The 57,671-nt window shown below is 36.0% G+C and carries 46 protein-coding genes, 4 tRNA genes, 3 rRNA genes and 2 pseudogenes (2 of these 55 cut by a window edge); 43 read left to right on the top strand and 12 right to left on the bottom strand.

Annotation, left to right across the window (positions count from 1 at the left end):
* The 9 genes from J4O15_RS14125 to J4O15_RS14085 form a co-directional block, all read left to right on the top strand.
* Nucleotides 1-11 carry the 3' end of an SWIM zinc finger family protein gene (locus J4O15_RS14125; protein ID WP_208101202.1) on the top strand. The gene continues 1,513 nt to the left of window position 1, outside the view, so the window shows 11 of its 1,524 coding nt (coding positions 1,514-1,524); its start codon lies beyond the left edge, outside the window; the stop codon is at nucleotides 9-11.
* Nucleotides 12-23: 12 nt separating this feature from the next.
* Complete coding sequence (locus tag J4O15_RS14120) at nucleotides 24-860, top strand: hypothetical protein (RefSeq protein WP_208101201.1); 837 nt, start codon at nucleotides 24-26, stop codon at nucleotides 858-860.
* Between the two features lie 12 nt (nucleotides 861-872).
* Entirely contained in the window at nucleotides 873-1,958 is a 1,086-nt protein-coding gene (locus J4O15_RS14115) for an ATP-binding protein (RefSeq protein WP_208101200.1), read from the top strand.
* A gap of 9 nt (nucleotides 1,959-1,967) precedes the next feature.
* Nucleotides 1,968-4,220, top strand: a complete 2,253-nt coding sequence (locus tag J4O15_RS14110) for a DUF5682 family protein (RefSeq protein ID WP_208101199.1) — start codon at nucleotides 1,968-1,970, stop codon at nucleotides 4,218-4,220.
* A 9-nt stretch (nucleotides 4,221-4,229) separates the two neighbouring features.
* Nucleotides 4,230-5,408, top strand: a complete 1,179-nt coding sequence (locus J4O15_RS14105) for a VWA domain-containing protein (RefSeq protein WP_208101198.1) — start codon at nucleotides 4,230-4,232, stop codon at nucleotides 5,406-5,408.
* Nucleotides 5,409-5,502: 94 nt separating this feature from the next.
* A complete protein-coding gene (locus J4O15_RS14100) occupies nucleotides 5,503-6,207 on the top strand; it encodes a hypothetical protein (RefSeq protein ID WP_243762076.1) in 705 nt (234 codons plus the stop codon).
* Between the two features lie 71 nt (nucleotides 6,208-6,278).
* Nucleotides 6,279-6,749, top strand: coding sequence for a GNAT family N-acetyltransferase (locus J4O15_RS14095; protein ID WP_208101197.1), 471 nt, complete (start codon nucleotides 6,279-6,281; stop codon nucleotides 6,747-6,749).
* A 247-nt stretch (nucleotides 6,750-6,996) separates the two neighbouring features.
* On the top strand, nucleotides 6,997-7,902 hold the full coding sequence (locus J4O15_RS14090; RefSeq protein ID WP_208101196.1) for an Rpn family recombination-promoting nuclease/putative transposase: 906 nt from the start codon (nucleotides 6,997-6,999) through the stop codon (nucleotides 7,900-7,902).
* Between the two features lie 356 nt (nucleotides 7,903-8,258).
* Entirely contained in the window at nucleotides 8,259-8,471 is a 213-nt protein-coding gene (locus tag J4O15_RS14085; protein WP_208101195.1) for a hypothetical protein, read from the top strand.
* 64 nt (nucleotides 8,472-8,535) lie between these two features.
* Here J4O15_RS14085 and J4O15_RS14080 read toward each other — a convergent pair whose 3' ends face one another.
* Both J4O15_RS14080 and J4O15_RS14075 read right to left on the bottom strand, forming a co-directional pair.
* Complete coding sequence (locus J4O15_RS14080; protein WP_208101194.1) at nucleotides 8,536-11,301, bottom strand: AAA family ATPase; 2,766 nt, start codon at nucleotides 11,299-11,301, stop codon at nucleotides 8,536-8,538.
* A complete protein-coding gene (locus tag J4O15_RS14075) occupies nucleotides 11,301-12,437 on the bottom strand; it encodes an exonuclease SbcCD subunit D (protein ID WP_208101193.1) in 1,137 nt (378 codons plus the stop codon). Before J4O15_RS14075 ends, J4O15_RS14080 begins: the two co-directional genes overlap by 1 nt.
* A gap of 224 nt (nucleotides 12,438-12,661) precedes the next feature.
* Here J4O15_RS14075 and J4O15_RS14070 point away from each other — a divergent pair, with 224 nt between their 5' ends.
* The 16 genes from J4O15_RS14070 to J4O15_RS13995 all read left to right on the top strand — a co-directional run bounded on the left by J4O15_RS14070 (nucleotide 12,662) and on the right by J4O15_RS13995 (nucleotide 31,901).
* A complete protein-coding gene (locus J4O15_RS14070) occupies nucleotides 12,662-13,063 on the top strand; it encodes an SdpI family protein (protein WP_208101192.1) in 402 nt (133 codons plus the stop codon).
* Nucleotides 13,060-13,551: an NUDIX hydrolase gene (locus J4O15_RS14065; protein ID WP_009220814.1), complete on the top strand. Its 492-nt coding sequence runs from the start codon at nucleotides 13,060-13,062 to the stop codon at nucleotides 13,549-13,551. The genes J4O15_RS14070 and J4O15_RS14065 overlap by 4 nt, the downstream gene beginning before the upstream one ends.
* Nucleotides 13,552-13,618: 67 nt before the next feature.
* Nucleotides 13,619-14,491: a DMT family transporter gene (locus tag J4O15_RS14060; protein WP_208101191.1), complete on the top strand. Its 873-nt coding sequence runs from the start codon at nucleotides 13,619-13,621 to the stop codon at nucleotides 14,489-14,491.
* A 17-nt stretch (nucleotides 14,492-14,508) separates the two neighbouring features.
* Nucleotides 14,509-14,964: a DIP1984 family protein gene (locus J4O15_RS14055; protein ID WP_208101190.1), complete on the top strand. Its 456-nt coding sequence runs from the start codon at nucleotides 14,509-14,511 to the stop codon at nucleotides 14,962-14,964.
* Nucleotides 14,965-15,136: 172 nt separating this feature from the next.
* On the top strand, nucleotides 15,137-16,033 hold the full coding sequence (locus J4O15_RS14050) for a TIGR01212 family radical SAM protein (protein ID WP_208101189.1): 897 nt from the start codon (nucleotides 15,137-15,139) through the stop codon (nucleotides 16,031-16,033).
* 61 nt (nucleotides 16,034-16,094) lie between these two features.
* A complete protein-coding gene (locus J4O15_RS14045; RefSeq protein WP_208101188.1) occupies nucleotides 16,095-18,302 on the top strand; it encodes an ATP-dependent helicase in 2,208 nt (735 codons plus the stop codon).
* Nucleotides 18,303-18,380: 78 nt separating this feature from the next.
* Nucleotides 18,381-18,644 (top strand): hypothetical protein, encoded by a 264-nt coding sequence (locus J4O15_RS14040; RefSeq protein WP_009220809.1) that lies wholly within the window; start codon nucleotides 18,381-18,383, stop codon nucleotides 18,642-18,644.
* A gap of 74 nt (nucleotides 18,645-18,718) precedes the next feature.
* Nucleotides 18,719-20,146 carry a class I SAM-dependent RNA methyltransferase gene (locus tag J4O15_RS14035; RefSeq protein WP_208101187.1) on the top strand — a complete coding sequence of 476 codons (1,428 nt, stop codon included), beginning with the start codon at nucleotides 18,719-18,721 and terminating at the stop codon, nucleotides 20,144-20,146.
* Between the two features lie 408 nt (nucleotides 20,147-20,554).
* Complete coding sequence (locus J4O15_RS14030) at nucleotides 20,555-21,139, top strand: type IV toxin-antitoxin system AbiEi family antitoxin domain-containing protein (RefSeq protein WP_009220807.1); 585 nt, start codon at nucleotides 20,555-20,557, stop codon at nucleotides 21,137-21,139.
* Nucleotides 21,140-21,979 (top strand): nucleotidyl transferase AbiEii/AbiGii toxin family protein, encoded by an 840-nt coding sequence (locus J4O15_RS14025; RefSeq protein ID WP_208101186.1) that lies wholly within the window; start codon nucleotides 21,140-21,142, stop codon nucleotides 21,977-21,979.
* Nucleotides 21,980-22,299: 320 nt separating this feature from the next.
* The gene (locus J4O15_RS14020; RefSeq protein ID WP_208101314.1) at nucleotides 22,300-23,184 is read left to right on the top strand and encodes an acetamidase/formamidase family protein; all 885 of its coding nucleotides are present in this window, start codon (nucleotides 22,300-22,302) and stop codon (nucleotides 23,182-23,184) included.
* A gap of 64 nt (nucleotides 23,185-23,248) precedes the next feature.
* A complete protein-coding gene (locus J4O15_RS14015; protein ID WP_208101185.1) occupies nucleotides 23,249-24,724 on the top strand; it encodes a TIGR02677 family protein in 1,476 nt (491 codons plus the stop codon).
* Entirely contained in the window at nucleotides 24,721-25,857 is a 1,137-nt protein-coding gene (locus J4O15_RS14010; RefSeq protein WP_208101184.1) for a TIGR02678 family protein, read from the top strand. Before J4O15_RS14015 ends, J4O15_RS14010 begins: the two co-directional genes overlap by 4 nt.
* Before the next feature lie 14 nt (nucleotides 25,858-25,871).
* Nucleotides 25,872-29,915: a TIGR02680 family protein gene (locus J4O15_RS14005; protein WP_243762075.1), complete on the top strand. Its 4,044-nt coding sequence runs from the start codon at nucleotides 25,872-25,874 to the stop codon at nucleotides 29,913-29,915.
* The gene (locus J4O15_RS14000; RefSeq protein ID WP_208101182.1) at nucleotides 29,905-31,209 is read left to right on the top strand and encodes a TIGR02679 domain-containing protein; all 1,305 of its coding nucleotides are present in this window, start codon (nucleotides 29,905-29,907) and stop codon (nucleotides 31,207-31,209) included. The genes J4O15_RS14005 and J4O15_RS14000 overlap by 11 nt, the downstream gene beginning before the upstream one ends.
* 206 nt (nucleotides 31,210-31,415) lie before the next feature.
* Entirely contained in the window at nucleotides 31,416-31,901 is a 486-nt protein-coding gene (locus J4O15_RS13995) for a hypothetical protein (protein WP_208101181.1), read from the top strand.
* Nucleotides 31,902-32,031: 130 nt separating this feature from the next.
* On the opposite strand, the gene J4O15_RS13990 is transcribed toward J4O15_RS13995, so the two are convergent.
* Nucleotides 32,032-32,727 carry a L,D-transpeptidase family protein gene (locus tag J4O15_RS13990; RefSeq protein ID WP_208101180.1) on the bottom strand — a complete coding sequence of 232 codons (696 nt, stop codon included), beginning with the start codon at nucleotides 32,725-32,727 and terminating at the stop codon, nucleotides 32,032-32,034.
* A 203-nt stretch (nucleotides 32,728-32,930) separates the two neighbouring features.
* On the opposite strand from J4O15_RS13990, the pseudogene J4O15_RS13985 reads away from it, so the two are divergent.
* The 3 genes and pseudogenes from J4O15_RS13985 to J4O15_RS13975 form a co-directional block, all read left to right on the top strand.
* A pseudogene (locus J4O15_RS13985) lies at nucleotides 32,931-34,133 on the top strand (alanine/glycine:cation symporter family protein); the annotation flags it as partial.
* A 164-nt stretch (nucleotides 34,134-34,297) separates the two neighbouring features.
* Nucleotides 34,298-35,623 (top strand): IS1380 family transposase, encoded by a 1,326-nt coding sequence (locus J4O15_RS13980; protein WP_208099814.1) that lies wholly within the window; start codon nucleotides 34,298-34,300, stop codon nucleotides 35,621-35,623.
* A 167-nt stretch (nucleotides 35,624-35,790) separates the two neighbouring features.
* Nucleotides 35,791-36,009, top strand: a pseudogene (locus tag J4O15_RS13975) (alanine:cation symporter family protein); the annotation flags it as partial.
* 73 nt (nucleotides 36,010-36,082) lie between these two features.
* Here the strand turns inward: J4O15_RS13975 and J4O15_RS13970 are convergent.
* A complete protein-coding gene (locus J4O15_RS13970) occupies nucleotides 36,083-36,778 on the bottom strand; it encodes a DUF542 domain-containing protein (protein ID WP_208101179.1) in 696 nt (231 codons plus the stop codon).
* Between the two features lie 305 nt (nucleotides 36,779-37,083).
* Between J4O15_RS13970 and J4O15_RS13965 the strand changes: the two genes are divergently transcribed.
* Nucleotides 37,084-37,155 (top strand) — tRNA-Arg (locus J4O15_RS13965).
* A gap of 1 nt (nucleotide 37,156) precedes the next feature.
* Here the strand turns inward: J4O15_RS13965 and J4O15_RS13960 are convergent.
* From J4O15_RS13960 to J4O15_RS13935, 6 genes are all read right to left on the bottom strand, one after another.
* Nucleotides 37,157-37,945, bottom strand: a complete 789-nt coding sequence (locus J4O15_RS13960; RefSeq protein WP_208101178.1) for an ABC transporter ATP-binding protein — start codon at nucleotides 37,943-37,945, stop codon at nucleotides 37,157-37,159.
* Nucleotides 37,946-37,954: 9 nt separating this feature from the next.
* Nucleotides 37,955-38,995 (bottom strand): FecCD family ABC transporter permease, encoded by a 1,041-nt coding sequence (locus J4O15_RS13955; protein ID WP_208101177.1) that lies wholly within the window; start codon nucleotides 38,993-38,995, stop codon nucleotides 37,955-37,957.
* 2 nt (nucleotides 38,996-38,997) lie between these two features.
* Nucleotides 38,998-40,020: a FecCD family ABC transporter permease gene (locus J4O15_RS13950; protein ID WP_208101176.1), complete on the bottom strand. Its 1,023-nt coding sequence runs from the start codon at nucleotides 40,018-40,020 to the stop codon at nucleotides 38,998-39,000.
* An 89-nt stretch (nucleotides 40,021-40,109) separates the two neighbouring features.
* Entirely contained in the window at nucleotides 40,110-41,114 is a 1,005-nt protein-coding gene (locus J4O15_RS13945) for an ABC transporter substrate-binding protein (protein ID WP_208101175.1), read from the bottom strand.
* Between the two features lie 116 nt (nucleotides 41,115-41,230).
* On the bottom strand, nucleotides 41,231-42,043 hold the full coding sequence (locus J4O15_RS13940) for an AraC family transcriptional regulator (RefSeq protein ID WP_208101174.1): 813 nt from the start codon (nucleotides 42,041-42,043) through the stop codon (nucleotides 41,231-41,233).
* A gap of 110 nt (nucleotides 42,044-42,153) precedes the next feature.
* A complete protein-coding gene (locus J4O15_RS13935) occupies nucleotides 42,154-42,873 on the bottom strand; it encodes a hypothetical protein (protein WP_208101173.1) in 720 nt (239 codons plus the stop codon).
* 491 nt (nucleotides 42,874-43,364) lie between these two features.
* On the opposite strand from J4O15_RS13935, the gene J4O15_RS13930 reads away from it, so the two are divergent.
* From J4O15_RS13930 to J4O15_RS13910, 5 genes are all read left to right on the top strand, one after another.
* Nucleotides 43,365-44,096 (top strand): NAD-dependent protein deacylase, encoded by a 732-nt coding sequence (locus tag J4O15_RS13930; protein ID WP_208101172.1) that lies wholly within the window; start codon nucleotides 43,365-43,367, stop codon nucleotides 44,094-44,096.
* Between the two features lie 15 nt (nucleotides 44,097-44,111).
* Nucleotides 44,112-45,101: a helix-turn-helix transcriptional regulator gene (locus J4O15_RS13925; protein WP_208101171.1), complete on the top strand. Its 990-nt coding sequence runs from the start codon at nucleotides 44,112-44,114 to the stop codon at nucleotides 45,099-45,101.
* Nucleotides 45,102-45,212: 111 nt separating this feature from the next.
* Nucleotides 45,213-45,572: a YccF domain-containing protein gene (locus tag J4O15_RS13920; protein ID WP_208101170.1), complete on the top strand. Its 360-nt coding sequence runs from the start codon at nucleotides 45,213-45,215 to the stop codon at nucleotides 45,570-45,572.
* Nucleotides 45,573-45,678: 106 nt separating this feature from the next.
* Nucleotides 45,679-46,260 carry a TerD family protein gene (locus J4O15_RS13915; RefSeq protein ID WP_009220787.1) on the top strand — a complete coding sequence of 194 codons (582 nt, stop codon included), beginning with the start codon at nucleotides 45,679-45,681 and terminating at the stop codon, nucleotides 46,258-46,260.
* A 143-nt stretch (nucleotides 46,261-46,403) separates the two neighbouring features.
* Entirely contained in the window at nucleotides 46,404-47,864 is a 1,461-nt protein-coding gene (locus tag J4O15_RS13910) for a DUF438 domain-containing protein (protein WP_208101169.1), read from the top strand.
* 135 nt (nucleotides 47,865-47,999) lie between these two features.
* Here J4O15_RS13910 and J4O15_RS13905 read toward each other — a convergent pair whose 3' ends face one another.
* Together J4O15_RS13905 and J4O15_RS13900 are read right to left on the bottom strand one after the other, a co-directional pair.
* Nucleotides 48,000-49,577, bottom strand: a complete 1,578-nt coding sequence (locus tag J4O15_RS13905; RefSeq protein ID WP_208101168.1) for an IS1182 family transposase — start codon at nucleotides 49,575-49,577, stop codon at nucleotides 48,000-48,002.
* A 92-nt stretch (nucleotides 49,578-49,669) separates the two neighbouring features.
* Complete coding sequence (locus tag J4O15_RS13900) at nucleotides 49,670-50,242, bottom strand: TetR/AcrR family transcriptional regulator (protein ID WP_009220784.1); 573 nt, start codon at nucleotides 50,240-50,242, stop codon at nucleotides 49,670-49,672.
* A 407-nt stretch (nucleotides 50,243-50,649) separates the two neighbouring features.
* Here J4O15_RS13900 and J4O15_RS13895 point away from each other — a divergent pair, with 407 nt between their 5' ends.
* The 9 genes from J4O15_RS13895 to J4O15_RS13860 form a co-directional block, all read left to right on the top strand.
* Nucleotides 50,650-52,905, top strand: coding sequence for a hypothetical protein (locus J4O15_RS13895; RefSeq protein ID WP_243762073.1), 2,256 nt, complete (start codon nucleotides 50,650-50,652; stop codon nucleotides 52,903-52,905).
* Nucleotides 52,906-53,006: 101 nt separating this feature from the next.
* On the top strand, nucleotides 53,007-54,299 hold the full coding sequence (locus tag J4O15_RS13890) for a UDP-N-acetylglucosamine 1-carboxyvinyltransferase (RefSeq protein WP_009220782.1): 1,293 nt from the start codon (nucleotides 53,007-53,009) through the stop codon (nucleotides 54,297-54,299).
* A 178-nt stretch (nucleotides 54,300-54,477) separates the two neighbouring features.
* Nucleotides 54,478-54,563: transfer RNA gene (locus tag J4O15_RS13885), tRNA-Ser, on the top strand.
* Nucleotides 54,564-54,620: 57 nt separating this feature from the next.
* Nucleotides 54,621-54,709, top strand: a tRNA-Ser gene (locus J4O15_RS13880).
* A 143-nt stretch (nucleotides 54,710-54,852) separates the two neighbouring features.
* Nucleotides 54,853-54,984 (top strand): hypothetical protein, encoded by a 132-nt coding sequence (locus tag J4O15_RS16195; protein ID WP_279546296.1) that lies wholly within the window; start codon nucleotides 54,853-54,855, stop codon nucleotides 54,982-54,984.
* Between the two features lie 57 nt (nucleotides 54,985-55,041).
* A 16S ribosomal RNA gene (locus tag J4O15_RS13875) occupies nucleotides 55,042-56,573 on the top strand.
* Nucleotides 56,574-56,646: 73 nt separating this feature from the next.
* A 5S ribosomal RNA gene (gene rrf, locus J4O15_RS13870) occupies nucleotides 56,647-56,764 on the top strand.
* Nucleotides 56,765-56,767: 3 nt separating this feature from the next.
* A tRNA-Ala gene (locus J4O15_RS13865) sits at nucleotides 56,768-56,840 on the top strand.
* Nucleotides 56,841-57,159: 319 nt separating this feature from the next.
* Nucleotides 57,160-57,671, top strand: a 23S ribosomal RNA gene (locus J4O15_RS13860) (it continues 2,378 nt past the right edge of the window).
* Together the 16S, 23S and 5S rRNA genes with 1 tRNA gene alongside form the textbook arrangement of a ribosomal RNA operon.

The following is a 57,671-nucleotide window of genomic DNA, read 5'->3' as shown; positions in this document are numbered from 1 at the left end:
TGGCATATTAGTGGGAGGATATAATGAATTTAGATATTTTATATAAGTTACGAGAGCAATTAAAGAACAGTATAATCACAGGCAGTTCTCTTATAAAAGAAGATTTCAGATTAAAAAAGGCGACAGAGGATATGGCAGCTTTATCAAAGCTTGCCCCGGTATTTGCACAGATAGAAAAGCAGGCTTTGGATTTGCCTATATGTGATAATCCCGGAGAGAAGGCTCTGGATTTACTTGCATTAATAGATGCAGTGCTTGAAACTCAAGCAGGTATATATGAAAATAAAGAGCTTTCAGATATTGAAGGGGGAAGCGGAAAGCTGTTAAAAAACTATTCGTATAAAATGCTTGAGCCGGTTATTACGGCACTTACCACTACCGGAAGCGGTAGATATGATATTTTGGTGAATGCCAGAAAGGATACTCCGGAGATATTTTTAGATTACAGAGTGTTTCCAAAGTATATCGAAGGACTTGGCGACAGCTATAGCGAACTTGCATATCTAATCAGCAGATGGATGGTGGAAGACGGTAAGATGATGATTGAACCTCTAAAAAGAGGCTTTGATCCTATGGGCAAAAACGATATGTATTTAAGACTTGAAGTTATTTCAAAGCTTGCAAGGGGTAAGGAAAATGATTTTTACTTGTCAATTGTAAATAATCCGGATAGCAAAAAGGATATTAAAAGGAAGGCTATAGAGTCATTAAAGTATTGTAAAGAAAATATAGATATTTTGCTTGAGATTGCAAAGACTGCAGATAAGGCAAGCAAGGCAGAAGCAATGAATGTTTTAAAGACATTCAGTGATACAAGAATTGATGAATTTTTTGAAGATTTGGCTAAAAAGAAAAAATAAAAGGTGGTAGATATGAGCGAAGAATTACAAAGACTCCCTGCTGAGGTCATGTTCCAAAAGGAAATAGATGCACTTATAGCGGCTGAAAAAAATCCTGTTCCGGCAGGCTGGAAGATGTCTCCAAAGTCGGTTCTTACATATATTATGGGCGGTGAGTGCAATGGTGTGGAGATAATGCCAAAGTATATCGGAAATAAAAGAATCGTTGAGATTGCGATAGCTACATTGGTAACCGACAGAGCACTTCTTTTAATAGGTGAGCCCGGTACTGCAAAGTCATGGCTTTCAGAACATCTATGTGCGGCGATAAACGGCAATTCCACCTGTGTTATACAGGGAACCGCCGGTACAACAGAGGAGCAGATAAGATATTCATGGAATTATGCAATGCTTATAGCGGAGGGACCAAGTGATAAGGCAATTATAAAAAGCCCTATTTTTGAGGCTATGGAAGAAGGAAAGATAGCAAGATTTGAGGAAATTTCCCGTTGTGCCTCCGAAGTACAGGATGCTCTTATTTCCATTCTTTCAGAGAAAAGAATCTCAATTCCCGAACTATCCAAAGACAGTGCGGCTAAAAAAGGTTTTTCAGTGATTGCTACTGCAAATACCAGAGACCGTGGGGTAAATGAAATGAGTGCCGCTCTAAAGAGAAGATTTAATATTGTGGTGCTTCCAAGCCCCAATACTTTGGAAGAAGAGATGGATATTGTAAAGACCAGAATTGAAAAACTTTCAGAGGGCATGGCATTGCTTTCAAAGGTACCTGAGGTAGAGGTAATAAAGAAAGTCTGTACAATATTTAGAGAACTTAGGCAGGGCGAGACTTTGGACGGTAAGCAGAAAATAAAATCCACTGCAAATGTTTTATCCACAGCCGAGGCTATTTCATTACTTACAAACAGTATGTCACTTGCAGGAAGTTTTGGAGACGGTAAGATAAGTGATGCGGATCTTGCGGCAGGACTTCAAGGGGCAATAGTAAAGGAGGATTCGAAAGATTCAAAAGTCTGGGAAGAGTATCTTGAAAATATAATGAAAAAGCGTGGTAAAGAGTGGATTGGGCTTTACAATGAGTGTAGGGCACTCAATGGCTAGGAGGTAGCCATGAAAACTTTTGGAATTAGACATTTTTCACCTGCGGGAGCTTATTTTTTAAGACGGTTTTTAGATGAAAACAAGCCTGATTTGGTGCTTATAGAGGGGCCTGCGGATTTTGATTTTTTGATAGATGATATCGTATCTAAGAATCTGATACCTCCATTTGCCATTATGGCATATACAAAGGAAGCACCTATAGATACCATTCTTTATCCATTTGCAAATTATTCACCTGAGTATCAGGCAATCCTTTGGGCAAGGGAAAACGGCAAGGAATGTCATTTTTTTGATTTGGAGTCAAATATAATTTTGGGACTTGAAAGCGAAGAAGCCGACATCAAGGATACAAAGCAGGAAAATAATATGGATTTTGAAAATTCTCCCGCAAAATCGTCTAAAAAAATATTGGAAACAGATATGGAAGGATTCTGGGAAAGAAACTTAGAGCAGAGTGAGGATATGACCGCATATAAGGCAGGCAGTGCATTATTTGGAGAAAGCCTCAGGAAAGACTCCGAAGCTTTGGATAAAACTTTTGTCAGAGATATAATTCGTGAAAGCTTTATGAAAAGAAAGGCAAAAGAGTTTATTAAAAAAGGTATTGATCCGGAGAAAATAGTGGCTGTAACAGGTGCTTTTCATACATCAGCTATAGAAAGCCTTGACGGTGCAATGACTGATAAAGAGTATATGGCATTAGAAAAGAAAGACTCAAATATTACATTGATGCCTTATTCATACTACAGACTAAGTAAAAGAACAGGTTATGGCGCAGGAAATGCAGCACCTGCATATTATGAGCTTATCTGGCAGGGACTTTTAAATGAGGATATCACCTTTCATGAGAGAAAATATCTAAGCACTTTGGCAAAATATATGAGAGAGCATGGAGGTATAGTTTCATCCGCACAGGTAATAGAGGCTACAAGACTTGCAAGATCACTGGCGGCTCTTCGTGGAGGCTCCATACCTACACTTTGTGATTTAAAGGATGCAAGTATCACCTGTATGGGTGGCGGAAGTTTCGGTGAGCTTGCTATGGGATTTGCCGAAAGCGATATTGGTAAAAAGATAGGTCATGTGCCGCAGGATGCTATGCAGACATCTATACAGAGTGATTTTACTTCACAGCTTAATGAACTGAAGCTTGAAAAGTATAAAGAACTTGTAGCAAAACCCTTGCAACTGGATCTTAGGGAAAATTTGAGAGTAAAATCAAGAGAAAGTGCATTTCTTGATTTGAACAGATCTTTTTTCCTTTATCGTTTGCTTATACTTGGAATTGATTTTGCAAAAATCGAAAGAAACAGACAGGACAATGCCACATGGGCGGAGAACTGGGTTTTACAATGGACTCCCGAGGCGGAGATTCAGATAGTGGAAACCGTATTAAAGGGTGATACCATATCTGAGGCTGTAGCCTTTGTACTTGGGGAGAGATTGTCACAGGCAACAAAGATATCCGAAATAGCGGATATTATTGAAGATGCATTTAATTGCGGAATGCCGAAAGTAGTGGAGGGAGCAAAAAGAAGCCTGGATGAGATGGCAAACGGTGCAATATCAATGCATGATATTGCTTTGACTGTGAGCAAGCTTTCAAGCATGATTTCCTTTGGTGATATACGAAAACTTGACAGAAAACCTCTTGAACCTATTGTTAAAAGGCTTTGTATCAGAGCTTCACTTATGCTTGCAGATGAATCCGCCTGCGATGATATGGCGGCGATTACTTTATCCGAGGATATTCAAAGTATACATAATGTGTTTTTGGTACAGGATTTCCTTGATGAGAGTTTTTGGTTTGATAAGCTTATGGAGGTAGCAAAAAGAGATGATTTAAATACAAAAATCTCAGGACTGTCAACCGCCATACTGCTTGATGCAGGCAAAATAGATGAACTTACTCTTAGAAAAGAGGTTTCAAGAAGACTGTCTATGGGAATGCCGGCAGAACTTGGCGCCAACTGGTTTGCAGGATTGTCAATCAGAAATCATTATGCACTTATTGGCAGGCTTACATTATGGGAAAGCCTGAGTGAATATCTGGACACTTTGGATGAAGAGGAGTTCAGGCGTTCTGTTGTATTTTTAAGGAGAGCTTTTGTAGAATACAGTGCAAAGGAAAAGGATATGATTGCTGAAAATCTTGGAGAAATCTGGGGACTTAATGCACAGGTAGTAAGCGAAATAATCAATTCGGAAGTAAAAGAAGTGGATACAAAAATACTTGAAGACTTTGATTTTGGAGACTTTTAGGAGATATAAATGGATACAAATGACAGACTGAGGCGTTGGAGGCTGATACTTGGAGCCGAGGCTGACGGCAGAATGGAAAATATGGGTGAGGGTGTACGCCTGAGTGATGAAGATCTTATGATGGATATGGCTCTGGATGCAATCTATAACAGAAATATGAAATTTTGCTTTGGCAGCGGTGGAGGAAGGGGGGCTTCAAGCCCGCAAATCAGCAGATGGCTTGGGGATGTGAGAACACTTTTTGATAAGGATCTTGTAAAGATTATTCAGGCGGATGCTATGGAAAGATGCGGTCTAAAGCAGCTTATATTTGAACCCGAACTTTTGGAAAATATAGAACCTGATATGCAAATGGCGAGTATGATACTTACATTAAAGGATCAGATACCTAAAAAGAGTAAGGAAGGTGCCAGAGAATTTATTAAAAAGATAGTGGAACAGATAAATGCATTACTTGAAAGTGATTTAAAAAGAGCGGTAACCGCAAGCCTAAACCGTCGTATGCATTCACCTATTCCATCCGCATCTGCACTGGATTTTCAAACTACTATAAGAAAAGGTATCAAGGATTATAATACCAAGCTAAAAAAGATCATTCCGCAAAAGTATTATTTCTTTGAAAGAAGTGCAACAACCGCAGCCAATAAATATACTGTAATATTGGATATTGACCAAAGCGGTTCAATGGGAGAGTCTGTAATATATTCATCCATTATGAGCTGTATTCTGGCAAGTATGAGTGCTATAAAGACTAAGGTAGTGGCATTTGATACCAATATTGTAGATTTAAGTGAAAAATGTGATGATCCTATTGATTTACTTTTCGGCTTTACTCTTGGTGGGGGAACCGATATTGAAAAATCAATAAAGTATTGCAGTAAATATATTGAGAATCCTAAAAAAACTATTTTCTTTTTGATTTCAGACCTTGAAGAGGGTGGAAACCGTGCAGGACTTCTTAGAAGATTGACACAGATGAAAGAAGACGGTGTTATTGTGATTTGCCTGCTTGCAATATCCGATGACGGCAAGCCATATTATGATAGCAATATGGCACAAAGGATTGCAAGTCAGGGTATACCATGTTTTGCAGCTGCTCCACAGATGTTGCCTAGACTCCTTGAAAAAGCGATGAAAAATGAGGATCTTAGTGAGTTTGCAAACAGTAAAGGCGGGGCAGGAAAATAAAATTTTAAAAAATTATATTGTGACCTTATGACTTTATTTTCCGTCTATATAATTGAGTGAGGTAATCACAGAAAAATATTTAAGGAGACAGAAAATGAGAAAATTATTTACTATAACATTGGGACTTTTTTGTGTTGTTTTATTTATGGGATGCAGCATAAAAACAAATAATGCAGATGATAAGACAACTACAGTATCACAGGAGACTAAAGAAACAGGGAAATCTGAAGAAACGGGCGAGCCTGCGCCGATTACAGGTGGATGGGCAATAAATGAAGCTATGGATCCGGCAAATAACAAAGAAGCTATGGAGGCTTTTAATAAGGCGATAGACTGCTTGGATGGATATAGATATGAGGTGGTTGCGGTACTTGGTTCACAGGTGGTAGCAGGTATGAATTATTCATACCTTTGCAAAGGTGAAATGGTGATACCGGATGCCAAGCCGGATTATAATATAGTAAATGTATATGAAGATTTAAAAGGTGATGCACAGATCACAGAAACTGTGAGATTACCTGAAGGAAAGCCCGATTGGGAGTATAATAGCAAAAATACCTCATTGAAGGAAAATCCTGATGTAGATATCATATTTAACAAGGCACTGGAAGAACATGTGGGTGTGGTTTATGATCCCATAGCATATATAGGTAAAAAAAATAATACATACGCTATAATTGCAAAGACAACCACAGTTACTGTGAATCCTCAAACAAATATTTCAATTGTTTATATAACAGGAACAGATTCCTCAGCAAGGATTGATGATATAAAAGAGATTGATATAGCGTTGGAATAATTAGGCGTATAAGAGGACATTATGGAAGATGTACAGATAATAGATATGTATTTTCAAAGATTGGAGGATGCATGAAATTTAGATTTGCAAAAAAAGATGATACAGCTTTGATACTTCATTTGATAAAGGAATTGGCATCTTATGAGAATATGCTTGATGAAGTTATATCTGATGAAGATACTTTAAAAGAGTGGATTTTTGACAAGCAAAAGGCGGAAGTTATATTTGTTATGGAAGATGAAAAAGAGGTGGGCTTTGCACTGTTTTTTCATAATTTTTCTACATTCCTTGGAAGAGCCGGTATATATCTTGAGGACCTCTTTGTATTGCCTGAGTTTAGGGGCAGGGGATATGGTAAGGCACTCTTAAAAAGGCTTGCGTCTATTGCGATTGAGAGAGGTTGCGGCAGGCTTGAGTGGTGGTGCCTTGACTGGAATAAGCCGAGCATTGACTTCTACCTATCTCTTGGTGCCGTTCCTATGTCAGACTGGACAACATATAGGATAACCGGGGATACATTAAGGAAGATGGCGGAAATGTAAAAGATATAATTGATACAGTATGATAAGTTAAATAGATTGGTACACCTTGTGTAGCAGTCTATTTTTTATATATTTTAATTCATAATATTTTATAATATATTATTGAGTTTTGGTAATATATAGGATAGAATATAATCTATCTTAGATAATTTGAATTTCTAAATTTTCTTAAAATTCTAAAATCAAACAATATTAATCCCAATGGAATAGATAGTAATTTTAATTTTTGGTATAATAGGGAGGAGACATGAGAGAAAAAGATGTAACTCAAAAAATGTTGGAAAGCTATAATGATGTATTCGCAGATGTTTTAAATGTACTTTTATTTAACGGTGAGATTATAGTTGATGAGAATAACCTTACTGATGCTTTGCCAATGAGTGTGCTGAAAGTTGACGGAAGAGTTAGAACTCAGTACAGAGATGTTGCAAAATACTGGAATAACAGTAAAATAAATATGGCATTTTTGGGATTGGAAAATCAAACCAGCCCTGATAAGCTAATGCCATTTAGAGTCTTTGGATATGATGGTGCAGAGTATGTAAAACAAAGTAGGAGGGAAAAAAGGAATGAAATAAAATATCCTGTAATCACTTTAGTATTATATCTTGGATTTGACAGAAAGTGGGAATATCCCAAAACACTTTTTGAAATACTTGACATAGAAGAAAATATAAAACCTTATGTTAATGATTTCAAAATAAATCTTTTCGAGATAGCATATTTAGCTAGAGAAAAGATAGATTTATTTAAAAGTGATTTTAAAATACTGGCTGACTACCTATACCAAATGAGAGTGAATAGGGACTATATACCTGATAAAACTGTAATTGATCATGTAGAAGAATTGTTAATGTTGATGGCTGCAATGACCGGAGACGGAAGATTTGAGGAAACTATAAATGATTTGAACGGAAAGGAGAGAGTGACTATGTGTGAAGTACTTGACAGAGTAGAGGCAAAAGGCATTGAAAAAGGTATTGAGCAAGGACTGGAGATAGGCATTGAAAAGGGGGCGAATATAATAAGCAAGCTGAATGAAATATTGGTAAAGGAAGGGGATTTGGAAAAGATCCTTAAAGCTAATACTAATAAGGAATACAGAAATGAATTACTCAAAAAGTATAATTTGATGGATGCTTTTAAAAACTGAGTTTAGAATAGAACTTAAAACAGTGTACTGTAAAATCTGATTTATAATGATTTTACAGTACCATTTTTTATTTTAAATTAAAATTATATAGGCAAAAAATCAGTGGTACCGGCGCTAATAGGCTACTTTTACATATTATTTATATTTTTTTGTTATATAAATAAATTAGCTTATTATATAAAAATAAAGGAGGAATGTGGTAAAAAATACAGAATAGAATGGTGGTATATTGCTAAAAAATAATGATTTTAGAGGGAAGGATATGAAAAGAAATATTTTAAGATGCTTTATGGCGTATATTTTAAGCTTATTACTGTTAAGTAATAACTTAGAAGTATTTGCAAGTACTTTGACAAATGGAGTGGAAAAACCGTAGATCAAGCTCATCAGCCGGAAGCTCTTCTAAGAGATCTAAGAAAGTATTTCATAATACTTATACAAATAGAAATGCATGGTTTAAGTTCGATAAAGACGGAGCTATGGAGACAGGATGGGTTCATGAAAACGGAACAGACTATTACCTTAGTGAGATCTCAGACGGATCTTTGGGAGAGTGGATTAAAAAATAGTATATAAGACTTTATACTTAAAAAGGGGCTATAGTAATCGAAAATGACTACTATAACCTTTTGTTTATGCTATTATTTCAGCCCTGCTTCCGCCGGTCTTGTCCTTTTTGACAATGATTTGTTTGTCTATTTTTTGCTTTAACTCGCCTACATGTGAGATAATTCCGATAAGCTTATTGCTGCTTGCAAGTGATGCAAGGGCATTCATTGCCTGAGAAAGTGAGTCCTCATCTAAAGAGCCGAATCCCTCATCAATAAACATAGTATCCAGTTGAATGCCGCCGGCTGAGGATTGAATCTCATCGGAGAGCCCAAGAGCCAGTGCCAAAGAAGCCTTAAATGATTCACCACCGGAGAGTGATTTTACACTTCTTGTAGTACCGTTGTAGTGGTCTATGACATCAAGGTCGAGTCCGCTCTGTCCGACCTTACTAAGAGATTCTTCTCTTCGGATGAGGTCATATTGCCCGCCGGTCATTATCATAAGCCTTGTATTTGCTCTTGCAATAATTCTGTCAAAATAATGCATTTGAATATAGGTTTCAAGCATAATCTTATCTTTGCCTGTGATGGTACCGTTTGCAGTATCTGATAGAGCCTTTATCCAGGTGTACTTTTTTTCGATATCTAAAAGCTCAGTAGCTTTCTGCTTTATATTATCGTAGTTTGACTTATTGTTTACTATTCGGCTATGAATAGATTCTTTGTTCTTTCTAAGCTGAATTTTGTTTAAATCAAGCTCATTCAACTTGATTTTTTCGGATGCAAGGTCAATTTCCTGTTTGCCTTTCATTTGTTTTGAAAGTTCCACTTTTTTGGCATTGGCAGAGGCAAGATTTTCACTACATTCACCTAAATTCTTTGTGACAATCTCTATACCTTTTTTGATTTTCAAAATTATATCTTCATTTTTTTGAATTTCTTTGGAGGCTTCAAGTTTTGAAGAGAATACCAGCTTTTCTTTTAAATCACCGATTCTTGAATTAAGTGATTTATTCTCTGATTCCAAAGTACTTATAGTATTGTTTATATCAACAATACTATTTTGTAATTCATCACTCCTTTTACGCAACTGAGGAAGTTTAATGTCAATGTCATCTTTTCTGACTATATGCTTCTTTTCGTTTTCGATATTTTCTTCAAGTACTTTTATGTTACTCTTAAGCTCACTTATTCTATCCTTTGTAATATCGGTAGCATTGTTCATATCAATATCGCCAAGTAATTCTTTAATAGATTTCACTGTAGTATCTGTCTTTTCACCAAGCACACCTTTTAAGTTTGCTACTTTATGACTGGCATCATTTGCCTCATCATTTGCCTTTGAAACTTTGGATTGAAGAATATCAAGTTCATCTTTTTTTGGAACTTCAGTAGGTTTAATTGCCTTTTTAGGATGTGATAGCGAGCCACATACAGGACATGGCATATTATCTTCAAGGTTTTCTGCCAAAAGACCTGCTTGAGAATCAAGGTAAAGATTGTATTTTACTCTAAATGATGAATCGAGTTCACTTGCCATGAGCTTTTTTTCTTCAAATATTTTTTTTGCTTTTTTGTAATTTACAGAAATATTTTTCAATTCTTCCATGCTATTTAATAGAGCCTTAAGCTTTGAAAGACTTTCCACATGAACCGACTTTTGATTTTCAAATAAAATTTTTTGCTCACCGCATTTTTGCAGAGCTTTAGATTCCTCGGTTAATTTCTCTATTTCAGCTTTTAAATTTTCAATATCTGTAAGTGTTTTTGTGAGTGATGTTTTACTTTTTTCAATATTTATAGCATTGTTTTTCAGGTTAGCTTCTTTTTGATCCAACTCATCATATTCAGGTAGTTGTGCCTGTATGGTGGCAGATGATTTGGTAAGTTCCTCCTGAATAGATGTTTTTTTCTGTTCTTCTTCTAATGTCTCAGTGAGAGAAGCTTTATCTTCAGTCAATTTTAAAATCTTGGCTTTATTTTGTTCAAATTCCTGTTTGATTTTTACAAACTCTTCACCACGCTCAATATTTATCTTTAACACATCAAGTTGTTTTTCTATTTCAGTTATAGCATTGTCAGCCTTTTCTTCAGTTAAAGTATCTTCAGCTATCAGTTTCTCAATAAGTGTAATACATTCATCTGTAGGCAGGTCGCCGGTTTTTGCCTTAGTAACATCAAGGGACAATAGTGAAGAGTCATAACAACTTATTCCACTTATATACTGTGATATACTTTGTTTGATTTTTGAACAATCGTTATTAAGTACAGATAATTCGGACTTTAATCTATCCTGCAAATCTGAATAAAGTTTTGTTTTAAATATATGCCTGAATATTTCAATTCTATCCTTGGTAGGTGAAATCAAAAGTTTTAAAAAATCACCCTGTGCAATCATTGCGATTTGACAAAACTGCTCTCTGTTAATGCCTATAATATTATTTATAGCATTTTCCACTTCCTTAGTCTTTGTAAGAGGCTTTCCGTCAGGAAGAGTAAGTTTTACACCTGCTGTTTGCTTGGTAACTCCACTTCCTCGCTGTGCAGCTCTTTCGTATTCCGGATTTCTTTCTATAGTGTATTCTTTTTCTTTATAGTTAAAAATGAGTCGAACAAATGTCGGTGTTTTAATATCGGCATACTTTGAGCGAAACATTGAAACTTCTCTGTTATTTCCGCTGGGATCACCATAGAGTGCGTAGGTAATAGCATCAAATATAGTTGTTTTTCCGGCTCCCGTATCTCCGGTTATAAGGTAGAGTCCTCCTGTACCCAGCTTATCAAAGGCAAAGTCTATCTCGCCGGCATAAGGTCCAAATGCTGAAACAGTTAGTTTTATCGGTCTCATTATTTATTCCTCCATATATCCTCAATAATACTTTCCATAAATTCTCTTTGTTCATTATTTAAAGGTTGACCGTTTCTTGAATCGTAGAAAATGTCAAATAATTCCAGTGGTGACTTTGATTCCATATCATTTATAAGATTAATCTCAGAGTTACTTCTGGTTCTTTGATTATCATAATCAAGCTTCATAATATTTTTGTATACTACACGAAGCCTTGTGATAACATCAAGAATATCGTTTTCGTCTGTCAATGTTATATGCACATAATCATCAGGGTATGTGGTATTTTCATAAAAACTCTTGAGCATAAGATCATCATAAGTTCCCTTTATCTCCACCATATCACGAAGAGGTGTAAGAGGGATAAAGTCAAGCTTTATATTGCCTTTTTCTTTTATATCAACAACAGTTATACTCTTTGTATCCTTTGATTCTGAAAAGGAATATTTTAGCGGAGTACCGCTATATCTTATATATTCACTACTACAGCTTTGAGAGCGGTGAATATGTCCAAGCGCTACATAATCAAAGTCAAAAAAAACATCTGCATTCACATTATCACTACCACCCACAGAGATATCCTCGGACTCCGTACGGGAAGCTCCTGTAACAAACTGATGGGTTATAAGTATATTTCTGATACCTGTATCTAAATGCATATTTTCAATTACCGTAGAAACTGCATCTGTGTAGGAAGTGATTTCCGTATCAGGAAAGTATCTTCGTACATGTACAGGTTTGATAAATGGCAACATGTAGATGTTTATTTTCCCAAATTCATCACTCATTTCTATTGGGCTGATATTGCCGGTATATACGGGTGACATATAAATACCTGTTTTATCAAAAAGTCTGGCACCAAAGGCAATACGCTCGGCGGAATCATGGTTTCCGCTTATTATAAATACTTTCAGATTTCTCTGTGAAAGTTTATAGAGAAAATCATCAAAAAGCTCCACAGCCTCCGCAGGGGGGATGGGCTTATCATAAATATCACCGGCAAGTATTATAGCTGCAGGTTTTTCCAGGTCTATAATATTTACTATTTTGTTTAGTATATAGACCTGGTCTTCCAACATTGAAAACTCATTTACACGCTTTCCAAGGTGTAAATCGGACAGATGCATAAATTTCATATAGGAGTCCTTTCAAATATATTAAATTAAACTCTAAAAGCTTTTATCTGTGAAAGCTTTTTAAGAGTTATATTTTATACTCTTTAAATCCTTTTAAAATAAGGCTGTTGGCACTTTAAGTATAAAAATATATATGCTAATATTATAGCATAAGAAGAGTCGTCGGTGAAAAGATTCGAATTGTCGATTTCACCTAAAATGTGCGGCTTTTACAAAGGGGAATTATGAATTTTTGGATTTTTACTTTGATTATGAATTTGCTTATCCCGATTATAATGATTGTTTACGGTATTATATTTGAGAAGAAGACTCCTCCTATAGCAAAGAGCAGATTTGCTTTCGGATATAGAACCTCAATGTCAATGAAAAGTAAGGATACTTGGGATTATGCGCATAAATTTTTTGGTAAACTTTGGTTCAGATATGGAATTATTATTTGTGCACTAAGTATTATAGCATTATTATTTGTTTTGGGAAATGATGAGAAGACGGTAGGCATTACGGGAATAGTGATATGTTATGTACAATTGCTTGTAATGATTTTACCTATTATTCCGACTGAAATATCACTTAGAAAAAATTTTGATAAAAATGGAAATAAGAGAGGAAAAACCGAGAAAAAATGAGAAAAATGAAGCTTTGCACTCTATGCTATATTGAAAGAGATGATAAATATCTTATGCTGCACAGGGTGAGCAAAAAAAATGATATAAATAAGGATAAATGGATAGGAGTAGGAGGACATTTTGAGGATTTGGAGAGTCCGGATGAATGTCTTATCCGTGAAGTAAGAGAAGAGACAGGATATGAACTGAAAGATTTTGATTTTCGTGGCATAGTTACCTTTGTCTATGGAAAGAAAAATGAAGAGTTTATTGAATATATGCATCTTTTTGTAGGTCGAAATGTGGTAGGAGAACCTATAGAATGTAATGAAGGAGTTTTAAGATGGGTGGATAAAAAAGAAGTGCTTAATCTCAACCTTTGGGAAGGTGACAGAATTTTTTTGAGACTGTTGGAAGAAAGAAAGGACTTTTTTTCACTAAAGCTGGTTTATGGTGAGGATGAAAGTCTTAAGGAAGCTGTTTTGGATGGAAAATCACTTGATATATAAAAATAGATGAACTTTATGTATTAGTATTATATAATGGAGATATAATATTGACTTTGAGGGGGAAATTATGGAAAAGAAAATTCGCATAAGAGGCGAGATATATTTGCTCCTGTCTGGATTTTTCTTCGGATTGCAGCCTTTTTTTGCAAAGATTATTTATGCTCATGGCGGAGATGCATATAGCCTGTTGGTTCTGAGGTTTTTGATAAGTGGAGCTGTATTTGCCGCCATTTATATGATGCTCGGGAGAAGTATATGGCTGACTAAGGATGAATTTATATCAATACTTATTTTATCCATTCCGGAAGCGATTATGTGTATACTGTTATTTTTATCATATAGTTATATTTCATCAGGTTTGGCTTCCACATTGCATTTTTCATATCCGGCAGCGGTTATTTTGCTTGAGCTATTGATTTTCAGAAAAAAAATAAGTAAGATAAAGCTGTTATGTTTGTTGTTTTGTGCAATAGGTATAGGTGTATTCTATCAGCCGGACGGAAATATAAATATCTTGGGAATGGTTATGGCACTTGCCTCAGGTGTGGGTTATGCCATATATATTATAGTGTTGACACATGGAAAAGCAGGTAAGATACCCGTAATTAAAATGTCTGCATGGCTTTCATTTTTACTTGCAATAGAGATTGCAATCGTTATGCTTGTATCCGGTAAATTTAGATTTCAAATGGATGCCACAGCTATAGGAATGAGTGTATTTATGTCGGCTGTTATATCTACATTGGCACTTGCAACATTTCAAATCGGAGCACCTATGTGCGGCGCTCAAACAGCGGCACTTCTTAGTACTATAGAACCGGTGAGCAGTATTTTACTTGGAGTAATATTCCTTGGAGAACATATGAGTCTGAGGATTTTTGTTGGTATATGTTTTATACTGATGTCAATAGTGATTCAAATTAAAGAAAAGAAAGAATAGATATTGGAAGGAGTTATATGAAATTAGCAGTAGCATTACAGGAAAGAGCCGACCTTAATATTAAAATAGGAGATTTAAAAGCCAGAATAAACAGAAATGTATTGGTGCAGGAAGGTGAAAAGCCTACAGAAGATCCTAAAGATTTAAAAAAGGAGCTTGATGCCTGCATTAACAGGCTTGAATATTTGATAGCGGCTATCAATAAGACCAATTGTGAAACAAAAGTTGATGGTAAGTCTATCACTGAATTACTGGCAAGAAAGGATGTATTGGAAGTAAAATCAGCAGCCTACAGAGATATTGTATATGTTGGAAGCAGCAATACAGACAGAGCCAGAAATACTGAGATAAAGATTGTTTCTGTAATAAATGTTAAAGCATGGCAAAAAGAGGCTGATGAGATAGCAAAAGAAATCAGACTTATAGATAATAAAATCCAGGAGACAAACTGGACTACTGAACTTGTAGAGTAATATTTTAGATGGTAGCATATTCAGGGCGAGTAAAAAATTGTGTTTGTACAAATACCGGAGCCTTGGGCAAGCATATGTTCATAGTTATGCCCCGACAGTGTACAAGTGTATTGTTATAGATAACTGTTATTACCGATTACTGACTGTTTGTGTGAGGGAGGGAAGTGGGATTATGATAAAAACTATATCAGATTATTGTAAAGAAAAATTTGGAACAAAAGTGTACAGATTGGCACTGACTACAGGAGCCACCTGCCCCAACCGTGACGGAAAGGTTGGGGTAGGTGGCTGTAGTTTTTGCTCTGAAAAAGGCTCGGGAGAGTTTGCTATAAATGCTGAAAATATAGCAGAGCAAATAGAAAAAGCAAAAACCTTGGTATCTGCTAAAATTCCAAGCTCCATAAGGGAAAGCGAGAGAAAGTATATCGCTTATTTTCAATCATTTTCAAATACTTACGGAGATACAAAGAGACTTATCAGTTTGTTTAAAGAGGCTATACAAGGAGATGAGATTGTAGCACTTTCAATTGCTACAAGACCTGACTGTTTTAGTGAAGAGATGTTTGACTCTCTTGAAAGCCTCAATAAGATTAAGCCTGTTTGGATAGAACTTGGATTACAGACTGTAAATGAAAACACGGCAAGGGCATTTAACAGAGGTTATACACTGGATGATTTTGAAAAAACATATGATGAGTTAAAGAAAAGAAAAATTGAGGTAATTGTTCATATGATTTTGGGATTACCCGGTGAAACTAAAGAGGATATGTATGCCACAGCTAAGTATCTTTCTAAAAAGCAAATAGACGGTATTAAGATACATGGACTGCATATACTAAATGGAACAAGACTGGCAAAGGAATACGAAAAGCATCCTTTTAAAATAATGAGTTTGGTGGAGTACACCGAGATACTTATAAATTGTCTGAAAATGCTGCCTGAGAGTACAATAATACATAGAATGACAGGAGACGGAGATAAGAAGCTGCTTATTGAACCGATGTGGAGTGCTGATAAGAAAAGAGTACTAAATTATATAAATAAAAGGATAAGGGAAGAGTTTTTATAAGACTTGCAAGAACATATGTTTTGGTCTACAATAAAGTGAAGAAAAAAGTTTAAGAGGTTTTATGTCCGGTATATATGATAAATTAAATGATAAACAAAAACAGGCGGTTTTTACTACAGAAGGACCTGTTTTACTTTTGGCAGGAGCAGGCTCGGGAAAGACCGGTGTGCTGATGCATAGAATTGCATATTTAATAGAGGAAAAGCATATAGATCCATACAATATCATGGCAATTACCTTTACAAATAAAGCTGCCAAAGAGATGAAAGAAAGAATTGGAAAACTTATAGGTGAAGAGGGGAACTTTGTTTGGGTAATGACATTTCACTCAAGCTGTGTAAGATTTCTTAGAAGATTTATAGACAGAATAGGCTTTGACAACAGCTTTACAATATATGACAGTGATGATCAAAGAACTCTTATGAAAAAAATCTTCAAAGAGTATGATATAAATTCAAAAGTCTATAAGGAAAGAGCTGTACTTAATGAAATATCAAATTGTAAAAATGAACTGATGTCGCCTTCAGAATATATGAAGTCAGCTATAGATTCCTATGAAAAGGGATTGGCAAGGCTTTATGAACTCTATCAAAGTGCACTTAAAAAAAATAATGCTCTGGACTTTGATGATTTGATATGTAGAAGTGTGGAACTTTTTGAAAAATGCCCTGAAGTGCTTGATTATTATCAGAACAGATTCAGATATATTATGGTGGATGAGTATCAGGATACAAATACTGCACAATTTAGACTGATTTATCTTTTAGCACAGAAGTATAAAAATATCTGTGTGGTAGGTGATGATGACCAGAGTATATATAAGTTTAGAGGTGCAAACATAGAAAATATCCTAAGCTTTGAGGAAAGGCTTGAAAATGTAAATTTAATAAAGCTTGAACAAAATTATCGCTCCACAGAAAATATACTTGATGCAGCCAATGCAGTTATAAAAAACAACAGAGGCAGAAAGGATAAAAGACTTTGGACTGAGGGGGAAAGCGGAGATAATATAGAACTTCGACAGTTTCAGACTGCAAATGAAGAGGCTGATAATATAATAAAGGATATAAAGAATAGGGCAAGGCAGAATTTCAGAGATTTTGCGGTACTATACAGAACCAATGCACAGTCAAGACTTTTGGAGGAGAGATGTGTAACTTTGGGTGTTCCCTATCAGCTGATAGGTGGTGTAAACTTTTATCAGAGAAAAGAGATAAAGGATGTACTTGCGTATTTAAAGACCATTGCAAATGGAAATGACGATATTGCTTTGCTTAGAATTATTAATGTTCCTAAAAGAGGTATCGGAGCGACCACCATTGCAAAGGTGGTGGATTATGCCAATGCAAATGATATAAGCCTGTATGATGCGATGAGTATCAGTGAAAATGCCGGAGTAGGAAAGGCAAGTGAGAAAATCAAAAATTTTATTGATATGATTGAGTATTTCAGAGAGAAAATAGATAAAAAAGCCAATATATCAAGTATTATAGATGAACTCTTAGATAAAACAGGATATATCGAAAGTCTTTATGATGAAGGTGAAATCGAGGGTGAGAGCAGAAAAGAGAATATAGAAGAGCTTATAAATAAATCAACGGAGTATGAGGATGGTGAACTTTCACTATTTTTGGAAGAGGTATCATTGGTTGCCGATATTGACAGAATGGATGAAAACGCGGATAGAATCACATTGATGACCTTACATGGCGCTAAGGGGCTTGAGTTTGATACGGTATACCTTGCAGGTATGGAGGAAGGGCTTTTTCCAAGTGCTATGAGTGCCAATTCCAAAGAGGATTTGGAAGAGGAGAGAAGACTTGCCTATGTAGGTATAACAAGAGCTAAGAAAAACCTTATTTTGACCTCTGCAAAGCAAAGAATGATAAACGGAGAAACCAGATATTCTCTGATGTCAAGATTTGTAAATGAGATTCCAAAAGAACTTTTAAATAAGCATGTTTTGGATACTGAAAAAAGGTATACTGAGAGAAGCAGCAGCTTTGGCGAGGGATTGCCATGGGAGACAAAAACTCCGATAAATAATAATAACTTTGAGAAAACACTTAGCTTTGGAAAACAGTTTAAGGTGGAAAAGGCAAAAAGTCTGGATTATAATATAGGTGATACGGTAAAACATATAAAATTCGGTACCGGTAAAGTGCTGGAAATAGTGGATGGCGAAAAAGATTTTGAGGTTAAGGTGAATTTTGATAAGTTTGGAATAAAAAAGATGTATGCAGGATTTGCCAAGCTGGTCAAAATATGATAAAATCATTTAACTGAATGGTTAAGCATTTATGCCTGACTTGGTATACAAAATGTATCTTTAAAGAGAGGTATGGTTATGGATAAATTTAATAATTTAAGTTCCAGAATGGAAGAATTGGTGAATGCATCAAGGTTAAACAGTTTGTTAACAAAGAGAGAAGATGATGAGAAGAAGAAAAATACTATTATATGGGTATTGGCTATTATAGGAGCTATTGCAGCTGTAGCAGGTATTGCTTTTGCAGTATATAAATTCTTCACACCTGATTATCTTGAAGACTTCGAAGAAGATTTCGATGATGATTTTGACTATGATTTTGATGATGAAACTGAAGAATAAATTTTACTACAATTTTAGATTGAATTTACATGAATGGCGACCGTTGTGGTCGCCTTATCTTTTGTGAGGTGATAATGAAAAAAGGTGATATCGGCAAGGGTATTATAGGGGAGAGTTATTTTCCTGATAGTGCATATATAGAATATGATGACGAAAAGGTATTGATAAAAAAAGGTATTCCCGGTCAGATGGTGGAGTTTGTAATTACAAAAAAGAAAAAGGGTAAACTTGAAGGAAGAGTTTTAAATATAATTGAAAAATCAGAACTGGAAGATAATGAAGAGCCATGTGTACATTATGAGATATGCGGTGGTTGTACATATCAGACTTTAAGCTATGAAAACCAGCTAAAGCTAAAGGATAATCAGCTGAGAGTACTGATGGAAGGCGCTACTGACAAAGATTTTGTGTGGGAAGGTGTTATACCTTCACCAAAATACCTTGCATATAGAAATAAGATGGAGTTTTCCTTCGGTGATGAAATAAAAGACGGAGAGTTGGCACTTGGGATGCATAAAAAGGGCAGCCATTATGATATAGTCAATGTATTCGGATGTAAAATAGTGGACAGCGATTTTACAAAAATACTTGAGCTTACTTTAAATTTCTTTAGCAAAAGAAAAGTATCTTATTTTCATAAAAATACTCACACAGGCTTTTTAAGACATTTACTTATCAGAAGGAGTGAATACAGCGGTGAAATATTGGTGTCTTTGGTGACTACAAGCAGTTTCGGATTTGTAGAGGATCCTAATACATTATTAGAGTCGTCAGTTCTTGGTGTAGATGAAGAGATACTTATAAAAGAGTGGGCTGATTATATAAAGGAGGAAACTGACAGGGGAATCTTAAACGGCAGTATAGGCGGTATTTTGCATACTAAAAATGACTCATATGCAGATGCCGTACTAAATCAAGGCACGACTCTTTTGCATGGTAGGGACTATATTATAGAGAGATTAAACGGACTTGATTTTAAAATAACTCCTTTTTCTTTCTTCCAGACAAATTCTAAGGGCGCAGAAGTTTTGTATAATGTTGCCGGTAAGTATCTGGGAGATACAGCAGGCAAGTCGGTATTTGATCTGTACTCAGGTACAGGTACTATAGCACAGCTTTTGGCATCGGAGTCTGAAAAGGTATATGGAGTGGAGATTGTAGAGGAAGCTGTAGAAGCTGCTATAGAAAATGCCAAGAATAACGGACTTAATAATTGTGAATTTATAGCAGGGGATGTATTAAAGGTTGTGGACACCTTAGGTTTCAGTCCGGATATTATAATACTGGATCCTCCAAGGGATGGAATTCATCCGAAAGCATTGCCGAAGATACTTGAATTCGGTGCCAAGAGGATAGTATATATATCCTGTAAGCCGACATCATTTGTCCGTGATCTGAAAGTGATGGAAGCCGCCGGATATAGAATGGAAAAATGCGTAGGCGTAGACATGTTCCCAAATACGGTTAATTGTGAGGCGGTTGTTATGCTGTCACGACCGTAGGGAAGTGAGAGCATTACAAACCACCCATGCGATAGCCGTCCGTGACCTGCAAGTGCGCAGCACGCAGGCAGAACGGAAACGGCGAACCGCAGAGTAAGTAGTTCTCCTGTCGCGACCATAGGGAGCGAGAGGAGATTACGGAGCACCATGCGATAGCCGTCCATGACCGGTGAGGAACAAACCGGAGTGGAAACGGCGAACCGCTGAGGCGGTAGTACTTTTGTGCAGGAAATATATCAACAATCATATCGAAGTGAAATTGGAACTTGACGAGGAAGATGTTGTAAACAGGTGCAGAAGCTTTTTAGAGAATATTTTTCTCAAAGGGCTTCTGTATTTTTGCTCTATACTTTACAAATACTCTTTAATAATCTATAATAAAAGTGTAAACGTAAAGGATATGATGGAATGAATACTTTAGAAAAATACTTTTTGGAAAATAATGTTATTACAAATAAACAGGCAGAAGAGATAGGTATCAAAAGACATATCTTAGCTTCACTCGCCCAAAAAGGTGAGCTTGAGAGGGTTAAAAATGGTGTTTATAAGAAAAAAGATGCCGTAGATGATGATTTTGCCGTTATATCACTCAACAATGAACAAGTGGTCTTTTCTTTCCATACAGCTTTGTATCTTCTTGGATTCAGCGACAGAACACCTAATGTTTTTCATATCAGTGTTCCACAAGGGTATAATGCCGGACATATTAAGCGGAAATTTACAAAAATCAAAGTGCATTATGTAAAGAAAGACTTTTTCTATTTAGGCATTATTAAGATAAAAACACCACTTGGCTCTTCTGTTAAATGCTATAACATGGAAAGATGTATCTGTGATATTGTTTCGGAAAGAAAAACAATTGACAAGCAGATATTTGTAGGTGCAATGACCGGATACTTTAACAGCAAAGATAAGAATATCAGAATTCTTATTAAATACAGCAGGATCCTTGGCATTGAAGATGAAATCAGAAAATATATGGAGGTTTTATAAATGATAAGTTCGGAAAGTTTGAAAGGTAAAATAAGAAACATTGCAAATTCTAAAAACCTCAGTTCACAGGAAGTTCTGCAAATGTTTTTTTTTGAGAGATTCTTGGAAAGACTGTCAAAATCTAAGTATAAATTTAATTTTGTCATAAAAGGCGGACTTCTTATATCTTCTATGATTGGGATTGATAACCGTACCACGATGGATATGGATACCACTATCAAAGGTGTGCCATTGAAGGAAGAAGTCATACGAAATATTGTTTCGGAAATTATAAATGTAGAGGTAGATGACGGCATAGAATTTGAAATAACGGATATAAGCCATATACGAGAAGAAGATGAATATGAAAACTTCAGAGTACATTTAATAGCTAACTTTGACAAGATTAAAAATGATATGAAAATTGATATTACAACAGGAGATGCCATAACACCGAAGGAGATAGAATACCTATATCCTTGTATGTTCCAAGAGGAAAGTCTTAGGGTTTTGGCGTATCCGCTTGAGACAATATTGGCTGAAAAATATGAGAGCGTTATTAAAAGAAATATCTCAACAACAAGGATGAGAGATTTTTATGATCTATATAATTTATACAACCTAAGAAAAGAGGATATTAACTTTGATATTCTAAAACAGGCGATTATTTCAACCGCAAACAGAAGAGAAAGTTTGTCGCTTATGAAACAGGCAATAGAGATTATTGATGATATAAAAGAGGATGATTACCTTAAAAAATTATGGAAGGTATATTTAGCAGACAATCTTTATGTAGGTGATTTGAATTTTTTAGAAACCATAAAAGTAGTTGAACTTATCGTAGAGAAGATTGCTTTGTAGAGGCAAAATTATAACATTTACATTACAAATACTCTTTAACTTTTATCAAAAAGGTATATATGCCACTAATGGGCAAAGAGGCATATCTTGACATTTATTAAATCTATGTAATACACTATAGTTGAACAAAAAAGGATATATCCCACAAGCTATAACTTGATTTTAGGATGTCTAAATTACAGCTTTATCGGCATGATTTCAATATACTAAAAATTATAAATGATTGAATAATATTGTAAAAATATTCACTAAAGCTATCTTACATCAGAAAGGAGAAAACCTATTCTTCTACAATAGAAGATATGGGATTGCGTGTTTATATGAAAATAATAGAAAATAAAATGGTATTTGCATTTGATGGTGGAAATAAATGTGTGGCGGAGGTTGAGGATGGAGAAACCTTGATTTTCCGTACACATGACTGTTTTGATAATCAGTTGAGTGAAGAAGGCTCCTCTATCGGCAGTTTGAACTGGGATTGTATCAATCCGGCCACAGGACCTGTATATGTAAAGAATGCAGTTGCAGGAGATGTGCTGAAGGTTGAGATTTTGGATATTGCATTGGAAAAGCAGGGTGTAATGTGTGCACTGCCTGAGAATGGAGTATTGGGCTCTTTGGTTAAAGAGGAGTCGGTAAAACGTTTAAAGGTGGAAAACGGTAAGGTTCACTTTAATGATAAGATTGTATTTGATGTAAATCCGATGATTGGGGTAATAGGTGTAGCACCAAAGACCGGAGCTATAAATTGCGGTACACCGGGCAATCATGGCGGAAATATGGACAATAAGCGAATTGCAAAGGGGGCAACTCTTTACTTCCCGGTATTTCATGACGGAGCAATTTTTTCTTTGGGTGATGTACATGCGGCTATGGGAGACGGCGAGATAATGGTCAGCGGTGTGGAAATTTCAGCTGATGTTACAGTGAGACTTTCTGTAATAAAGGGAGTAAGTATTGAAACACCTATGCTTGAAAATGATGATATCTGCGGTGTGATTTATTCACATGAAGAGATTGAAAAAGCCGTATTTCATGCAGTAAGAATAACAAATGAAATTCTTCAAAAGAAGCTTGGACTTTCATTTAATGATGCAGGTATGCTTATAAGTGCGGTGGGAAATCTGAGATTTTGTCAGGTGGTGGATCCGGAGCGTACAGTTATGATGTGTATACCAAAAACTATACTTAAGGATTTATTTTAGATAGAATATGGTATAGAGACTTTGTCACTTTTATATCTTATAAATCTGGAGGTAGATTTTAGAAATGGAATATTTTGAGCCTATTAATGAAACATCTTATTTATCCGTACCTAATGCACCGGTATATCGAAAGATTATGCGGTGCTTTTATCGCGAATATGAGAAGATGCATTTCCAAATATATAAAGAAGATATTTTTACATTGTTAAAACAGGATGAGGCATTTAGGGATTATACAATCGAGCAGCTTATGGCAGATCTTGAAGCTTTGGTTAAGTGGAAAAATCTTACCCCCATACAGGATCCAGGGAGAGTCTATACAATTGCGGACTATAAAAATAAGCAGTACAGATATACAATGTCCGAGTATGCTGTTGAGATTGAGCGCCTTACAGTGCGTTTGGAAAATATCTTTTTAGAATCGGGCAGTCTGTCTACAAACTTTTTTGTGCGTCTGGAAAAAAGTCTTCAAAATGTAGGAGATATAAAGGATAGTAGTTTAAAGGAAATTAATGAATGGTGGAGTTTACTTCAGGAGGACTTTAAGAGACTGAACCGGAATTATCAGGACTATCTTAGGGATTTTTACTCGGGAAAAACACAGCAGCTTATGAAATCTGTGGAATTTGTTCTTCATAAGGACAAATTTATTAAGTATTTAAATGAGTTTGTGCAGGAATTGCAGAGGCATTCAAAAAGAATTGAGCAAATACTTACGGAAAATATCCCGCTTATCGAGGAATATATTGTTGAGAGGGTGATTGAGAGCGAACTTGATATTCCACATGCGATATTGCAGATGAACGGGAATATAGAGCCGAGTATAAGAGAGAATGTACTTGGAAAATGGAGCTCTTTAAAAAATTGGTTTATAGATAATGCCGGAAATGAATGTGAATGTAAGAAAGTCCTTAAAATCACAAATGATGTAATAAGAAATATTATTCAAAATGCGGCTTTGATTGTTCAACTCCAAAATGGAGGGATAAGCAGGAAGGATGATTATCGCAAGTTTTTGGAATTGTTTTTAAAATGTGAAAATTTGGAAGAGGCACATAAATTGTCGGCTCATGTTTTTGGTGTGCAAAAAATACAGCATTTTAAAGTATTGGAGCCTCGTGAAAAAAACAGCATAAATGACAGTATTTATAGTGAAGAGCCGGCAACCTTTCTTTTAAAGCCTCATACAAGGACTTACAGGGAGAAAAAGGACAGGAGAGGGTTCAGCGATAAGTCTTTGGAAAAATACATGCAAAGGGAAAAATATCTGCAAAAGATTAAAAGACAAAAAGATATTGTGATGTATTATATCAAAGATAATAAGATTAAATTTTCAGAAATAGAAGAGATTATTTCCGAAGAAACAAGGATGATATTTTTACAGTGGATTAGCGCAGCCAATATGAATTCTATGAAAGTCGGAAGGACTGAATATGGGCAGGAGTATCATTTAAAAAAAGAAAAAGGAAATTGTGTTTTAAAATGTGAGGACGGAGATTTACATATGCCGGCATTTGTATTGGAGTTTAAATCTTTATGAATGAATTCAGGACATTGTTGGAAAATTTTTGGATCTGTAAGGATGCGGATAAGGAATTATATTATAAAGTAAAGAGAGATATTCCGAATTTTCAAAAGTTTGTAAGAGAACAGCTTGGATGGAAGCTGGTTCATACCGAAAATTTGTTAAAACTTGAAAAACGACCTGCCCGTGGTGAGTCGTTTATGGGTATCGGAGAGTTTTTAGATATTAGGGATTACTGTATTTTATGTGCGGTGCTTATGTATCTTGAGGACAAAGAGGAGCATGAGCAGTTTCTATTATCTGAACTTATAGATTATGTTGAGACCGGATTAAAACCCTATATAGCCATTGACTGGACTTTATTTACTCAAAGAAAATCTCTGGTTCGTGTTTTACAATATATGGAGAAACTTCAGATGCTTCGTGTATATGAGGGACGAAGTGAGGGATTTGGCTTGGAGTCCGGGCAGGAGGTTTTGTATGAAAATACCGGATATTCAAAGTATTTTGCCACCAGTTTTTCTGTAGATATTTCAGGCTTTGAATCCTTTGAGGATTTTGAAAAGGCTGAATTTGAAGAAATTGAACAAAACAGAGGTAGTCTGCGTATTAATCGTGTATACAGACAGCTGGCAATATGTCCCTGTATGTACTGGGAAAGTGTGGAGGATGCGGATTCACTGTATTTAAAAAATCAGCGTCAGTGGGTTGCAAAATATATCAGTGAAAATATGGGAGGAAATCTTGACCTTTACAAAAATATGGCATGTATATCACTGGATGCGGATGATTGTTACGGACTTTTACATCCAAGAGATGCTATGTTGCCGGAGATCGTTTTGCTGGTATGTAATGGTATACAAAAAGAGATCTTAAATGGACATCTGTTAAAAGGGGATAATGAACTTATTTTTACTACATCCGGGCAAATGTCCGATATAATATTACAATGCAGAAAAAATCACAGCGCAGGATGGAGCAAGGAATATCGTGAAATGAATGAAGAACTGCTTGTAGAAAATGTGCTTGAATATATGAAAAATTGGATGATGATTCGATTTTTGGATGAGCAAATTATAATACTTCCTGCTGTAGGAAGAACGGCAGGAGTTTATCCTGAAGATTTTAACGGAGGTGAAGAAAATTGAAAGACCGCTTTAAAATGAATCGCATAGGTTTTGTGAATTTCTGGTTATATGATGAAGAATATTTTGAATTTGTAGACGGTAAATTATTGCTTAGAGGGCAGAATGCTTCAGGTAAATCAATTACAACCCAGAGCATTATACCTTTTATTTTGGATGGTGATCGCACTCCGAGCAGACTTGATCCCTTCGGCTCAAGCGATAGAAGAATGGAATATTACTTCCTTGGAGAAGAGGGAAGGGAAGAATCCACAGGATATTTATTTTTGGAATTTAAAAAAGAGGAAGATAAATATTGCACAATCGGAATCGGACAAAGAGCCAAAAAAGGTAAGCCGATGGAGTTTTGGGGCTTTGTTGTTTTGGACGGAAGAAGAATCGGATATGATTTTAAACTTTACAAGGAGATCGGCTCAAGTAAAATTCCGCTTGATAAAAGGGAAATAAAAACAGTACTTGGAGAGGACAATTTTTTTACCGCAAATCAGAGTGAATATAAAAAGGCGGTTAATCAGTATATTTTCGGATTTAGAAAAACTGAGCAGTATGAACAGTTTATAAAGCTGCTTGTAAAGGTTCGTGCGCCAAAGCTTTCAAAGGAATTTAAACCTACAAAGGTATATGATATTTTGAATGATTCATTGCAGACATTGACTGATGAAGACCTCAGAGCAATGGTGGATGCCATGGAGAAAATGGATGAGATTCAGGACAGTCTGGAACTTTTAAAGAGTGCCTTTGATGATGTTAAGATTATAAGAAACGAATATAACAGATATAATCAATATATGCTTGCTAAAAAGGCAAATGCATATATCGAAATAAAGAAAAATGTAGAAAGTGAACAGACAAGGCTTAATATACAGGAAGAGAATAAAAGAGAAATAGAAGAAGACAGTAAAAATAAGAGTAAACGTCTGGAAGAACTGGAAGAATCAAAAAAATTAAAAGAAGCGGAAAGATCGGGACTGTTAGATACAAATCTTGAAGAGATTGACAGAAAGCTTGAAAAAGCTAAGAATGATAAAAATGAAGCCGGAGGAAAGGTATCATATTGGGACAGTAAGATACTTGATTATAAGGAATTACTTTTATCAGGGGATAATAAAATAAAGCATATTAAAGGAAATCTTTGGAAAGTACAGGAGGAGATAAGAGAGAGAAAGTCTGAACTTGATGAATATCAGGAAAGTATTGACTGGGACGGACATGCAGAGGCTCTTTTAATAATAGAGAAAGAAGAATATGATAAAACCGGAGATATTGTAAAAAAGCTTGATTTATTAAAAAAATTATTATCGGAATGTACAAGAGAAATATATGAGTATGAAAAGATAACTGGGCAGTATGATGAAGTGGCGGCGGAACTTGAAAAGCTTAAAATTGAAAAGGCAAAAAATCATCAAGAACTGGAAGCGGCAGTTGAAGAGGTAATAAAAAGAACGGATCAGTGGATTGAAAATATCTACGGACTAAAATATGAAGCTATGTATTGGAAGCCTGATGGCGATATACTTCCAAAGCTTGAGGAGAAAATCAGAGAATATAAGTCGGCATCCGATGCAGAGGGTATACAAGAAATTTTGCGTAAAGATTATGAGCATCAGCGACTTAATATACTTGATATAAAAAGCGGATTGGAATATCAACAAAAACTCAAAAATAAAGAACTTGACCGGGAAAAAGAAGAACTTATATATTTACAAAACTTAGAAGACTTAGAGCCTTTGCGTGATGAGAATGCAAAAAATTCAAGAACGGAACTGGAAAAGCTAGGGATTAATGCATTGCCCTTTTATAAAACAGTAGAATTTTCAAAAGATCTGGATGAAACAGCTTGTGCAAGACTTGAAGCACAGCTTGAAAAGATGGGGATTTTGGATGCACTTGTGGTATCAAAAGATGATTTTGATACTGTAACAAAGGAATGTCAAAGCTTTTTAGATACTATATTGTATGTGAAAGAGGACGGAAACTCGAATTTTTCAGATCTTAGAGTCAGTGAAGATTTAGAGCCGGGTTTAAAAGAAAGTGTAGAAAAAATCCTTGGAAATATTTATGAAGACAGAGAATATGACAGTGGAATCTATATAGGAAAGGATGGCAGTTTTACACAGGGAATTCTTTTAGGAAAGGCAAAAAAAAGCGGGGATGCGGAATATGTCGGAATTTTGGCAAGAAAAAGGCGTAAGGAACAAAGAATTTGTGAGATTAAAAAATATATTTCAGATATTAAAGAAGATATTTCAAACTTAGAAAAACAGATAGATTCCTTGGATGAAAATTTGAAAAAATTAGAGGAAGAATATAAGCAAATTCCCGGGTTTTTAGAAATCAATCAGGCTTTGGAGTTTGAAAAAAATTGTGAGTACAAGCTTCAAAAAATATCGGAGGAATGTGATAAAAAGGAAGTTCAGGAGAATTCATTAAAATCAAGAAAGAATTTACAATATCAGACGGTAATTCAAAAGTGTAAACCTTTCCCATATAAGAGAACACAGGAGGCTTATAATGAGGTAATGGATGCATTGGAAGAATACAGCACTATCTGGCAGGAAGTCAGGCAGTTATTACTGAGATTTTGTACGGAAAAAGAAAATCTTATATCTGAAAAGGAAAGACTGAGTGTAAATGAAGGTTTGATGGATGAGGCTTTTGTTGAAAAAAGAGGATGGAGCACAAAGGAAAAGGAATGTGATATTCAGATAAAACAGCTTGAAGAGTTTCTTAATCGCCCTGAGATAGTGGAGAAAGCGAACAGATTGAGGCGAATAAATAAGGAACTTGGAGAGATTGGAAGGGAAAATGACAGATTAAAAACTGATCTGGCAACTTTAAATGAAAGATTTCGTGTTATTTTGGAAGTGGAGCCGGGATTAAGAGAAAGCTTACAGAAAAAAATAACGGAAGAAACCTGCTTGAGGAAATATTTTGAGGAGGAACTGGCATTAAAGTTGGTATTTTCAGTAGAAAATCAGAGTCTTTTTGAATGTGCAAAGAGGGCAGTTTCGTTACTTAGAGAGGGTGATAAAAACAGAGAACCGACAGATCTTTTGCAGTCACTTCATCAGGTATACCAAAGGCATAATGCAAGTCTGGTTAATTACGGTACATCACTGGAGGAATGCTTTGAGAGCGAAGAAGCGGTTAAAATAGAGGAAGTACCCGGAGCAATACGAAAGAGGGTTCGTGTAGTTTCTTCATGGAACGGTAAAAAAGTATATTTGGAAGAGTTTTACGGTATTTTAAAGCAGGGTATTGAAGAAACACAGCTTCTTATCAGAAAGAAAGACAGGGAATTATTTGAGGATATTTTATCTCAGACCATCAGCAGACAACTTACGGACAGAATTTCGGAAAGCAGGAAATGGGTTCTTGATATGTCAAAGCTTATGAAGGAGATGGAGACTTCAATGGGGTTAAGTTTTTCATTGGACTGGAAACCTTGCAAGGCTGAAAATGATATGGAGCTTGATACGGCACAGCTTGAACAGATTTTGCTTAGAGATCATGCACTTTTGACCATGGAAGATATTGAGAAGGTTGCTGAACATTTTAGAAGCAGGATACGAATGGAAAAGCTAAGGATTGAAGAAAAGAATGATATAATTAATTATATGGATCTTGTCAGGGATGCACTGGATTATCGTAAGTGGTTCGAATTTCACATGTTTTTTAAGCGTGGAGAAGGTGAGAGAAAGCTTTTAACAAATGGTGCGTTTAATCGTTTCAGCGGCGGTGAAAAGGCAATGGCAATGTATGTTCCTCTTTTTGCGGCAGTCAATGCACAGTATAAGAAAGCAGGTGGGAAGGATTATCCAAGAATTATTGCATTGGATGAGGCATTTGCCGGAGTGGACGATAAAAATATCAGCAGTATGTTTGAACTTGTACATAAGCTGGATTTTGATTATATTATGAATTCACAGTCATTGTGGGGCTGTTTTGAAACTGTAAAGGGACTTAGAATTGCCGATCTTTCAAGACCTCAGGATTCACAGATCGTTTCGGTAATTCGCTATACATGGAATGGAAGTGAGAGGATACTTGATGTGCAATAACAAGGAATGTGCCGATTACTTTAAAAGCCGACATGAATACAAAAGATGCTTTGAAGAATTTAGAAAAAAGTGGAAATCTTATGGGAAACCGGGCGGTTTTATTACTCTTATAAAAACCTCAAAGGAAGAAAGACAGGCGATAGGCGGAATAATCGGTAAAGTTTTTTTTGAAGAAACTCTCAGATTTTCATTTTCTGAATTTGAACAGGGGCTTCAAAAGACAAGATTTGCGCCTGTTGATATAAAGGAGCTGCTTGAGGAATATTTTGGTGAAACTCTTATAAGTACTAAAGAGCAAAAGAAAGAGGATGATGATAGAAGGAGAGAATTTTTTGACGGAATCTGTCAATATTTTGAAAAAAATCATGGCAAAGGCTCAGATGCATTTACATGGATAAATAAAATGATTTCCTCAAAAAAGTATGGATACCGTATACTTATAAGAGAGTTTGAAAAGCAGGAAAATGATGCAAGGCTGTTGGCAAAAAATATAGGGAATGCATTGATTAAGCTAAATAAAATGAGTGAGGACGAAGAAGATTACCCTTTAGCCGTATTTGCCGCATATATAACGGATAATCCGCATTATTTTGATAGGGGTACCACAGCAGGATTACTTTTTATACATGCAATTTGTGCGGTAAAAGAGAAAGAGTTGCCTGAAAGTGCACATCAGTGGAGAAAGCTTTTGATGCAGGCTTTGATAGTTCCCGACAATATATCATCCATAGTTCACGGATACGGTCTACAACTTTTAACAAAGGAGGGAAGACATCCGGCATATGAAGCATTTTGTAAAAGAGATGAAGCCTATGTGATTACTATGGAGAATATGAAGGGGATTACCGGGGTAGAGACAACGGGGGAAAGGGTATATGTTGTTGAGAATGAAATGGTATTCGGCTATTTGATTCAAAATCTAAAGGAAGTGAATTGTACAATTTTATGTACTTCAGGTCAACCACGCTCTGTAGCACAGATATTGTTTTCTTATATTTTGGAAGGCGGATTTAAAATTTATTATAATGGTGATATTGATCCTGACGGAGTTTGTATTGCCGACAGGCTTTGGAAAAAATTCGGTGAAAATTTCTATATATGGAGAATGGAACCAAAAGACTATGAAAAGAGTATATCAAAAGAAAAAATAGGAGCAATAGGAAGAGTAAAGCTTGAAAATATAAGCAATCCATTATTAAGAGAAACAGCAAAATGTATAAGGAAGAGGGGATTGTCGGCGTATCAGGAGAATATGTTAAAAGAACTGCTTTTTGATATAGGGAGTAAAACTTAAATTTTGTAAGTAAGTCTGCATATGTCGGGCTTAGGCACAATACTAAGAATAAAAACAGGGGTGCATTTGTCGGCTGAACTTAACGACTCTTGTAAAGGATTTTAAAGTAAAAGCAGAGAAAATATTGATAAAGAGTAAAGACTATGTTATTTTAAGTACGGAAAAATCATAAAATAGAACAAGTATTTTGGTAGATAAGGAGAAATATGAGTAGGACAATGATGATTATCACCGTTGTTGTGGTGGTATGGGCAGTACTTTTTGCTATTTTTATGCTCTTGGACAAGAAGAGAAAGGATGCACAAAATAGCTTCAGTGAAGAAAATCGGGATAAGGCATTAGTACATTTATATTGTAAAAATATAAAGATTGATAATAAGCCTTTGTCGGAAGCAGATTATACTATAGGAGAATATTTACAAAAAATTGTGGCATTGACTTCAGGATTACACACAATTGAGGGAATATTTGAGTCCACAGACACTGTGATGGGGAAAACACGTAATGTAAAATCGGAAAAAGTAAGTTTTGAATTAGACTTGGAAGCAGGTAATAAGTATACAGTAGGGATGTATTTTAATTCTGCACAGGAAAACAAAGATGCCGATAAGGCTATACTTGAAATTCCTTTATCATTATATAGGGAAAGTGACAATATTAAAGCATATATAATTGCTTACAGGGAAACTTGATAAGATAGGAAATTACATGCTGCCGGCAAGATTCTTTAATAAAGAATCTTGCCGGCTATTTCTTTGGAAATTTATAAATTTACATAATGGTACTTTGTATTCACTGTTTACTGCTAAATATAATTTTTAATTAATAACTTGATAGTTTATCAACATTTTCAATTATTACTATTTTTGTATTTGAATCAACAGTTTGTACAAGCTTTTTCATATACTCTTCAGGTATTCTGATACAGCCGGCTGAAGAAGTATCATTATCGGTCTTTGTACAGTGGATAAATATTGCAGAGCCTTTTCCGGGGACGGCTTCGGTATTATAATTTAGAGCCAAAGCATAATTGTAAAAAGGAGATGCGGATTTTAAGTTCTCTGCTGAATTCCAGTCCTTATTTACATTTGAAATATTTACCCATTTATTATAGTAGGCACTGTTTGAATCATCCACCCAATAATCACCGTCACCTATTTTTCGATAATCTAAAATGCTGCCGGGATTATCCTTTAATCCGAAGGCAAACATAGCATTAAAAACACCTTCAGGAGTTTTTTTATCTCCCTCACTCTTTTGGGTGGAGATACCGTTGGTGCCTGCAATGCCGCCGACATACCAGTTTTTTGTCCATGTATCGTCAGAAGATTTTGTATAATCATTTACAGTGACCTTGTTTTTATTATTTTTATGGCCAACAATTAAAATAATATGATTTGCAGTCTTAGATACTGCCAACTGTTCTACAGGCAATGCGGCATAAGTATTTACATAAGTATTTGCCAATAGTGTAGAAAGTAATGCAAAAGTTGCACAGATTTTTTTAAATAATTTCATATATTATCCCATTCTATTTCCGGGATGAAAAGCACCCCGATGTTAAATATTTTATATATTTGATTTTATAATGAGAAATATACTTAAGTCAATGAAAAAAATATTAAGAAATTAAAACTATACCTAATTATAGGAATAAAAACAGATGCATATAACAGTGTATTATGGTAACATATTAAAGTGCAAATAAGGAGAGCTAATATATGTTAAGTAAGACAACAGACTTTTTGAAAATGGTAGATGATTTCGTTTGGGGTTTACCGCTTATTATTTTGATTTTGGCAACAGGATTATTTTTATCTATCAGACTTAGGGGATTGCAGATAAAGAGATTACCTCTTGCAATTAAGTATATGTTTTCATCGGATGAAAAAGATGGAAGCGGAGAAGTGTCAAGTTTTGCGGCACTTTGTACAGCACTTTCCGCCACCATAGGAACCGGTAATATCGTAGGTGTTGCTACAGCAATAGTATCGGGTGGACCGGGCGCTTTGTTTTGGATGTGGATGGCGGCAATTGTCGGAACCGCAACCAAGTATGCAGAATGTCTTTTGGCGGTAAAATACAGAGTGGTCGAAGAGGATGGTCATGTTATCGGTGGACCGTTCTATTATATTGAAAGGGGAATGGGTAAGCAATTTAGATGGCTTGCGAAGATTTTTGCTGTTTTTGGTATAATGGTAGGACTCTTTGGAATAGGTACTTTTACTCAAATCAATGGTATTACAAGTGCTATAGGAAATTTCTTTGACAATGAAAAGGCACAATATTTGAATCTTTTTGGAAGAGATTACTCTATTACAATAATTATATCCGGAATAATATTGACATTTTTTGTGGCATTGGTCTTGATAGGGGGATTGAAGAGAATATCAAATGTAGCACAGGTAGTTGTTCCTTTTATGGCTATTATTTATGTGGCAGTGGTAGTTATAATACTTGGATTAAACATTGGGAAGATACCGGCTGCACTGGCTGAGATAGCGGAGGGAGCCTTCGGTCTTAGAGCCTTTGGAGGAGGTATGTTCGGAGCTATGATTTTGGCTATGCAAAAAGGAATCGCCAGAGGCATATTTTCTAATGAGGCGGGACTTGGAAGTGCGCCTATTGCCGCAGCTGCAGCACAGTCAAAGGAAGAAGTAAGACAGGGGCTTATCTCAATGACGGGTACCTTTATAGATACTATTGTTATTTGTACTATGACGGGACTTTCCATAGTTATTACAGGTAGCTGGAATATGGGGCTGGAAGGTGTAGCGGTTACTACCAAAGCTTTTCAAATGGGACTGCCTTTTCCGGAAAGAGCGGCTGCATTTATACTGATGATTTGTCTGGTGTTCTTCGCATTTACAACCATACTGGGATGGGATTATTATTCGGAAAAATGTCTTGAATATATAATAGGCCTAAATTATTCATAGCATAGCTATGTCTGCGGCTGAAAGCCACATAATTACTGCATTTACAAAACTTTCTTACTTTCACCTAAAAAGTGAATAGAAAAAGGACCTCTTTCTTGGTAAAATTAAGGTGTCAAATCAAAACAATGCCAAGGAAAGGAAGTCCTCTTATGTCAATTTTAAACACTATTTCACTTGAAAGCAACAAGAAAATTAAAATAAATTTTAACGGTGGAAATCTCTCTTCTGATGGAGGGCTGCTCCTCATCAAAGAATTCGCTGCAAAGGTAGGTCTTATAAAGCTTGTGAAAAAGCTCTTCAAAACCAATGACCATACAAACAGCCGTATTCATACAGATTCTGATAACCTTATGCAGATGCTCTACCAAATTATAGCAGCCTATTTTGAGGATGATTGTGCAGATGAACTGATTAATGATCCGGTATTAACATCTATTTTGGAAAAAGAAGCCTTGGCTTCTCAACCTACACTATCTCGTTTTTGGAATAGAATGGACAACGACACTCTTACACAGCTTGATTCTATAAATGCAAAAATGCGTGATATTGTCTATTCTATTAAGGCTCCGGAGCACATGATGTTTGACCTTGATTCTACACTGCTTAACACCTACGGCAAGCAGGAAGGCGAAGGTTTTAACTTTCATTATCAGGCTCACGGTTATCATCCACTACTTTGCTATGACGGAATTACAGGTGATCTTTTAAAGGCTGAACTTCGTAACGGCACACAGTATTGTAGTAATGATGCTGACAAATTCATGATTCCACTGTTACAGGAATACCGTGCAAAATATCCATCGCTCCCTCTTTATCTTCGTGGTGATAGCGGTTTTGCTTCTCCTGATTTATACAAGGCTTGCGAAGATAACGACTGTAAGTATGCAATCCGCTTGAAGCAAAACCGAACATTGATAAAATACGCTGCAGATGCTGATACAGCATTATTTAGAGCAGCCCGTGAAAATCAAACGGATTATATGGTGGAATACGGTGAGTTCTATTATCAGGCAGGAAGTTGGTCGCATCCAAGGAGAGTTGTTTTTAAAGTAGAAAAACCCTATAATCAGTTTATTCACCTATATACTTTTATTGTCACTACAATGAAATCAGAACCACACAAAGTAATTCAATTTTATTGTGGGCGTGGCAAGATGGAGAACTTCATAAAAGAAGGTAAATCAGGGTTTGGTTTTTCTTCAGTAAGCAGTCGAACCAAGGTAGTCAACGCAAATCGTTTACAGGTACATGCTCTTGCATACAACCTGTTTAATTGGTTTAGGCGATTGGTGCTCTCTACAAATATGAGAAAGCAACAAATCAATACCATTCGCTTAAAGTTGCTAAAAGTAGCTGCAAAAGTAGTAAATAAGGCAAGATATATAGTACTCAAATTGTGTAGCAGTTGCCCTTATAAGAAAGAATTCTATGAAACGATTTCAAACATTATGAAACTGCCACTACAGTTGGAATAGTAGTAACTTATGAGCCTTGATAATCCAATATCAAATGACTATTTTTGATACATAGGGATAGTGCACCCTTTTTTCAGGTGATTTTCCAACTTACGAACGAGATAGCTTTATAAAACAATTATCTTGTAGGCTTTTTAAGCCAAATCTACTGTGGTGAATAATTCAGGATAGGTAATAAGTCAAAGGCAATAATGATCTATAGATGGATATATATCGGCTGCATTTTTATAGGACCTTATATGACTGTACAGGCTGTATGGACTATAGCGGATATTTGTAACGGACTGATGGCAATACCGAATTTAATAGCGCTTATAGCATTAAATGGAGTGGTCGTAAATGAAACTGATTCATTCTTTGAAAGAGGAGTTCATAAGCAAAAATAATATATAAGAAAAGGTCTTAGGTTCAGCTTTTTGCAAGAATCTAAGACCTTTTAAATTATTGGTTTTTAATAATTTATTGCTCGGTATACTCAGGGAAAACTATGCTGTTTTCTTTAAATACATGTACAAAAATGTCTTCCGTAAAATCTTTTAACAGGCGATAAGTTTGCATATAGGTAGGGCAGGCATCTTCAGGTACTTGATAGTCATTGGTAAGTTTTTGCATTTCCTTTAACATATCGCCGACACCCACATGTTCGCCTTCAAGTTCTTGTATAAACGCAAGTGTTTTTTTATCAGGACGTGGATTTGAACGCATTAGAGGAAAAACAAGTCGCTCTTCCTTGGCAAAATGCTCTTCAAGTTCAGCTTTCATTCTTGCAAAGAGATTGTGAATCTTTGCAAGTTCCTCGCCATGATGAGGATAATGCACTATCAAAATTTTATTTAAAAGCTGCTCAAGCTGTGCCATCATATCACGCTCTTGTACATGATGTGTCGTTTCCAAATCATTGAGCATTTCATTTATACTGAGCTTTCCGAAATCCTCAATAGTTGCAGAACTTCCACCGCTTTCCGACACTTTTTCTTCCACAATGCGGTTTAAATCTTTCAGTATTGTGGGGAGATCAACACTGCCGTCGGTAAGTGACTCATCCATAGGTAAATGTCCTCCACAGCAATAGTCCAAATGCAAATCATTTAAGTATGGAATAGTTTGCGGATATTGTTTAACAACTTCTGCTAATGTCATTTTTGATGTAATCATATATACCTCCTTATTGATAATGTTTTACACATATTGTTATTAAAATAATTACTTATAAATAAGAATATACCGGAGAATATAAATTGTTTTCGCCATATATATCTTTATGTAAATTATACATTTATTATATTTTAAAATCTGTATCCTAAGATACAGATTCTGTAAAAAACTTTGTGGAAAAACTTAAAATCAATAGAAAAGTCAGGGTTTAAAAACACAGATATTGTATATTCGCATCAAGACCTAAAAACAGCTTGAAAGAAGAAAGTATTTGTTGTATACTCCTTTTGTTATAATCAACACAAGTTCTCTTAGTTAAATGGATATAACGATAGCCTCCTAAGCTGTAGTTGTGGGTTCGATTCCCGCAGAGAACATTTATTCGCGAATCAAATCATAGGATATACATATAGGTTTTTTACTCGTGGAATCTTTTATAATATCAGCATTTATATTAAATGTCTTTTTTAACACATCTTCGCATATAACCTCATCAGGAGTACCGTATTCAATGATTTTCCCCGAACGCATTGCAATAATATAGTCTGAAAACCTTGATGCCAGATTTAGATCATGTAGTACCATTGCAATTGTACAGCCCTGTTCTTTATTAAGACGATAGAGAAGTTCCAAGATTTCAAGCTGATATGCAAGATCCAGATAGGTTGTGGGTTCATCTAATAATATAATATCTGTCTGCTGTGCAAGTGCCATAGCTATCCATACACGTTGTCTTTGCCCGCCCGAAAGATTGTCAACCAAAGTAACTTCATATTCTGAAAGCTTTGTAATATCCATTGCCCACTGTATTATTTTTTTATCTTCAACTGTAAGTTTTTTTAAACCGTGTTGATGAGGGAAACGCCCATAGGAAACCAATTCACCTACAGTTATACCTGAAGGAGCCTTTGGGGATTGCGGTAAAATGGACATCTTTTTGGCTACTTCTTTTGTATTTAAAGTATAAATATCTATTCCATCCAGATAGACAGATCCTCTTTCCGGTTTAAGGATTCTACCGATGGCCTTTAAAAGAGTTGATTTCCCACAACCGTTTGGACCTATAATAGATGTAATTTTTCTCTCGGGAATAACTATCTCCAAATTATTAATTATTATTTTTTTATTATAGGCAATGGTAAGATTGTTTGTTGATAATCTATTCATCTTAATCTCCTATGACGAAATATTTTTTCTTGTTAATAAGTAGATAAAATAGGGAGCACCTATAATTGCAACCATGATTCCTGTAGGTATTGATGAAGGCTGAATAACAGTTCTGCCTATTGTATCTGCCATACAAACCAAAACAGCTCCTATAAGCACAGATACAGGTAATAATATATGATTTTTTGAACCTACCAATCTTCTTGACAAATGTGGTGAAATCAAACCTACAAAACTTATATTTCCACCCACAGCCACACAGCAGGCAGAAAGCATGACAGAAACTGCAAGTAATTTACGTCTTTCTTTTTCTACATTTACACCCAGGGAAGTTGCAATTTCATCACCCATAATTAATATATCCAGGGTTTTAGATTTTAATATAACCAATGGTATAAGTATAGACATCCATAACAGAAGTACCAAAACATAACTCCAATTTGCACCCCAAATCTGTCCCGCCTGCCATCCTGCAACAATACTGAACTTCATATCATCTAAAGTTACTATTAATAATACTGTCAAGGCAAAAAGTCCTGATTGAACGGCTATACCCGTTAAAATTAATCTTGAATTTGATATTCCTTCATGCTTTTTATATGCCAACAAGTATACTGTAATTGCAGCAACTCCGGCACCGACCAATGCTAAAAATGGAAGTAGGAAAATAGAGAAAGTTCCACTTACACCTGACAATAAAGCATATAATATAACCATAAGTCCTGCACCGGAGTTTATCCCTAAAAGCCCGGGATCGGATAATGGATTTCCGGATATTCCCTGAATAATACATCCTGAAAGAGAAAGTCCTGCTCCTATAAGAGCGGATATAATGATTCGTGGTAGTCTGTATTGAAACAGTATAAGTTTTTGATTTTGGCTTCCTTTGCCAAGCATTATATAAAATATTTCCCTTACTGAAAGTTTTGAATAACCTGTGTTTAAACTGATTAAAAAGCAAATAATCATTAAAACGGATGTGACAATAATTATAGATATATTTCTATAATAAATATACTTTTTATATTTACTTATTATTCCAGATGTCATTACTACCTTCTTTCCTGTTTGCGTGATAAGTACAAAAATATTGGAACGCCTATTACTGCTATCAATGCGCCTATAGGTGTTTCGGCAGGCGGTTTTATAGTGCGAGCCATTAAATCTGCAATAACCATCAAGAGGCTTCCAAGCAAAGCCCCGATAGGTATAATCCATTTGTAATCAGCCCCTACAAAAAACATGGCAATATGAGGGATTATTAAGCTGACAAATCCTACATTTCCTACAACCGATACTGAAATTCCGGCAAGTACTACCACGGTAACAGAGCTCAAAATATGGATAAGATTTGTATTTGCACCCAAACCTTTTGCAGCCTCTTCTCCAAGACTTAATATGGAAATATGTTTTGATAAAAGCATGGCAAGTATTGTTGCAGGCAGTATAAAAGGTAACATAATAAGAACCTGCTCATTTGAAGCGGCACAAACTCCTCCAACAGCCCAAAACATAATATCTTTTGAAATATCAAAATAAAGTGAAAGTCCCTGGCTTAATGCTGTAAGAAGCATACTTACGGCAGCTCCTGCCAATACAAGGTGAGTAGAAGAATTACCACCAAATTGAAGTGAAGAAATACCCATAACCATAAATGCCCCCAGTGTTGCACCGATAAAACAAATAAGAACAGTCTGAAGATATGAGATTGAAGGAAAAAAAACAAAGCAAAGTGCCAAAGCAAACCCTGCACCTGAATTTATCCCCATAAGCCCGGAGTCTGCCAGAGAATTCCTTGTAATACCTTGCATTATTGCACCTGATATAGCAAGAGATGAACCGATAAGTATAGCTGCAATAACACGTGGCAGTCGAATACTTAAAATTATCAAATGATCCTTATTGGAAGGATTAAAATTAAAAAAGGCATCAAGTGTAGTTGAAAAAGATATTTCAGAAACACCGCAGCTTATAGAAAATACAGAAATAAAAAGTAATAGTACAAAAACAATAAAAATTAAGTATATCCTGTAGGATTGTACTTTTATATGGTCTTTTTTATAATTCTTAAACATGTGGGCTCCAATTTCCTGATGTAAAATATAAATACAAATTGCAAGAAGGGCAGGTGTATCTGCCCTTCCCACAATATTGATTAAAGCTATTATTGCTTATTATATATTTCTGTCAGCTTTTGTGCCGCAAGGCTCATTGTTAACGGTCCGAAAGTATTCATATTTTCATCAAAATAATATACACGATTATTTTGTACAGCATCGAGTGAATTCCATACCGGTGATGATTGCATACTCTCTACAAAAGCCAAAGCGGATTTTTGATTATGCTGAAATACTATATAATAGGGATTCATATCTGCAACGGCCTCAAGAGACATACTCTCAGCCGGGAAATTTTCTGGTTTTGTAAGTTTGAATGTATTATAATAAGCTGCTCCTCCAAGAGCAATAAAGCTTTTTCCGTCTGTACGGAATATAGCAAAAGTTCTTTCCGGATTTTTTTCAATAACTTTATTAGCATCAGCTATCTTACCTTCAACCTCTGACACGATATTGTCTACCTCATTTTCCTTACCTAAGAATTCCGCTATAAACTTTAGTTGATCCTGCCAGCTTGCTTTATAGTCAATAAGTATTACCGGAGCAATTTCGACCAGTTGATCATATATGGTATCAATCCCTTTCTGCCCTGCAAAGGTTACTATAAGATCAGGCTTGGATTCAAGAACAGCCTCCAAATTAATCTCCAATGCACTACCAAGATCAATCATATCAAGATCTTTTGCATAAGGACTGAACAGCTCGGATTCACTTAAGGCAGAAGCTTCTCCCAATTGATTGAAATGTGCTGTTGCAGTAGGTTTTACACCTAGGGCAAGAAAATATTCTAAAGGATATGTATGCAGCATAGAAATTCGTTTGGGTTCAGCTTCTAAAATAACCTCATGTCCGGTGGCATCTGTTATAGTTCTTGGCCATGATGTGTCAGCTTTAGATTTGGCAATAGAAGCAGAAGTACCGGCTTCACTTGTTTGTGTAGTTACACTTTCTGTAGTATCATTAACACTTTCTTTAGTAGAATTACTTGCACAGGCGTATAAAAGTGTTGTGATTAATATAAATGAAAACAAAAAACATAAAACTTTCTTCATAGTTCCTCCAATCCAAAGTAAAATAATCATCTATATCATTTTTTAAATAAAAATATATCAAAAAAAATAATATAATAAATCGCATATTTCCTAAAAATAATATGGAGGATTTCCTGTTACATAATTATTATAGATTTTTGTCGGAATTTACTTGGAGAAATACCATAATGTCTGCTAAACTGTCTGCTGAAATAAAGAGGATCTTCATAGCCGACGCTTTTTCCTATTTCCTTTATACTGCATTCTGTGTTTTCAAGTAATCTCCTGGATTGTTTTAATCTACAGGAAATCAAATAGTCGATTGGAGCAATTCCTGTATATTTTTTGAATATTTCGGAAAAATATTTTCCGCTCATATTGTATTTATGCCCAAGATCGGATAATGTTTGGGGTTGCATATAATGATGTTCAATATATTTTTTTGCATCCTCTATGACACTATGATTATCAATTTTTTCCATATTCTTTGCACATAAAAATATTTCCGAAAGTGCCGAATAGGACAGGGTCTTCATTTCCAATGACAATTTTGTATCAGGTGTTTTCCAGAAATTTGCTAATTGTTGTAATAGAGAAAAAAGTTTAGGTGTAAAATTAATTTTAAGTTCGTAAGGACAGTGCATATAGCTTGAATCATGTCCATCATATTTATAGTAAAGTGTAAAGAATTTAAAAGGTGAATTATCTTTATTTTTGGAGGTCAGCCACTTACCCGGACACCCGTGAATAACCTTTCCCGATTGAAGTTCATAACTGTTTTCACTCATACACAATTGGGCATTTCCCTGAAAAGGAATAATAAACGCTGACAGATAAGTACGATAACCATCAACAATATGGCCCGGTGGTGTACAAATACAGCGAACCGGGCCTAAGGAAAAGGGCAACTGTGCATATTCATCCATAATTTGTTTTAAATCCATGCTCATAGACAAATCTCCGTTCAAAAGTAATATAGCTTGAAGCTATAATGGTTAGTATAAACTAACTAGGATTTTATCATTTTTTATTGTCTATTTCAATGCATGAGAATTTATATTTACTTCGCAGCACTTTCCATTGTAAAGTTATAATAAAAATCATTTCCGGTGTAAGTGATTATAAATTGGTCGTCCTTGTATTCACCATAAAGGCTTGCACCGTCGGCAACATCACCTTCAAATAAAACAGTCTCGGAAATATAGCTCCACTGAGGTGTTGCAATTTCTGTGCCGTCAAAGCTTATAATAGAGCTGTGATCCGGATTTAGAGTGGCTGTAATTGCACTTGGAGATACCTCACTTGAAGCATCATCGCCCATTACATCGGTTACTGAGGCACCTATCCAGTCGCCGAGCAATGCCTTTTCTTCTTCAGGAAGGAAATTTTCAGGTTTTGCAGCATCTGTTCCTTCCTTGGCAAAGGTTATATCCAATGAAACTCCGACTTCCTCCTTTAAAAAATCTTTGAAAATTATGGTATCTTCCCCCAGTTCTCCTACGATATCTGTTTTTTCAACTGTAATTGTGACAGTATCGTCATCATTAACCCACTTTCCATTAATGGTTTCGTCATCTATGGTTATTGTTGCCTTACCTTTACTTTTTAGTTCCAGTGTAAAGCCTTCCATTTCGCTGCCTGAGAGTGTTGTTCCAAAGGAAGTACCTGTTACCGCGATATACTTTCCTGATAGGGCATCATCCGCTCTGCCGGATCCGCCACATGCTATAATTGATAAAGACAGCATCATAACAATAAGAATCGAAATAATTTTTTTCATTTTACTTTCTCCTTAATATAATAAATTTTTAAGTTCTAAAATAGTGTTCCGGTTTTTAACAATATCTCCTTTCTTTTATTTATTGCCGGATAACAATCTATTTATTTACCCATATACTACAGCATGTGATTTTTAAAATATATTATCAATTGAATACTTTTCCGTGGAGAAAGCAAAAAGTATTCAATAGATAAGAAGATAATATACAAAAATATAATAAATAAACTTTAGAATATATGCACTATTTAGATAATACCTTATGGTATAATAAATTTATATACCATAAATCATCAGCTACAAAATATTCACCGAAAAGTGACTACTAAAAAATCCTTATAAGCTTGAAGAATTTAATTGTCATAAATATTGAGCTGTAAGCAGAGCTATGTAATATAACATTCCCGCCAAATTTTAAAGACTTTAAAGATTATGAAAACTGTATTAAAATATCATCAGATAATAAATGTATATTTAAAGAAAGGGGTATTCATATGTATGAAAGGGAAAAAGATGAGCTACAAAAAATTATAGACAACAGCAAAAATATTGTGTTTTTTGGCGGTGCAGGAGTGTCTACAGAAAGCGGTATACCTGATTTTAGAAGTGCAGACGGACTTTATCATCAAGAATATAAGTATTCACCTGAGCAGATAGTAAGTCACAGCTTTTTTATGAGATACCCCGAAGTTTTCTATGAATTTTATAAGGAGAAAATGATCTGTCTTGATGCGAAACCGAATGCGGCTCATATTAAGCTTGCAGAACTTGAAAAGGCGGGAAGATTAAAAGCGGTGGTGACTCAGAATATAGACGGACTTCATCAGGCTGCCGGCAGTAAAACGGTATATGAACTGCATGGAAGCATACATAGAAACTATTGTATGAAATGTCATAAGTTCTATGATGCGAAATTTGTGAAAGAAAGCGTGGGAATTCCCATTTGTGAATGTGGAGGAAAAATAAAACCCGATGTGGTACTTTATGAGGAGGGACTTGATTCATTTACTATTGAAGGGGCTGTAAAAGCTATATCATCAGCAGATACGCTTATTATTGGAGGAACATCTTTGGTGGTATATCCGGCAGCAGGTTTTATAGATTATTTTAGGGGAAAACATCTTGTAGTAATCAACAAGTCCGATACGGGAAGAGCTGTAAATGCCGAGCTGTTTATAAATGCTCCTATTGGGGAGATTATGGATAAAATAATTGTAAATGCATAAAAAAAAAGGAGTGTTATGCCAAGAGGGAGCAATCAAAAGTTTAAATTTACATATCTTATGAAAATAATGTCTGAAAAAACAGATGATGAGCATAGCCTGACCATGCCTCAGATAATTGAGGAATTGGAAAAATACGGAGTGAGCGCTGAAAGAAAAAGTATCTATGAAGATTTTAAGGATATGGCAAATTTCGGCATGGAGGTGATAAAAGAGCAAAGGGGTAGGGAAACCTTTTATAATATAGCGAGTAGAGAGTTTGAGCTGGCTGAGGTCAAGCTTTTGATTGATGCGGTGCAGTCTGCAAAATTTATAACACAGAAAAAGTCAAAAAAATTGATATCAAAGGTAAAGAACTTTGTAAGCGAACATCAGGCAAAACAGCTACAAAGACAGGTGGTTATAAATGATCGTGTAAAGACGATGAACGAGAGTGTATATTATAATGTGGACGATATACATACTGCAATCAATCAAAATAAAAAGATAAAGTTTAAATATTATAAATGGGATATAAATAAAAAACTGGTGGAAAGACATGGAGGAATTTATTTTGTAGTAAGTCCATGGGCATTACTTTGGGATGATGAAAACTACTATATGATTGCATTTGATGATTGGGACCACAGGATAAAGCATTACAGAGTGGACAAGATGATGTATATTGAGGTGGAGAATGAGGATAGAGCCGGAAAGGATGAGTTTAAAAACTTCGATATGGCAAAATATTCCAAGGCGACCTTCAGTATGTATCATGGAGATAAGTCAAAGGTATGTATAAGATTTGCAAATCATATGTGTGGAGTATTTATAGACAGATTCGGGAAAGATACACTTTTTAGGAAGGTGGATGAAACTCATAGTGAGCTTATGGTGGATATAAATGTCAGTCTGCAGTTTTTTGGATGGATTTTCAGCCTTGGAAAAGATGTGGAAATAGTTTCGCCAAAGGAAGTCGTACAGGAGATGAGAGACTATGCAAAGAGCTTTTTGGGAAAATACGAATAATAATAGCTTAAAATCCGAAAAAACTTGTTAGATAATCTAAAATAGGCTATTATGATATAAGTATTTAAAGGGGTTAAAAGATGGTTTAATCTGGAAATGAGGAGTTGACTTATGAGTCTTTTAGGGAACATATTGTGGCTGATTTTTGGAGGTTTTATCTGTGGATTGGCATGGCTGTTGGCAGGAGTGATATTTTGCATAACCGTTATAGGAATACCTTTCGGGCTTCAATGCTTTAAAATCGCAGGTCTGGCATTTTGTCCGTTTGGGAGGGATGTTGTCTATGGCGGAGGAGCCGGAAGCTTTATTGTAAATATCATCTGGCTGATTTTCTTTGGGGTATGGATGGCAATAGGAGATTTGATTGCCGGATTAATACTTTGCGTTACAATAATAGGTATTCCTTTCGGATTGCAGTTTTTTAAGCTTGCAAAACTTTCACTTATGCCTTTCGGTGCAAGAATAGTATAATAAAATATTAAATTATATAGCAGCTGATTGAAAAATTAGATTAATTGATATATTATTGAAATAAATAAGTTTGGTAAATAATTTATCAATATATTAGGAGGATAATATGCCGATTAGTTTAAAAAAGGGACAGAAAGTCAGCCTTACAAAGGGTAACCCGGGATTAAAGAATGTAGTGGTAGGACTTGGATGGGATACAAATGCCTATGATACAGGTTCTGATTTTGACCTTGATGCCGCTGCATTTTGCCTTACAGACTCAGGTAAGGTATCAAGCCAGAATGATTTCGTATTTTTTGGTAATTTAAACCATCAATCAGGTGCTGTATCTCATCTTGGAGATAATCTTACAGGTGCCGGAGACGGAGATGATGAGCAGATTAAAATAGACTTATCAAAAATTCCTGCAGAGATTACAAAGATTGCATTTACAGTTACTATTTATGAAGCTGAAGCAAGAAGACAGAATTTCGGTCAGGTTTCAAATGCCTTTGTTAGAATATTTGACGAAAACACGGGTGAGGAGCTGCTAAGATATGATCTTGGTGAGGATTTCTCTATTGAAACAGCAGTTGTTTTCGGTGAATTATATAAAAATGCGGATGAGTGGAAATTCAATGCAATAGGCAGCGGATATCAGGGTGGATTGGCTGCGCTTTGCAATATGTACGGTATAGATGCGGAATAATTATCAGAGGACTTGGCAATTTTGCCGGTCCTTTTTTATGTGATGAAAAAATATTTTGTTTGTAACAAATGCTACTGAAAAAGTGTTTGGGGAATATTATAATTAGGATGTACTAACTTAGATGGGGAAAAAAGGAGAAGAATATGAGTAAGATACTTGATTTAAATAAACCGGTTTATGAGTTGGCAAAGGAATATCCGGACTTTATTGAAATATTTGCAGGACTTGGCTTTGCGGATATAAAAAATCCCGCTATGTTAAATTCAATGGGTAGAATTATTACAATAAATAAAGGCTCTGAAATGAAGAAGATACCACTTGATAAAATCAAGGAAGTTTTCAAAGAGCATGGATATGAGATAGCTGAAGATAAAAAAAAAATAACTGATATCTCTGAGGATATAAAAAATGCTGATACCGGTGAGGAAAATACCGAATTATTAAAGCAGTATTTGATAAGATTATCAAAGGGTGAGGCATTGGAGTCGGTTCAAAAAGACTTTAGAGAAAAGTTTGAGTCTGTAGATGCGAGTGAGATTATGAAGGCGGAGCAATCATTGATGGAATCAGGAGTTCCCTATCAAGAAGTACAAAGATTATGTGATATCCATTCAGCTCTCTTTCATGGTGCAACAAGCAATGAAACAGAAATAAATAATACTGTAAGTATGGCAGATTCCGCCGATTCGGACGATACTAAGAAACTTGTGGAAACAAAGGGACATCCTCTATATACCTTTACCAAGGAGAATAAAAATCTCGACAGATATGTGAGTGAGTTTTTGGAAAAACTTGAAAATAATGTGGTGGACAGAAAATTGCTTTTAAAAATAAGAGAGGTTTCCACACATTATGCAAAAAAGGGAGATCTTTTATATCCTCTTTTAAAGACAAAATATAATGTTTCAGGTCCGTCTACAGTTATGTGGTCTGTAGATGATGAAATAAGAGATGAACTTGGCAGATTGGCGGGAATAGAAAAAGAAGATGAACAGTGGACAGTTGATATAAAGGCTGTACTAGGTCGTATGCAGGAGATGATTTATAAAGAGGAAAATATTTTATTTCCGATATGTACTGTGAATTTTTCCGATGAAGACTGGATAAATATCTATATGGACAGCAAGGGCTATGAGAATTGCCTGGATGTAATACCTGAAAGCTTTGATAAGGCTGAAAGTGTAAAAAGAGTATTTGATGATATTGACGGAGAGATAGTACTTCCCGGTGGTCATTTCACAAAGGAGCAGCTTATAGCTGTATTGGATACAATGCCTATGGAAATCACATTTGTGGATGAGAATGATATCAATCGTTTCTTTAATGATAATGATTCTCCAAAGGCATTTAAAAGACCTCTTATGGCAATTGACAGAGATGTTTTCTCCTGTCATCCTCCAAAGATAGAGCCTATGGTTAGAGAAATTATCTCAGGATTTAAAGACGGAAGCAGAGATGAAGTCTCTATATGGGTAAAGAAAAACAATAAGGATATGCTGGTAAAATATATGGCTGTCAGAGATAAAAACAAAAAATATCTTGGAACAATGGAAATAGTGCAGGATATGGATTTTGCAAGAAAGCATTTTGAAGAAGAAGTTTAATATAAAAAGGGGCTGTGAAAAAACTCGATTGAGTTTTTTCACAGCTCCCTTTTTGCACTTATTGTTTATAAATGACTGAAATCATACGCAAAAAAGACGCACTTCCCCTACCCCATAGAAATTCTTTTTTTGAATCTATGCGGCAGTTCTGTTTCTCATCTTTTTTTTCTGATATTTATATAAATTATGGCCTATCGCCACGAGTAAAACTTCCAGTTTGACTGAATGAATACCTCTTCGGACAATTCTCTTGTACCAACGGTCATTTTTCATAATTCCGAAAGTGCCTTCTGCTTGTATCGAACGGTTCATTCGTAATAACGCACCATGGATACTTTCTAGGTTTTCGATTACTTCCTGATGCATAGAAGTTAGTTCCTGATTGATCCGAACGGTTCGATTCTTATCTGTCTTCTTACATTTCTTTGCATATGGACATCCACTACAGTCTTCGCATTCATACAATTCTTCTTTGCGTCCGTACTGATTTCCTCTCACATTTTTTCTGTATAAAAAATGGAATGATTTATCATTAGGGCATCTCATGAATCCTTGCTCATCAATTCTGAAGTTAACTGCACGAAAAGGATCTTCATGATATTTCTTATCCTTAGTTTCCTTTTTAAACATTGGAAATTTCATATACTTTTCAATTCCGTTCTGTTCACAGAAAATATAATTGTTGTATGAGCCATATCCGGCATCTGCAACAGGATACTTGGGATAGAATCCATAAGTTTGTTTGAAGTGCTCCATCAAAGGAACAAAACAATCCATATCCGAACGATACTGATTCACGTCAACAACTGCAATATATTCATCTGCTACACCAATCTGTACATTATATGCCGGCAGAAGTTGATCATTGCCCATGTAATCCGTTTTGATACGCATAAAGGTAGCTGAGTTATCTGTTTTAGAGTAACTGTTTCGGTTAGGACCACAGATTTCTATTCTTTGTATGTATTCTTGAAGTTTCTGACAGAAAGTAGTCAAGTGTTCATAATGACGCTGTTCTTTGGATTTTCGTTTTCCGCTTCCGTAAACAAATGTACTTGTATCCAGTTCCCATAAAAGTACTAGCTGCTCAACGATTTCATTCAGATAATCCGGTACATACTCCGGGTTTGTTGTAATCTGCACCCCGCTCCATGCGATTTCTGCATTAATTTCCTCAATCTCCGCAGTGATTTTTTCGTAAAGCTTGTAACGGAACTTTTCGGTAGCCTTCTTCCATACCCAGGTATACTTGTTTGCATTTGCTTCAAACTTGGAGCCGTCGATGTAGAGATATTGAAGATCTACATGCTCCTCGTTAAAGATAGCATGATTGATATCGTTAAAAATGTTTTCAATCTTATCTTGAAGTATTTCATTGATGAAATATCCAAAGGTTCTGTATGACGGAGTCCGATAATCCATGAGATACATGAACCTGATATTAACTTTGCAGTTGTCTTCCAGTTTTCTCAGAGAGCAGTAACCGCTAGTCATAAATCCGAAAAGTACTGTTTTTAACATGTTGACCGGATTATATCTGCGTCGTCCGGTTGTGTACTCCGGAATATCCGTCAGATACTTGTTTAAATCGATTCCTCCCATCAATCTGTCAAATGTTAAAACAGGATCCAGCAGATTCAAACAATCTGAAAGAAACAGTGGTAAATATCCTTGTTTTGTATTACAATAATTGTTGTGTAAAGTTTTTGTCATAAGTTAATTTTACCACAAAAATAGGACCTTTCGCATGAACGAATGGTCCTATTTCTTTTAGGGACTTATTTCACAGCCCCCTTTTACCGATATTATTCTATTATATTTGTAAGTCCCGATTTGATAAATGAGATTGTGAGAAGAGAAAGCTCATGAGGTGACATTTCAAATTCACTGTTTACCCATCTTACCAAAAGTCCGAGAGTTCCCGAAAGTATAAAATCATAGTATAATTCAAAATAAGGCATATTTTTTTGCTTTATAAATGTCTTATATTTATTGAACACACATTCTCTCAATTTATTTCTGATTTCGGTTGAAAAGCCGGCATCCAAATCATCATGTAAAAATATCTTAGACATATCTCTGTTTTGGTATATAAAATCAAACAGAGCTTCAACGAATGGAAGCAAATTGTCAGTTTCAGGAGCTATATTTGTAAGTATGGCTTCAAAATCAGTCAAAAGATCTTTTTGAATATGTTCAAGTAAGTCATACACATCTTTATAATGCAGGTAAAATGTCCCACGATTGATATCAGCCATCTGTGCCAACTCTTTTACAGTGATATTTTGGATTTTTTTTGTTTCAAGCAGAATGCTCAGACAACTTCTAAGTTGAGATTTTGTTTTCCTTACACGCCTGTCTACAGTTTGTTCCTTCATAATTCCTCCAAGTAATATAATAAAATTCTATTTTTAAACATAACAGTTTAGGATGATGCTTAAAAAGCTGATGTTATCTAATTAACCAATGTATATAAATATATCTAAAATTATAATCATTTCCATATAAAAAAGCAATACAATTATGTGAAAACAGGTAACAAGTATTGCTAAAAAGCAAGACAAAATAAATAGCTGATAAATACCGACAGCAGCGACTTTATAGTATATGTTGATGTTAAGCATAAAAATATAGTATAATACAATGTTGTAGTCAAAAGAATATAGTAAAGACTATAAAGGATATGTGAAAATAAGGATTATTTATGAGAGCTAAAAAGTTTAGATATATTATATTTGTGTTTGTATTCCTATTGGCGGTAATAGGTTTTTTGTTGTATTCATTTTTGGGTAAAGAAAAAAATGAAACCATAGGCGGTGATATAGAAGGAAGTGATTTAAATATACCTAAGTTGTATAATGTACTTGATGATTACTATATCAACAAAATGTATGGCTACAGCAATGAGATGGATGCGGCGGTATCTGATAATATACTCTCACTTGTACTTGATGATTTCAGTATGAAGTTTCGAATCGTGGACGCAGATATCTCGGAGATAGAAGATTTTGATTATAGTATAAGAAAATTTGATACCAATGAGCTTGTGGAAAGTGGAGAAAGAACAAAGGTGGAAAGTGATATAATAGACCTTCACCTCTCAAGCTTGATGGAAGAAAATAAAGAATACTCTTTGGAGTTGAAATTATATACAAATGGAAAGACATATCATTATTACAGCAGAATAATCAGGAGTAATACGGAGTTTTTAAAGAAGCTGATAGATATGGCAAATACCTTTTCAAATAATAATTTTGACAGCAATACCGCAAGGGATAATTCTGTGTATTTGGAGAGTGACGGAACGGGTAATTCCAGAGGGCTTGAATATGTTACATTAAAATCAGATTTTGAAATGATAAGTTACAATGGTATGAGCCTTACACCGGCTGAGAAGGAAGTAACACTGGTAAATTATAATGGTAAAGTCGGAGAGATACATTTCAGCTTTACAGCGGATGCATACGGAAAAACCTATAATATAGAAGAAAACTTTATTTGCAAATCAGGTGCACAAAGACTTTATATGCTTGACTATACCAGAACTATGAATCAAAAGATTTTAAATAAGCTTACTGTAGATAAAAAAATTGATTTGGGTATGGGCAATAGAGGAAGCAGGATAATAACAAATGCCAAAGTTGATAAAATAGCCTTTCTTGCAGATAATAAACTGTTTTTATCGGATGGTAAGAAAGAAAATGTGGATGTGATATATTCCTGTGGAAAAAATAATTATATTATGCCTCTAAAATTCGGAGACGGACTATACTTTATCAATTATGGATATAATTTAGATGATTCTCATATAGGAGAGGTAGGAGTCTGCTTATTAAAATATATGGAAGATACTAAAAAGGTATCAAAACTGGCATTTATAAAAACCGATGTTGATGTTGCCAGCTTGAAAGAATCCATAGATGAACTGGCATATATGGGTGATAGCGGTATGTTATATATAAAGCTCCTTGACAAGGTGGTAGGTCTTGATATCACATCAGGAAGCTATGTAACGGTTGCTGAAAATCTTGAAACCGGAAAATACTCTATAAGTCAGGATAAAAGCTTGCTCTCATGGAATGTCGGAGACGGGCTTAATATCTATAATTTTGCTGTCGGAGAGAATAAGCAGCTTGATAATGCAAATGAGGTGATGTTGCCTATAGGATATATAGGAAGTGATTTGGTTGTGGCAATACAGTCACAGAATATTTCAAATACAGTAAACGGCAAGTCGGTAGGCAGTATTTTTGAAAAAATAAGTATATATAATAATCTTTTGGAATTACAAAAGGAATATACTTATGATGGCAGATATATTGACAATATCAATGTAAGCGGAAATCGTGTGCATATAGAACTTTATCAATATGACGGTGAGAATTTTACAAGACTTGGTGAGGACACTATCATAAGCAGTAAATCGGTGGCAAGTGAAAGCAGACTTTCTTCATATGCAGACAGTTACAGAGGCAAAAATTATGTTATTGATTATACAAAGAAAATAGATAGGGAGATCTCATACTCTAAAACCCTTGAAATAGAAGCAAGTGATCTGGAGTATGATATAGAATTAAACACATCATATTTGAAAAATATGTACTATGTTTATATCAATTCAAAACTGAAGGGTATTTATGACGATCCTGTGCGCGCAGTTGAGGATGCATACACAGATATGGGATTTGTCAGAAGAAATGGAATAATGATATATGTAAGAGCTATGGTGGATACAGCATCAAATATAAATTTTGAGGCTTCGGCTGCAGGAGAATATGTAAATTATTGGGAAAATAATGAGCTGACAAGATTCCGTGGTATAACATTGAAAGAAGCGATGTATTTTCTGACAATAAAAAAACCTGTATTTACATTTACAGCAATAAATAATCCGGTAATTCTTACAGGCTATGATTCTAAAACTGTCACGATATACGATATAAATACCTCAAGTATACAGAAAATAGATATAAACGAAGCTCAAAGTATATTCAATAGTACTCAAAATGACTTTTCTTGTTTCTTTACCTTTGGAATGTAATGTGATAAAATTATAATCGTAATAAAAAAGAAAGAAATAACTTAAGATTTTAGTAACCTAACATAAAGTTAAAAAAATATATTTTTATATAGAGGAGAAAAATGGCTCAATATATAATGAATGGTGGAAGTCCATTGGTGGGAGAGGTTGCCATTGGTGGAGCAAAGAATGCGGCACTTGGTATTTTGGCGGCGGCTATAATGACAGATGAAGATGTTTATATAGAGAATTTACCTGATGTAAAAGATATTAATGTAATGCTTGAGGCAATCAAGGCAATAGGTGCAAGTGTTGAAAGACTTGACAGACATAGTGTAAAAATAAATGCATCTTCAGTAAAAGATGTTTTGGTGGATGATGAGTTTATAAGAAGAATCAGAGCGTCATACTATTTTATAGGGGCACTTTTGGGCAAATATAAGAGTGCGGAGGTAGCATTACCCGGAGGTTGTAATATAGGTTCAAGACCTATAGACTTACATTTAAAAGGCTTTAAAGCGTTGGGGGCTGAAATTGAAATTGAATCAGGCAGAGTAAAGACTCATGCTATAGATTTGGTTGCGGCGGATATCTATCTTGATACCGTATCGGTAGGAGCTACTATAAATATTATGATGGCGGCGTCATTGGCGGAGGGTAGAACTCTTATTGAAAATGCCGCTAAAGAACCGCATATAGTAGATGTGGCTAATTTCTTAAACAGTATGGGAGCTGATATAAAGGGTGCAGGAACGGATGTTATAAGAATAAACGGAGTAAAGACTTTGCATGGAAGCCAGTACTCTATAATTCCCGATCAAATAGAAGCGGGAACATTTATGTGTGCTGCAGCTATAACAAAGGGAGATATTACTGTTAAAAATATTATACCGAAACATATGGAGGCTATAAGTGCAAAGCTTATGGAAATGGGATGTGAGGTGGTAGAGTTTGATGATGCAATAAGAGTTATTGCAAAAAACAATCAAAAGGCTACAAATATAAAGACATTGCCATATCCGGGCTTCCCTACAGATATGCAGCCACAGATAACTACAGCATTGGCGCTTGCCGGTGGAAGCAGTCTTGTGGTAGAGAGTATATTTGAAAACAGATTTAAATATGTGGATGAACTTGCAAGAATGGGCACCAATATAAAAGTAGAGGGTAATACCGCTATGGTTATCGGTGTGGAAAAACTCAGAGGAGCGGCATTGAAAGCACCGGATCTTAGGGCAGGTGCGGCATTGGTATTGGCAGGTCTTGCTGCCGAAGGTCAGACCACTGTGGATGATATTAAATATATAAAAAGAGGATATGAGGACTTTGAGGGAAAACTGATTTCACTTGGAGCCGATATAAAGGAAATAGACAGCGAAGTTGAGGCAAAGAAGTTCAATATCAAAGTTGTATAAAGATATTTGCGGGTGGATTTGCCATCCGCAATTTTTTTAATAGCCGCAAATATAATAGTAAAAGCTTGTAAATACAAGGCTTTTTCGAGTTTAAATTTTTCTTTAAAAAAATGCTAAAAAAATAAAAATAAATGCTTGACATTAATCCCTTGGTGCGATATTATAATTAGGCAGTTACGGAGAGGTATCGAAGTGGTCATAACGAGGCGGTCTTGAAAACCGTTTGTCCGCAAGGGCGCGTGGGTTCGAATCCCACCCTCTCCGCTTACTTTTTGCCCAAAAGCAGGAAGTAATATCAGAAGAAGGATAACTCGCAACCAAGCAGAAGTACCCAAGTGGTTGAAGGGGCTCCCCTGGAAAGGGAGTAGGCTGTTAATAGCGGTGCGAGGGTTCAAATCCCTCCTTCTGCGTTGAACCTTGATAATTTAAGATTAAACAGTACACACAACCCTGAAAATTTGCATATTTCGCATATTTTTCTTAGTGAAAGTGAGCGTAAGCGAAACTTGAATTTAGAAAAATAGCGCACCTCGTCGAGCGTAGCGAGACGATGGTGTTACATATAAATATGATGAGATTTCAGATGCATTTTTCACTTGATGAAAACGAGCGAAAGCTTGTTTCATATCTTAGTGAAAAGAAAGTTCTTCGTACGAGTGAAACGAGTGCGGTAGAACAACCTTAAAAAAACAGTAGATCTGTGAAAACAGATGCAAGCTAGCGAGAAGACTAGATTAAACTTTTATATGAGAGTTTGATCCTGGCTCAGGATGAACGCTGGCGGCGTGCTTAACACATGCAAGTCGAACGAAGCTGCTTAAAGGAAGTTTTCGGATGGAATTTAGGTAGACTTAGTGGCGGACGGGTGAGTAACGCGTGGATAACCTGCCTTATACAGGGGGATAACGGAGAGAAATTTCCGCTAACACCGCATAAGACCACAGCACCGCATGGTGCAGGGGTAAAATATTTATAGGTATAAGATGGATCCGCGTCCGATTAGCTGGTTGGTGAGGTAGAGGCTCACCAAGGCGACGATCGGTAGCCGGCCTGAGAGGGTGAACGGCCACATTGGGACTGAGACACGGCCCAAACTCCTACGGGAGGCAGCAGTGGGGAATATTGGACAATGGGGGAAACCCTGATCCAGCGACGCCGCGTGAGTGAAGAAGTATTTCGGTATGTAAAGCTCTATCAGCAGGGAAGAAAATGACGGTACCTGACTAAGAAGCCCCGGCTAACTACGTGCCAGCAGCCGCGGTAATACGTAGGGGGCAAGCGTTATCCGGATTTACTGGGTGTAAAGGGAGCGCAGACGGCAATGCAAGTCTGAAGTGAAAGGCGTGGGCTCAACCCATGAACTGCTTTGGAAACTGTATAGCTTGAGTGTCGGAGGGGTAAGCGGAATTCCTAGTGTAGCGGTGAAATGCGTAGATATTAGGAGGAACACCGGAGGCGAAGGCGGCTTACTGGACGACAACTGACGTTGAGGCTCGAAGGCGTGGGGAGCAAACAGGATTAGATACCCTGGTAGTCCACGCAGTAAACGATGAATACTTGGTGTCGGAGAGGTAAACTCTTCGGTGCCGCAAGCTAACGCATTAAGTATTCCACCTGGGGAGTACGTTCGCAAGAATGAAACTCAAAGGAATTGACGGGGACCCGCACAAGCGGTGGAGCATGTGGTTTAATTCGAAGCAACGCGAAGAACCTTACCAAATCTTGACATACTCTTGAATAGACTTGTAATGAGTCTAGTCTTTCGGGACAAGGGATACAGGTGGTGCATGGTTGTCGTCAGCTCGTGTCGTGAGATGTTGGGTTAAGTCCCGCAACGAGCGCAACCCTTGTCGTCAGTAGCCAGCATTAAGATGGGCACTCTGACGAGACAGCCGGAGATAATCCGGAGGAAGGTGGGGATGACGTCAAATCATCATGCCCCTTATGATTTGGGCTACACACGTGCTACAATGGCGTAAACAAAGTGAAGCAAAGCTGCGAAGCCAAGCAAATCACAAAAATAACGTCTCAGTTCGGATTGTAGTCTGCAACTCGACTATATGAAGCTGGAATCGCTAGTAATCGCAGATCAGAATGCTGCGGTGAATACGTTCCCGGGTCTTGTACACACCGCCCGTCACACCATGGGAGTCATCAATGCCCGAAGTCAGTGACCTAACCGTAAGGAAGGAGCTGCCGAAGGCAGGGAGGATAACTGGGGTGAAGTCGTAACAAGGTAGCCGTATCGGAAGGTGCGGCTGGATCACCTCCTTTCTAAGGATTTTAGTAGGGGTTGTGAGTACTGTTTAGTTTTAGATTACTAAGGTTTAAAACTAAATAAAACATTATTGGTGTCGATGCGTCTAGGGGACACACCCGTTCCCATTCCGAACACGATGGTTAAGACCTAGTCGGCCGATGGTACTATATTGGAGACGATATGGGAGAGTAGGTGGATGCCAATTTATGGGGGTGTAGCTCAGTTGGGAGAGCACCTGCCTTGCAAGCAGGGGGCCAAGAGTTCGAATCTCTCCATCTCCATTGCCAGAGTACTTGGTGAATACAAGCAAAGCGAAGTATGAACCTAGTCGTAGGCGTGTCGATACTGTTAGTGAAAACGAGCGTAAGCGAAGTTTGAACTTACAAATCGACTTGCCGGAGAACTTAACAAAAATTTCTTTGGCACAAATGTACCTTGAAAACTGCATACCAAACGAGAAATTATATAAATATTTTATAATTAGACATCCGAGGTATTAATTGCGGAAGTAATTAATATTTTAATAACAATAATAAATTTTAAACATAGTGTATGATACACGCTAGTGTCATACAAACACTAAATCTATATGATTTAAGAGGTTAAACATAAAGAGCGTAGGGTGGATGCCTAGGCACTGACAGCCGAAGAAAGACGTGACAAGCTGCGAAAAGCTGCGGGGAGAAGCACATATTCAGTGATCCGCAGATGTCTGAATGGGGAAACCCGCTTGGAAGGACTCCAAGCATCTGTATGCCAATACATAACATACAGAAGGGAACCCGGTGAACTGAAACATCTAAGTAGTCGGAGGAAAAGAAAACAACAGTGATTGCGGGAGTAGTGGCGAGCGAAACCGTAAGAGCCCAAACCGTGGTGCGTGCACTGCGGGGTAGAGGACTGCAAAAGGAGAAAGATATATTACCTGAATCGTTTTGGAAAAGCGGGCCAAAGAGCGTGAGAGCCGTGTAAGGGAAAATGTATAAAATCCTGCAGTATCCGGAGTACCACGAGACACGAGAAACCTTGTGGGAAGCAGGGGGGACCACCCCCCAAGGCTAAATACTAGTCAGTGACCGATAGCGTATAGTACTGTGAAGGAAAGGTGAAAA

Origin of the sequence: Lachnoanaerobaculum sp. Marseille-Q4761 (genome assembly GCF_017565785.1) — a bacterium.
GTDB lineage: Bacteria > Bacillota > Clostridia > Lachnospirales > Lachnospiraceae > Lachnoanaerobaculum.
Note: the sequence above shows the minus strand (reverse complement) of the source record. Positions and strands in the feature narration are given on the sequence as shown.

Excerpts from the sequence above, each read along its gene's own strand:
- J4O15_RS14120 (WP_208101201.1), top strand. The coding sequence starts at position 24 with ATGAATTTAGATATTTTATATAAGTTACGAGAGCAATTAAAGAACAGT.
- J4O15_RS14115 (WP_208101200.1), top strand. The coding sequence starts at position 873 with ATGAGCGAAGAATTACAAAGACTCCCTGCTGAGGTCATGTTCCAAAAG.
- J4O15_RS14110 (WP_208101199.1), top strand. The coding sequence starts at position 1,968 with ATGAAAACTTTTGGAATTAGACATTTTTCACCTGCGGGAGCTTATTTT.
- J4O15_RS14105 (WP_208101198.1), top strand. The coding sequence starts at position 4,230 with ATGGATACAAATGACAGACTGAGGCGTTGGAGGCTGATACTTGGAGCC.
- J4O15_RS14100 (WP_243762076.1), top strand. The coding sequence starts at position 5,503 with ATGAGAAAATTATTTACTATAACATTGGGACTTTTTTGTGTTGTTTTA.
- J4O15_RS14095 (WP_208101197.1), top strand. The coding sequence starts at position 6,279 with ATGAAATTTAGATTTGCAAAAAAAGATGATACAGCTTTGATACTTCAT.
- J4O15_RS14090 (WP_208101196.1), top strand. The coding sequence starts at position 6,997 with ATGAGAGAAAAAGATGTAACTCAAAAAATGTTGGAAAGCTATAATGAT.
- J4O15_RS14085 (WP_208101195.1), top strand. The coding sequence starts at position 8,259 with ATGGAGTGGAAAAACCGTAGATCAAGCTCATCAGCCGGAAGCTCTTCT.
- J4O15_RS14080 (WP_208101194.1), bottom strand. The coding sequence starts at position 11,301 with ATGAGACCGATAAAACTAACTGTTTCAGCATTTGGACCTTATGCCGGC.
- J4O15_RS14075 (WP_208101193.1), bottom strand. The coding sequence starts at position 12,437 with ATGAAATTTATGCATCTGTCCGATTTACACCTTGGAAAGCGTGTAAAT.
- J4O15_RS14070 (WP_208101192.1), top strand. The coding sequence starts at position 12,662 with ATGAATTTTTGGATTTTTACTTTGATTATGAATTTGCTTATCCCGATT.
- J4O15_RS14065 (WP_009220814.1), top strand. The coding sequence starts at position 13,060 with ATGAGAAAAATGAAGCTTTGCACTCTATGCTATATTGAAAGAGATGAT.
- J4O15_RS14060 (WP_208101191.1), top strand. The coding sequence starts at position 13,619 with ATGGAAAAGAAAATTCGCATAAGAGGCGAGATATATTTGCTCCTGTCT.
- J4O15_RS14055 (WP_208101190.1), top strand. The coding sequence starts at position 14,509 with ATGAAATTAGCAGTAGCATTACAGGAAAGAGCCGACCTTAATATTAAA.
- J4O15_RS14050 (WP_208101189.1), top strand. The coding sequence starts at position 15,137 with ATGATAAAAACTATATCAGATTATTGTAAAGAAAAATTTGGAACAAAA.
- J4O15_RS14045 (WP_208101188.1), top strand. The coding sequence starts at position 16,095 with ATGTCCGGTATATATGATAAATTAAATGATAAACAAAAACAGGCGGTT.
- J4O15_RS14040 (WP_009220809.1), top strand. The coding sequence starts at position 18,381 with ATGGATAAATTTAATAATTTAAGTTCCAGAATGGAAGAATTGGTGAAT.
- J4O15_RS14035 (WP_208101187.1), top strand. The coding sequence starts at position 18,719 with ATGAAAAAAGGTGATATCGGCAAGGGTATTATAGGGGAGAGTTATTTT.
- J4O15_RS14030 (WP_009220807.1), top strand. The coding sequence starts at position 20,555 with ATGAATACTTTAGAAAAATACTTTTTGGAAAATAATGTTATTACAAAT.
- J4O15_RS14025 (WP_208101186.1), top strand. The coding sequence starts at position 21,140 with ATGATAAGTTCGGAAAGTTTGAAAGGTAAAATAAGAAACATTGCAAAT.
- J4O15_RS14020 (WP_208101314.1), top strand. The coding sequence starts at position 22,300 with ATGAAAATAATAGAAAATAAAATGGTATTTGCATTTGATGGTGGAAAT.
- J4O15_RS14015 (WP_208101185.1), top strand. The coding sequence starts at position 23,249 with ATGGAATATTTTGAGCCTATTAATGAAACATCTTATTTATCCGTACCT.
- J4O15_RS14010 (WP_208101184.1), top strand. The coding sequence starts at position 24,721 with ATGAATGAATTCAGGACATTGTTGGAAAATTTTTGGATCTGTAAGGAT.
- J4O15_RS14005 (WP_243762075.1), top strand. The coding sequence starts at position 25,872 with ATGAATCGCATAGGTTTTGTGAATTTCTGGTTATATGATGAAGAATAT.
- J4O15_RS14000 (WP_208101182.1), top strand. The coding sequence starts at position 29,905 with ATGTGCAATAACAAGGAATGTGCCGATTACTTTAAAAGCCGACATGAA.
- J4O15_RS13995 (WP_208101181.1), top strand. The coding sequence starts at position 31,416 with ATGAGTAGGACAATGATGATTATCACCGTTGTTGTGGTGGTATGGGCA.
- J4O15_RS13990 (WP_208101180.1), bottom strand. The coding sequence starts at position 32,727 with ATGAAATTATTTAAAAAAATCTGTGCAACTTTTGCATTACTTTCTACA.
- J4O15_RS13980 (WP_208099814.1), top strand. The coding sequence starts at position 34,298 with ATGTCAATTTTAAACACTATTTCACTTGAAAGCAACAAGAAAATTAAA.
- J4O15_RS13970 (WP_208101179.1), bottom strand. The coding sequence starts at position 36,778 with ATGATTACATCAAAAATGACATTAGCAGAAGTTGTTAAACAATATCCG.
- J4O15_RS13960 (WP_208101178.1), bottom strand. The coding sequence starts at position 37,945 with ATGAATAGATTATCAACAAACAATCTTACCATTGCCTATAATAAAAAA.
- J4O15_RS13955 (WP_208101177.1), bottom strand. The coding sequence starts at position 38,995 with ATGACATCTGGAATAATAAGTAAATATAAAAAGTATATTTATTATAGA.
- J4O15_RS13950 (WP_208101176.1), bottom strand. The coding sequence starts at position 40,020 with ATGTTTAAGAATTATAAAAAAGACCATATAAAAGTACAATCCTACAGG.
- J4O15_RS13945 (WP_208101175.1), bottom strand. The coding sequence starts at position 41,114 with ATGAAGAAAGTTTTATGTTTTTTGTTTTCATTTATATTAATCACAACA.
- J4O15_RS13940 (WP_208101174.1), bottom strand. The coding sequence starts at position 42,043 with ATGAGCATGGATTTAAAACAAATTATGGATGAATATGCACAGTTGCCC.
- J4O15_RS13935 (WP_208101173.1), bottom strand. The coding sequence starts at position 42,873 with ATGAAAAAAATTATTTCGATTCTTATTGTTATGATGCTGTCTTTATCA.
- J4O15_RS13930 (WP_208101172.1), top strand. The coding sequence starts at position 43,365 with ATGTATGAAAGGGAAAAAGATGAGCTACAAAAAATTATAGACAACAGC.
- J4O15_RS13925 (WP_208101171.1), top strand. The coding sequence starts at position 44,112 with ATGCCAAGAGGGAGCAATCAAAAGTTTAAATTTACATATCTTATGAAA.
- J4O15_RS13920 (WP_208101170.1), top strand. The coding sequence starts at position 45,213 with ATGAGTCTTTTAGGGAACATATTGTGGCTGATTTTTGGAGGTTTTATC.
- J4O15_RS13915 (WP_009220787.1), top strand. The coding sequence starts at position 45,679 with ATGCCGATTAGTTTAAAAAAGGGACAGAAAGTCAGCCTTACAAAGGGT.
- J4O15_RS13910 (WP_208101169.1), top strand. The coding sequence starts at position 46,404 with ATGAGTAAGATACTTGATTTAAATAAACCGGTTTATGAGTTGGCAAAG.
- J4O15_RS13905 (WP_208101168.1), bottom strand. The coding sequence starts at position 49,577 with ATGACAAAAACTTTACACAACAATTATTGTAATACAAAACAAGGATAT.
- J4O15_RS13900 (WP_009220784.1), bottom strand. The coding sequence starts at position 50,242 with ATGAAGGAACAAACTGTAGACAGGCGTGTAAGGAAAACAAAATCTCAA.
- J4O15_RS13890 (WP_009220782.1), top strand. The coding sequence starts at position 53,007 with ATGGCTCAATATATAATGAATGGTGGAAGTCCATTGGTGGGAGAGGTT.